Genomic DNA, 41,952 nt, shown 5'->3' on the forward strand with positions numbered 1-41,952 from the left:
GCGCGCGACGTGGCCCAGGCGATGAAGATCACCGCGCAGGACCTCAAGGGCTTCGGCGTCGTCGACGAAATCTTGCCCGAGCCGATGGGCGGCGCCCACCGCCAGCCGGAACTGGCAATCGACACGGCAAGCGATGCGGTCGCGGCGGCGCTGGCCGAGCTCGGTCAGCGGGACGGCCCGACGCTGAAGAAGGAGCGGCGGGACAAGTTCCTGGCGATCGGCCGCACGCTCTGAGCCCTCTTTGCGCGGAGCATCGTGCGGGCACGCAACTTCACGTGCATGATGCACGCGGGCTCTTCCCTTTCGCGTCACAATCGTCAAAATGCCGCCATCTCCGGGCGGCATGGGGACAGTGCCGCGCAAGGGGACGGGATTAACGGTTCCTCAACACCGTCGGCGCCATTAAGGGATGGCTCGTAAGGTTCGGTTCATCATGGCCGAAGCCTGCGGGCGGCGCGGGACGGACGAGGCTCGTGGTCGGTGTGAGTGGATCGTGTGGGGCGCAGGGCACGGCGCTCCGGTCGAGGGGACGGGAATGATCGCGAAACGTCTGCTGACGGCCGCGGCGCTCGCCGCGGGACTGATGCTTCTGTCGGCCTGCCAGGAAACCATCGACGATATCGCAGCCGGCGCCGATGCGCCGCTTCCCGCCAAGCTGGTCCAGGACATCAAGGCCAAGGGGATGGGCGTCAACGCGCCGATCCTCGTGCGGCTGTACAAGGAGGAGTCGGAGCTCGAGGTCTGGAAGCAGAAGACCGACGGCACCTACGGCCTCTTGAAGACCTATTCGATCTGCGCCTGGTCTGGACGGCTCGGGCCCAAGGAGAAGGAGGGCGACCGCCAGGCGCCCGAGGGCTTCTACACCATCACGCCCGGACTGATGAACCCGAACTCGCAGTATCACCTGGCGATCAACACGGGCTATCCGAACGCCTATGACCGCGCCAACGGTGGCACCGGCGCCAACCTCATGGTGCACGGTTCGTGCAACTCGTCCGGCTGCTACGCCATGGACGACGTGCAGATGGGCGAAATCTTCGGTCTCGCGCGCTATGCCTTCAAAGGCGGCCAGCGCGCCTTCCAGTTCCAGGCCTTTCCCTTCCGGATGACGCCGAAGAACATGGCCCGGCATCGCAAGTCTGACCACTACGCCTTCTGGAAGATGCTCAAGCAGGGCAGCGATCGGTTCGAACTGACCCACAAGCCGGTCGAGACCGGTGTCTGCGAGCGGCGTTACGTCTTCGATCCGCAGCTTGAGGACGGTCAGCGTCTGTCGCCCTTGGGTCCCTGCCCGACGGCAGAGGAGCCGGTCGAGGTCGCGGCCAAGCGCATCGCCGACGAGGCCGAGGAGGAGCGCCTCGTGGCGGCGATGGAGCCGACCGAGTTCGTCACCCAGGCGAGCTACACCTACAAGACCGGTACGCCGATCTCCGCCGAGGCCTATGCGGCGGAGCAGCATCGCCGCGAGGGGTACGACCGGCTCGGCAAGCGGATCTCCGGCACCCGCCGACCCACCACCTTCGAGAGCCTGCTGAAGTAGCATTGCAGTCCCGCTCGCGCCTTCTCGATCCTGCGTGGTTCGGGGAGGCTGACGACTGCGTCGCTGCATGCTTCCGCCGCTCAACCTGTCTGCAAAGTAATCTTTTAGCCGCGCAACCAAACGCTGGTGCAGGCGGTTCTAGACCGACATCAATTCCCGAGAGGATGTTGAAGATGAAGGTCCTGACCGCCGTTGCCGTCGCTGCCGCCCTGCTGTCCCCCGTCGCCGTCGCCGGCACTGCGTCCGCGGCGAGCGTGACGATCACCACCAGCGACTCGCATCATGTCGTGCCGCGTCACCGCGAGGTTGTTCGCGAGACCGTCGTTCGCCACGGTCCGATGCGCCCGAACTGCGTGACCAAGAAGACGAAGACGCGGATCCACGGCCGCTGGGTCGTGAAGACCGAGAAGGTGTGCCGCCGCTGATCGCGAGGGCCCGACCGTGGCTCTTCGGTAGGGCATGACGTCGCGCCCGCGTCGATACAACCTGAACCTGAATGCAAGAGGTCGGACCGAACGTCCGGCCTCTTGCCGTTTCTGACCAGCGTGCAAGGGTTTGCGCGGGATGCACTGCCCCTCGCGTCACACGCAACCACAACCCATGGATGCGATTCTCTGTAGATGCTATCTCCCGGATGTCGTCTCTGCACAGCCGTCGCCGACGGCAAGGAGGACGACCCTAGCGTCATAGGAGTGCGCCATGGGCAAGTCCGTAGTGATCCAGATCTCTTCCAGCGACCTCGCAACTCTCAAGCAGGCTAAGTACCAGCTCTGCTTCGCCAAAAAGGTCAACGACACCTATAGCGTCGTGTGGCAGTCGGCGAGCGACTACCTCGTCAGCAACACCTTCTCCTGGGTGCCGGCCTACAAGATGTTCGCGACGAACAACTTCCAGGCCGGCGTGAAGGTCAGCGTCCAGACGCAGATCGTGCCGATCGGGCTGGGCCAGCAGGCCACGCTCGATGCCGACGGCAATCTCGGATCGGCGGTGGACGGCGGGACGCCGAACTCGCTGACGCTGAACAACAAGTACAAGCCGATCCACCCGGGCCTCCAGAGCGTCTCGACCACCATCGACGGCAAGCAGGTCACGACGCCGATCTATGTCTCGCCGCAGGAGATGGTCCTCGGCATCGACACCCTGACCCCTGTCGAAGTCGTCCAGGTCTGGTTTCAACAAAACATCACGACGAGCACCATGATCAGCGAAGCCGTTTCCAACTCGGTCGAGATCGACCTCACCGAAACCGACACCGCCACGCGGCTCTACAGCGGCGGCGTGTGGAGCACCCCGAGCGGGAAGATGATGATGTCGCTCGGCAATCCCGCGGTGTACATGACGCTGTTCCTGAAGGGCCTCGCCGCCACCGCGGCCGCGCTGATCGCCCAGAAGGTCGCCACGAAGCTGACCGGCACCTATCAGAGCTTCAGCTTCAGCTATGCGCCGCAGTCGAACGGCATTCAGTTCACCTACTCGGAGAAGCCGAACGACCAGAAGGCCAACCTCCTGTTCGCATCGGCCCTCGAGGACGCGCAGTCCACGGTCGACACGCTCATCGAGTTCGTGCTGGACGCGTGCTCGGCAACGCCGGGCGCGACCTTCGGCGAGATGGACGTGAAGGTGAAGCCCGCCTGAACACGGGACACCGTCCCGACGACGCCCGCCGATCGAAGGGACAGGACCGGCGACAGGCCGCAGGCGCGGGAGACGGGTTCTTCCGCGCACCCTCCGTTCTCAGAGCCTTCGGATGAGTGGATCGACCCGCGGCGATCGGGTGGCAGAAGCCATGGCACGGCGCGGCTGGCGCAAGGACGTGGCGCTGGCACAGGCGCTCGGGGTGAACGTCAGCACGGTCTACCGGTGGCGCATCGGCGGCGAGTTTTCGCTCGACCACGCCATCGCCTTCTGTCAACTGCTCGACATCTCGCTCGATTGGCTGCTGCTCGGTCGCGGCAGGCCCGAGATCCAGCCGCTTCCGGCCGCCGCCGAGATGGAGCGCCGCTCCGATCGCGCCGTCTTGCATGAGCGCGTGAGGGCGGCCTTGTGCGAGTTGCAGACGGCGCTGCCGGATCTCCTCAGCGAGACAGCCGACGAACTCTAGCGCCGCGGTGGCGGTCTCTGCGCTCGGCAGACGCCGACACCACGCGATCGACGACTGCCGGCACCAGATCTCCGCGGCGCACGCCGCGGAATCCGCGATCGCTCAGGCCTGCACGAAGGCGCCGTGGCAGTGCTTGAACTTCTTGCCCGATCCGCAGGGGCATGCCTCGTTGCGTCCGACCGGTCCCCAGCTCGACGGATCGTCGGGGTTTCGGTCGGCAGCCTCGGCTGCGACGGTGTTTGCGGGTCCCGTGAAGGCCGGGACCGTGCCGGCATCGTCCGCGCCGGTGGCAAGGTCGAGGTGATGCGCCGCCATCTGCGGCAGCGGCGCCGGCTGCTGCTGCTCCGGCTGGACGATCTCGACCCGCATCAACTGCTGCGTGGTGCGCTCGCGCAGATGCTCGAGCAGCGTCTGGAAGAGCTCGAAGGCCTCCGACTTGTACTCGTTCAGCGGATCGCGCTGGGCGTAGCCACGAAAGCCGATCACCGAGCGCAGGTGGTCGAGATTGACCAGGTGCTCGCGCCACAGGGCGTCGAGCGTCTGCATGACCACCGAGCGCTCGACATAGGTCATCACCTCGGGACCGAAGCGTTCGGCCTTCTCGGCGGTCATCGCATCCGCCGCCTGCTTCATCCGCTCGCGGATGTCGCTCTCGTCGATGCCTTCCTCGGCCGCCCATTCGACGATCGGCAGGTCGAGGTTGAGGACGTCGAGCGCCTCGGCCTTCAACTCCTCGGTCTTCCACTGATCGGGATAGGCGCGCTCGGGAATGTGCCGGGCGACGATCGCCTCGATCGTCTCGTTGCGCATGTCGGCGACGGTTTCCGACAGCGTCTCGGCGTCCATCAGCTCGAGCCGCTGCTCGAAGATGACGCGCCGCTGGTCGTTCATGACATCGTCGTACTTCAGGAGGTTCTTGCGGATGTCGAAGTTGCGCGCTTCGACCCGCTTCTGTGCCTTCTCCAGCGCCTTGTTGATCCAGGGATGGACGATCGCCTCGTCCTCCTTGAGGCCCAGCCGGGTCAGCATCGAGTCCATGCGCTCCGACCCGAAGATCCGCATCAGGTCGTCCTGCAGCGACAGGTAGAACTTGGAGCGGCCCGGGTCGCCCTGGCGGCCGGAGCGACCGCGCAGCTGGTTGTCGATGCGGCGGCTCTCGTGGCGCTCGGTGGCGAGCACGTAGAGGCCACCGGCGGCGAGCGCCTCTTCCTTCAGCCGCTTGATGTCGGCCTTGATCGCGTCTTCCCGCGCGGTGCGCTCCGGCCCCTCCGGCACCTCGGCGAGCTCGGCCTCGATGCGCATCTCGGCGTTGCCGCCGAGCTGGATGTCGGTGCCGCGGCCGGCCATGTTGGTGGCGATCGTCACCGCGCCGGGTACGCCGGCCTGGGCGACGATATAGGCTTCCTGCTCGTGATAGCGGGCGTTGAGCACCTGGAAGTCCTTCAGGCCTTCCTTCTTCAGCCGGTCGGCGAGGAGCTCCGACTTCTCGATCGAGGTGGTGCCGACGAGGATCGGCTGGCCGCGCTCGGCCGCGTCCTTGATCTCGCGGGCGATCGCCCGGTACTTCTCCTCGACCGTGCGGTAGACTTCGTCATCCTCGTCCTTGCGCTGGACGGGCAGGTTGGTCGGGATCTCGATGACGTCGAGCCCGTAGATGTCGCCGAATTCCGCCGCCTCGGTGTTGGCCGTGCCGGTCATGCCGCCGAGCTTCTTGTACATGCGGAAGTAGTTCTGGAAGGTGATCGAGGCCAGCGTCTGGTTCTCGGGCTGGATCTTGGCGTGCTCCTTCGCCTCCAGCGCCTGGTGCAGGCCTTCCGAGTAGCGCCGGCCGGGCATCATGCGGCCGGTGAACTCGTCGATGATCACGACCTCGTCGTTGCGGACGATGTAGTCCTTGTCGCGCTGGAACAGCTTGTGGGCCTTCAGCGCGTTGTTGACGTGGTGGACGACGGCGACGTTCTCGATGTCGTAGAGCGAGACACCCTGCAGGAGCCCGGCGGCCTCGAGCAGGCGCTCGAGCTTCTCCGTGCCGCCTTCGGTGAAGGTGACGGTGCGCTGCTTCTCGTCGAGCTCGAAGTCCTCGTCGGCAAGCTGCGGGATGAAGGTGTCGATGATCTGGTAGAGCTCGGAGCGGTCGTCGAGCGGGCCGGAGATGATCAGCGGCGTGCGCGCTTCATCGATGAGGATCGAGTCCACCTCGTCGATGAGCGCGTAGTGATGGCCGCGCTGGACCATCTCGCCGCGCTCGTACTTCATGTTGTCGCGCAGGTAGTCGAAGCCGAGTTCGTTGTTGGTGGCGTAGGTCACGTCGCAGGCATAGGCCTCACGCCGCTGCATGTCGTTCATGCCGTGCACGATGATGCCGACCGTGAGGCCGAGGAAGCGGTAGACCCGGCCCATCCATTCGGCGTCGCGCTTGGCGAGGTAGTCGTTGACGGTGACGACGTGGACGCCCTTGCCGGCGAGCGCATTGAGATAGACGGGCAGGGTGGCGACGAGGGTCTTGCCCTCGCCTGTTCGCATCTCGGCGATGGCGCCGGAGTTGAGGACCGCGCCGCCGATCAGCTGGACGTCGAAGTGTCGCATCCCGAGCGCGCGTTTGGCTGCCTCGCGCACGGTGGCGAAAGCCGGAACGATGAGATCGTCGACCGACTTGCCGTTCGCGACCTCCTGCCGGAAGGTCTCGGTGCGCTGGCGCAGGGCCTCGTCGCTCAGCTGCGAGAGCTCGCCCTCCAGCGCGTTGACCTCGCGCACGAGGGATTCGAACCGCTTCACGCGGCGGTCGTTCGCCGAACCGAGCAACTTGCGGGCAATGCCGCCGAAACTGACCATGAATGGCCCCTTTGAGTGTGGGCGGCGCACGCCACCTGCGCGGCCCGCCGCCTGTCGCCGCCGGGATGGCGATCGTCCCGATACGCTGGGGAAAGCGGCTGGACTTTCGAGACGGGCGAGAGATAAGAGGGGCCCGGAGCGATGTCAACGTCGCCACCCACCCCGGCGCGCGGCCCTGAAAAGACCGCATTGCAAGGCACTTCACCGCACGCGAGGCTCGATCCGGAGCCGATCGTTCAAACGCCTTCGAGGAGCTCCCGCACAATGACGAATTCCCTGCGCCTGACGCTGGCCGCGTCCGTCTTCGCACTCGCTGCCGCCGCCCTGCCGGCATTGGCGGCCGACGGCGACACGGTGGCCAAGGTCGGCAACGAGACGATCACCGAGAAGGATCTCGACCTCGCCGTCGAGGATCTCGGCGACCAGTTCGGCCAGATGCCGGACGAGCAGCGCCGGCTCGCCGTCCTGTCCGCGCTGATCGACATCAAGTCGCTCGCCAAGGAAGCGGCCGATGCAGGGCTCGACAAGACGGCGGAAGTTAAGAGCCAGCTCGCCTTCCTGCGCGAGCGCGCGCTCCACAATGCCTATTTCAAGCAGAAGGGCATCGACACCATCACCGACGACGAGCTGAAGCAGCGCTACGACAAGGAGATCGCGGCGATGCCCAAGAGCGACGAGGTGCATGCCCGCCACATCCTGGTGAAGACCAAGGAAGAGGCCGAGGACATCATCAAGCAGCTCGACGCCGGCGCCGACTTCGAGAAGCTCGCCAGCGAGAAGTCGACCGGCCCGTCGGGCCCGCAGGGCGGCGATCTCGGGTTCTTCGGTCCCGGCCAGATGGTCCCGGCTTTCGATAAGGCGGCTTTCGCCCTGGAGCCCGGCAAGTACACCGAGCAGCCCGTGCAGACCCAGTTCGGCTGGCACGTGATCAAGGTCGAGGAGAAGCGTCCGCAGCAGCCGCCGGCCTTCGACCAGGTCAAGGACCAGGTGCGCCAGGTGGTGATGCGCGAGAAGTACATGCAGCTGGTGCAGAAGGCCCGCAGCGACCTCAAGGTCGAGTTCGTCGATCCGAAGATCAAGACGCAGATCGAGGAGATCCAGAAGAGCGCGGCCGGTGCGGCCGAGGCTCCGGCGGCGCAGTGACATCATACCGGCCGGCGCGGGGCCAGGATGGCCCAGCGCCGTCGGGCGAGCGAGGATAGGGGGAGCATGAGCGGGACGATTTCGCCTCTGGCGCCGACGCGCGTCGTGGACATGCCGCCGGTCGACGGCCTGCGCATCGCGACCGCGGCGGCCGGCATCAAGTACAGGAACCGCACCGACGTGCTGCTGATGGTGATGGACCGGCCGGCAAGCGTCGCCGGCGTCTTCACCCGCTCGAAGTGTCCGTCGGCGCCGGTCGACTTCTGCCGCGACAGCCTGAAGGGCGGCGTGGCGCGCGCGCTCGTCGTCAACTCGGGCAATGCCAACGCCTTCACCGGGCGGAAGGGGCGGGAGGCGACGACGATGACCGCCGAGGCCGCCGCCGCCGCGGCCGGGTGCAAGCCGGACGAGGTGTTCCTCGCCTCCACCGGCGTCATCGGCGAGCCGCTGCCGGCCGAGCGTTTCACCGGCCTCCTCGCCGACATGGTGAGTGGTGCAGAGGCCGGCCGCTGGCAGGAGGCGGCCGAGGCGATCATGACCACCGACACCTATGCGAAGGTGGCGACCCGTACGATCGACCTCGGCGGCACGTCGGTCACGCTCAACGGCATCGCCAAGGGCGCCGGCATGATCGCGCCGGACATGGCGACGATGCTGTCCTTCCTGGCGACCGACGCGGCGATCGCCGCTCCGGCGCTGCAGGCGCTCCTGTCCGAGGCGGTCGAGCCGAGCTTCAATTCGGTGACGGTCGATAGCGACACCTCGACCTCCGACACGCTGATCCTGTTCGCGACCGGCGCGGCGACCGACCGCGGCGCGCCCGCCATCGAAGACGCCGCCGATCCACGCCTTGCCGCGTTCCGGGCGGCGCTGGGCGAGCTGCTTCTCGATCTCGCCCGCCAGGTGGCGCGTGACGGCGAAGGCGCCCGCAAGGAGATCAAGGTGACCGTCGAGGGCGCCGAGAGCGACGCCTCCGCCAAGCGCATCGCACTGTCGATCGCCAATTCGCCGCTGGTCAAGACCGCGGTCGCCGGCGAAGACGCCAACTGGGGCCGGGTCGTCATGGCCGTCGGCAAGGCCGGCGAGCCGGCCGACCGCGACCGCCTCGCGATCTGGTTCGGCGACGTGCGCGTGGCGCACGAGGGCGAGCGGGATCCAGCCTATTCGGAAGAGGCGGCGAGTGCCGTGATGCGTGAGGACGAGATCGCGATCCGGGTCGATCTCGGCCTCGGGACCGGACGCTGGAGCGTCTACACCTGCGATCTGACCAAGGAGTATGTCGCGATCAATGGCGACTACAGAAGCTGACGCGCCGCACAGTCTCGCGACGGTCCGCCGCCTGGAGGCCGCCGGCTTCCGGGCCTGGCCGGCCTCCGAGACCGCCTATGACGGCACCTGGGCCATACGGCTGACGCCGGGGTTCGACGCCAAGCGCCTGAACTCGGTCAATCCGCTCGACCAGGGCGACCGGCGCGACATCGCCGCGCGCGTGGAGCGGGCGCGGGAGCGCTTCGAGGCCGTCGGGCGCCCGATCCTGTTCCGCCAATCGCCGTTGGCTCCACCGGAGCTCGTCGATCATCTCGACGCCGAAGGTTGGTCGCGCTTCGGCGAGTCGCTGGTGCTGACCGCGGACCTGACGCGGATCGACCTGTCCGGCACGCTCGACCGCATCCCGATCCGCGACCTCGGCCGCTACGTCGACGCCAGCCTTGCCGTGCACGGGCGGGACGAGGCGATGCGACAGGGCCTCCTCGACATTCTCGGCGCCATCCGCCCGCCGGCCGGCTTCTTCGTGCGCGAAAATCCCGAGGGCGTCCCGGTTGCGGTGGCGATGGCGATTCAGGACAACGACCTCGCCGGCATCCTCGACCTGGCGGTGGCGCCGGACCTGCGTCGCCAGGGCCTCGGCCGCGACCTCGTCGCGACCGCCCTGCGCTTCGCCATGCACCGCGGCGCCCGCACAGGTTGGTTGCAGGTCGAAGCCGCCAACACGGCCGGCATCGCCCTCTACGACCGTCTCGGCTTCGTCGAGGCCTACCGCTACGTCTATCGCGCTCCGCCCGAGGCGGCGCAGCCCCCGGCGATGCTGCGGTGAGCGCCGCGCCGAAGCCGCTGCTCCTCGTCGCGGCCTGCGCGCTGGTCGATGCCGACCGGCGCGTCCTGATCGCGCAGCGGCCGGAGGGCAAGTCGCTCGCCGGTCTGTGGGAGTTTCCGGGCGGCAAGATCGAGCCCGGCGAGACGCCGGAGGAGACGCTGGTGCGCGAGCTCGAGGAAGAACTCGGCATCGTCACGCAGACGGCCTGTCTGGCGCCGCTGACCTTCGCCAGCCACCCCTACGAGCGCTTCAACCTCCTGATGCCGCTCTATGTTTGCCGGCGCTTCCAAGGCATCCCAAGCCCGCGCGAGGGTCAGGTTCTGAAATGGGTGCGACCGAACGCCCTGCGCGACTATCCCATGCCGCCCGCCGACGCGCCGCTGATCCCGTTTCTGGAGGACCTCCTGTAAGGAGGGCGACGTTAACGCGCCTCCGGCCGGATCAACCAAGCCCTAACCAACCCTGAACGGGTTTCCTGGGATTTAAGTCAAAATCAACCGGTCCGGGCGAGACTGCTAGCCAAGCAAAACCTCGTGCCGAGGGCCCATGAGCCCGGCGCGACGATCTTGGAGAGCGCCGTGAGCCGCATCGATCTCGACAGCACCGATCGCACCCTAGAACTCCTGGCGGAGGCCCGCACCGGCCTCTTGCGCGCGACGCTCCTGTTCGGCTCGATCGCCGCGGCCCTCGCGCTGGTCCTCGCGCCGGTGGCCGACCGCCAGTCGCGCCTCTTCGCCGAGCGCAGCATCGTCGACGTCGATCCGATCATGACGGGCTCGGTCTCGCATCCGGCCGGCGGCGCGCAGCACTACGTCGTGCGCCGCAGCGTGCTGCAGCCGAGCGGACAGGCCTGCATCATGCTGCCGAACGGGCGCCAGTTCGGCAGCTGCTGATCGGGGCTTTCAGTTGCCGGAGCGGTCGTTCAGCGCGGCCGCAAGGCTCGCCTTGGCGCTGCCGGGTTGCAGCGGCTGCTGCTGACTCGCGTGCGGCTTCCAGCCGGAGAGCGAGACGATGTCGAACGTCGCCCGCACCCGCCCGTCCGGATCGGCGAAGCGTTCCCGGTAGATCTCGGCGGCGCGCAGGAAGAAGCGCCGGCTGCCCGGCCGGCGGGAGCGCTCGCCGAGCATGTTGGCCATGCCCATCGCCCTGAGATCGGCCATCAGCCCGAACATCGTGTCGTAGCGCACCGTCAGCCGGTCCTGATCGGCGACCGGCAGGGCGAAGCCGGCCCGCTGCAGCAGCGCGCCGGCATCGCGGACCTCGACGAAGGGGATCACTCGCGGCGACGCACCCCCGGTGAGCTCGGCTTCGGCCGAGAGCAGCGCGGCGCGCAGCTCGTTCAGCGTCTCGCCGCCGAGCATCGCCGCCAGCAACAGCCCGTCCGGCTTCAGGGCGCGCTGGATCTGGATGAGGACGCCCGGCGTGTCGTTGGTCAGCTGCAGCGACAGCGCCGACAGGACGAGATCCACCGAATTGGCGGCGAGCGGCAGCGCCTCCTCGTCGGCCACCACCGACTGTCCGCCGGCACCTTTGAGGAACGCTGCGTCGCGCTCGATGCGTACGAGCCGACCGATCTGCGGAGAACCGGCGAGCGCCTTTGCCACGGCATCCCCGCCGCTGGCGAGATCGACCGCGACCTCGAAGCGTCGCTCGACCGCCGAAAGCCGCTCGGCGAGATCCTGCGCCGCCGCCTCGAGAAGGAACTGCACGCCGGCAAAGTCCGGACGTGCCGCCGCTCGCCGGCGGCGGCGGTCGAGGAGCGGGCGGTCGATCGGGGGCGAAGCGAGGGGCATGGCGTCGAGGCGATCCGGGTTGGCAGGTTCGGCGCCACGCTCCCGCAGTCGTGACCGGGGCGCGGCCGCCGCGAGGCCTTGTAGCTGACGGCGGAGCGGGTATCGTCAAGCGCCGCCGTGCCGCATCCTCTCCTGGCCCGCCTCCGCGTGGCGCGCAAGCCTCCCTTCCGGATGCTGCGCGAGCGGAACAGGAAGCTCCCGCGCACCGGCGGCGGGAGGACCGGAACACGATGCTCAGAGAGGGTGCGGGCCGCATCGGCGGCTCGATCGCGCGGCTCCTGTTTCCGCCGGTCTGCCCCGGCTGCCAGACGGCGGTGGGGCAGGCGGACGCGCTCTGCCCGGCCTGCTGGAGCGGGCTTCGCTTCATCGAGCGGCCCTACTGCGAGGTGCTCGGTTCGCCCTTCGCCTACGATCTTGGGCGCGGCTTCCTGTCGGCCGAGGCCATCGCCAACCCGCCGCCCTTCGGCCGGCTGCGGGCCGCCGTGCTGTACGAGGACCTCGCGGCGCGGCTGGTCAGCGCGCTGAAATACGGCGACCGCACCAGCCTGGTGCCGCTGATGGCCGGCTGGATGAGCCGCGCCGGCGAGGAGCTGATCGCCGAGGCCGACGTCCTCGTGCCCGTGCCGCTCCACCATCGCCGGCTGCTGCGCCGCCGCTTCAACCAGTCGGCCGAGCTCGCCCGCGTCATCGCCGGCACGCGCCGTCTCGCCTACGCGCCGCTGGCGCTCGCCCGCGTCAAGCCGACGCGCAGCCAGGTCGGCCTGCGCGCCGAGGAGCGGCGCGAGAACGTGCGCGGCGCCTTCCGCGTCAAGGAGGCACGGCGCGGCGACATCGAGGGCCGGCGCGTCCTTCTCGTCGACGACGTCTTCACCACCGGCGCCACCGTATCGAGCGCGACGCGGGCGCTGAAGCGTGCGGGCGCGAGCCGGGTCGACGTCCTCGCCTTCGCGAGGGTTGCGGCCGGCACCGAGTGATTCCATATCCTGCGGCACGACAGGGAGTTCGGGTTCATGCCAGACGTCACGATCTACACGCGCCAGCTCTGCGGCTACTGTGCCCGGGCCAAGCAGCTCCTCGACAAGAAGGGCGTCGCCTACGAGGAGAAGGACGCGAGCTTTTCGCCGGAGCTGCGCAAGGAGATGATCGAGCGCTCCAAGGGCGGCTCGACCTTCCCGCAGATCTTCGTCGGCGAGACGCATGTCGGCGGCTGCGACGACCTCTACGCGCTCGAGCGGGCCGGCAAGCTCGACCCGCTGCTCCAGCCCGCCTGACCCCGGGGAGCGCGCCATGACCACCTTCACCGCCGCCGTCCTGCAGATGCGCTCCGGCACCGAACCGGAGACGAACGTCGCCGCATTGACCGCGCTGGTCGAGGCGGCCGTCGCGAAGGGCGCCACCTACATCCAGTCGCCGGAGATGACCGGCATGCTCTGCCGCGACCGGGCCACGCTGCGCGAGCGGCTGCGGCCGGAGGCCAGCGATCCCGTGCTGGCCGCGGCCTCCGGCCTCGCCCGCCGCCACGGCGTTTTCCTGCATGTCGGCTCGACGGCCATCGCTCTCGATGACGGACAAGTCGCCAACCGCGCGGCGCTGTTCGGGCCGGACGGCGCGCGGCTCGCCGCCTACGACAAGATCCACATGTTCGACGTCGATCTCGACAATGGCGAGAGCTGGCGGGAGTCGGCGACCTATCGGCCGGGCGCCTCTGCCGCGCTCGCCGACCTCGCGATGGCCAGCGGCCCGGTGCGGCTCGGCTTTGCCGTCTGCTACGACATGCGCTTTCCGATGCTGTTCCGGGAGGAGGCATTGGCCGGGGCCGAGGTCCTGACCGTGCCCGCCGCCTTCACCCGCCAGACCGGAGAGGCGCACTGGCACGTGCTCCTGCGCGCGCGCGCGATCGAGAACGGCGCCTTCGTCGTCGCCGCCGCGCAGGGCGGCGTGCACGAGGACGGGCGCGAGACCTACGGCCACTCGATCATCATCGATCCCTGGGGCCGCGTGCTCGCCGAGATCGACGGAAACGAGCCGGGCCTCGCCCTTGCCGAGATCGACACCACCCTCGTCGCCGAGACGCGCCGCAAGATCCCGAACCTGATGAACACGCGCCCCTTCGAGATGCGGCTCTTCGGCCGTGCGGCCGAGGCCGCCGAGTGATCCACTACGCCCTGCGGTGCGAGCCGGCCGGTCACGCGTTCGACGGCTGGTTCCGGTCGAGTTCCGACTTCGAGACGCAAGTCCAGCGCGGCCTCGTCGCCTGCACCGTCTGCGGCTCTGCGCGCGTGGGCAAGGCGCTGATGCGCCCGGCGGTTGCCACCAGACGGACCGCGGCACCGAGTGGCGCCGGCGCGGGCCATGCAGCCGGCCCAAGCGTCGGTGCGCTCGGGAACCCCGCGCCGCCGGCTTCGAACGCCGCCGCGTCGCCGACGGCGCCGCCGGCGCCCGTGCCGCTGCCGGTCGCCAACGGTGAAGTGGCCAAGGTCTTCGCCCAGCTGCAGGCGCTCGCGCGGCATGTGCGGGCAAACGCCGAGAACGTCGGCGGTCGCTTTGCCGAAGAGGCGCGCAGGATCCACTACGGCGAGAGCGAGGCGCGCCAGATCTACGGCGAAGCCTCGCCGCAGGAGGTCGAGGGTCTCGCGGAGGAGGGCATCGCCGCCCTGCCGCTGCCGCCGCTGCCCGAGGACGGGAACTGAGGGGCAGGCGGCTCGGACCGTGCGAGCGCGACGTGACGCCGAGCGGTGGGCGCAGGTTGCCTTTGACCTGGCCTTGCCGACAGCTCACGCCGCCGGCACGGCCTCCGACCTCGTCAGGCCTTGGCGGCGATGATGACGATCTCGATCAGCCGGCGCGGGTCGCCGAGATCGGCGACTCCGATGGTGGCGCGCGACGGCAGGTCGTCCTCGCCGATCCACTCCAGCCAGGCCTCGTTCATGGCCTCCTTGGCCGACATGTCCGTCAGGTAGATGCGGGCCGACAGGATATGGCTCCTGTCGGAGCCGCACTCGGCGAGAACGGCGTCGAGCTTTTCGCAGGTCTGCCGGGTCTGGCCCTTCATGTCGAGGTCGATGTCGCTTGCCGCATGGCCGCCGACATAAAGGACGCCGTTGTGCTCGACGACACCGTGCATGATGCGGTGCTTGCGATGACGCTGGATCATGATCTGCTTCTTCTTTTGCCGGAAGGGTAGGGGAGGGACGCGCTCAGGCGGCGCCGGGCGCGTAGCGCTCCATCGAAAGCGCGGGCGTCTCGCCAAGGGCGACCTGCGCCAGCAGCATGCCGGCATAGGGGCCGACGGTGAGGCCCGACGCGCCGAGACCGTTGCCGATCACCAGGCCGTCGAACCCCGGGACGCGGCCGAGGATCGGGCGGATGCTGCCGGCGGCCGGCCGGAAGCCGATGCGGGTCTCGACGTGGGTGGCGTTCGCCAGGCCGGGCGCGATCGACAGGCCCGCCTGCAGGACTTCGAACTGGCCGCCTGCGGTGACGCGGTAGTCAAAGCCGGAATTAGTCTCGCGCGTCGCGCCGATCACCACGCGGGAGTCGTCGAAGGCGAGCATGTAATGGCTGGTCATCGGCAGGAGCACCGGCCAGCGCGACGTGTCGACGCCGGGCAGGCCGAGATGGACGATCTGGCCCTTCTGCGGCTGGACCGGGTGCTCGAGCCCGAGAGGGCGCAGGATCTGCCTCGCCCAGGCGCCGGCGGTCACCACGATCTCGTCGGCGGTCAGGATCTGGTTGTTGCTGTCGCGGCATCGCACGCGGCCGTCGACGACCTCGAGCGTCACGTGATCGCTGCGGAAGCGTGCGCCGAGCGCCACGGCCGCCCGCACCATCGCGGCGGCGAGAAGCCGGGCGTCGACACGTGCGCCACCGGGGATGTAGATGCCGTCGAGATCGTCGCGCAGCGGCGGGAACAAGTCATGGGCCTCGGCGGCCGTCACCCGGCGGACCGCGCCTGCGGTGTGCTCTCCCCGGGTCCGGCTCAGGATGCGCTGCTCGGCGGCGTCGAGCTCCGCCGGCTCCTCCGCCACGACCAGCGCGCCGACCTTGCCGTAGCCGAGCTGCGTTTCACCGCGGTCACGCAGGCCGGCCACGAGCTCGTCGTAGTACCGCGCACCCGCCTCGTACATCCGATACCACTCGGGCTCGTCCGCCTTGGTCGCCCAGGGGCAGACGATGCCTGCCCCCGCCAGCGTCGCCTTGCCCTGATGGGACTCGTCGACGATCTCGACCGCCACGCCCTTGCGCGCGAGATGGTAAGCTGCGCTGGCGCCGAGGATTCCGGCGCCGATGATCAATGCCTGCATGATGGTCCGCCACTGTCGGACGAAGCCACCCGGCTTCGCCCTGCTCTGCCTGTTAGTCCACGCTCACGCCGGAGAGGCGGCTCGTGCCGAAGATCGCCGGCCGGTAGTTCTTCACGCTCTTGGCCACCGCCGTGAGCGTATCGGCGCTGCCGAGGATCACGGCCGGCACCTCCTGGCTGAACTCCGCCTGCGCCTGCTTGTAGAGCGCGGTGCGCTTCGCCTGATCGGTGATGCCGCCGGCCTCGTTGAGCAGGCCGATGAACGTGTCGTCGCACCAGCCGCCGATGTTGGACGGGCTCGGCTTTCCGGCCGAATCGCAGCTGAAGTAGTTGTTCAGGATCTGGCTCGGGTCCGGGAAGTCGTAGATGCCGCCGAACATGCCGACCTTGGCCTCGCCGTTGCGTGCCCGCTGGATGTATTCGCCCCACTCGTAGCTCTTGATCTCGGCGGTGACGCCGATGGCGGCCCAGTCCGCCTGGATCATCTCCGCTGCCCGTCGACCGTTCGGCATGTAGGGGCGCGAGACGGGCACGGCCCAGAGTTCGGTCGAGAACCCATCCGGATAGCCGGCCTCGGCAAGGAGCGCCTTGGCTCTGGCCGGGTCGTAGGGATGGGCTTCGAGATCGGGATCGAAGCCCCACAGCGCGGGCGGCACGATGGCCCCGGTGACGTGACCCATCCCGCTGTAGACCACCTTGACGAGGTTCGGCAGGTCGATCGCCTCGGCCAGAGCCTCGCGCACCCGCTTGTCCTTGAACCTGTCGTCCTTGAAGTTGAAGGTGATGAAGCCGGTGGAGGCCACCGGCGTGCGGACGAGGTCCAGCGTGTCGCTCTGCTCGATAAGGTCGGCGTCCGCGAGATTCGGGTAGAGCGCGATCTGGCACTCTCCCGCCATGGCGCGCTGCAGACGGACGGAGGCGTCCGTGCTGATCGCCATCACCACGCCGTCGACCATCGGGGTCCGCGCGGCGTCCTTGATCGCAGCGCCCCAGGTCTCGGCAAAGGGCACGAGGCGCACGGCCGCGTCCTGCTGGTAGGCCTGGAGCATGAACGGACCGGTGCCGACCGGGTCCATGTCCAGGCGCTCCGGCGTCCCCGCCTGCATCAGGACGTCGGCATATTCGGCCGAGGTGATGGCGAGCGACTGGTGCGCCATGATGCCGATGAACGGCGCGAGCGGCCGCTTCAGCTTGAAGGCGACGGTGTGGTCGTCGACCTTCTCGACCGATTGCAGTTCATCCGCGAGCTTGGTGTTGAAGGTGATGAAGTTGCCACCACCGACCTTTGCGTATGGATGGTCCTTCTTCATCATCCGGTCGAAGGTGAAGAGGACGTCGTCGGCGTTGAAGTCGCGCGTCGGGTGGAAGTCCCCCACGCTCTGCCACTTCACTCCCTGGCGCAGCTTGAAGGTGTAGGTCTTGCCGTCGTCCGAGACGCTCCAGCTCTCCGCGAGCGCCGGCTCGATCTCCGATGACCCGGCTTTGACCGAGACCAGGCCGTCATAGATCTGGTTGAGGACATAGGAGGTCGTCCCGCTGCTGGTCAGCTCGGGATTGAAAATATCCGGCGAGCCCTCGATGCACACCGAAAGAACCTTGGCCTCGGCGGAGCACGCGAGCACGGCGAGCAGGCTGGCGGTCAGGAGAAGTGTCTTCATTCACGGCCCCGGCTGTTTCGGCAGCACGATCGAGTCTCCGGATCGTGCGGCTGCTGGAAATTCAAGCCTGCTTACAAAAGCATCGGGGGTGGACTAGAGAGGGCGTAGGCATGATTGTCAAATTGCTTGTAGGCCTACCGAAATAGCCTGAGGTTATGGATGGGCGGAGGGAGAGCGTGATGAACACGCGGCATCTGGAGGCGTTTCACGCAACGGTTTTGACCGGCTCCGTCACCCGCGCGGGAGAGAGGCTCGGCATCTCGCAGCCGGCCGTCAGCAAACTTCTCCGCAGCTTTGCCGACGCGTGCGGCTTCGAACTCTTCGTGCGCAATGGCGGCCGGCTGGTGCCGACACTGGAGGGACGGCTGATCGCGGCGGAGGTCGAGCGCATGTTCAGCGGCACCCAGCGGATCGCCCGGCTCGTCGAGGCGGTCCGCAATCGCGAGGCCGGCCAGGTGACGATCGCCGCGCCGGCCGCCCTCGCGGCGCGCTATCTCGGATCGGCGCTGGCGCCGCTGATGCGTCGCCAGAACGATCTGCATCTCACCTTGATGAGCCGGACTTCCCCGCAGATCGGCGATCTGGTGGCCGCCCAGCAGATCGATCTCGGCCTCAGCGTCCTGCCGTTCGAGCATCCCCATGTCCGGGCGGAGATCGTCATGCGTTTTGCCATGATCTGCGCGGTGCCCGCAGGCCATCGCCTGGCCGAGAAGGACGTCGTGCATGTCGAGGACCTCAGCGGCGAGCCCTTCATCGCGCTCCCCCGGGACGACTGCTCGCTGATGACGGTGGACCGGGCTTTTCAGCTTCAGGGGGTGCAGAAGCGCAGCCATATCGAAGTGCCGATGTCCGAGACCGCCTGCGCCTTCGTCGCCGATGGCGCCGGCGTTTCGATCCTGCCGCCGTTCGTGGGGCTCGACTACGCCGAGGATCGGCTCGTCCGCCGCAGGCTCGTGCCGGAAACGACGATGGACGTGTGGCTGCTGACGCCGGCGACCTCGCCGCAGTCGCTTGCGGCCCAGCGCGTGATCGACTTCCTCAGGGCGGCGCTCGCGCCCTTCGACCAGACACGGACCTGAGGGCGACGTGTCCGGTCCGGGCGACAAGGGGCGCCTGATCGCCACGTGAGGACCGCGCCAGCAGGCGGGCGGCCGCGCGGCGAAGCGACGCCCGGCCGCCTCAAGCCTTCAGCGCAGGCCGCCGCTGGCAGAAATGATCTCGCCGGAGACCCAGCGGGCAGCGTCGGAGGCGAGGAAGGCGACGACGTCGGCGATGTCGTCCGGCCGCCCAGCACGTCCCAGCGGCGTCTGGGCGACGATGCCTGTCTCCATCTCCGAGCCGGCGATGCCGGCCGTATGCGTCCCTTCGGTCTCGACGTAGCCAGGGCTCACCACGTTGACGCGGATCTGGCGCGGCGCCAACTCCTTGGCGAGAACACCGCTGATCGCCTCGACTGCGCCCTTGGTGCCGGTATAGACGGCCGACATCGGGGGATGAAGGTTGGTGACCGCCGAGGAGATGTTGACGACACTGCCGCCCTCGCCGAGATGTCTGGATGCGGCCTTCGTCGTCAGCAGAAGGCCGAGCACGTTGACGTTGAACTGGCGGGTGTAGTGCTCCTCGGTGATGTCCTCGATCGGCGCGAACTCATAGATTCCCGAGTTGTTGACGAGGACGTCGAGCCGGCCGAAGCGCTCGACGGCGGCCTCGACCAGCGCCTGCGCCTCCGCGGCCTTCGAGACGTCGCCCTTCACCGCGACGGCCTTGCCGCCGGCGGCCGTGATCGCCGCCACGACAGCGTCGGCGCCCGCCTGGCTCGACGCGTAGTTGACGACCACCGACGCGCCGTCCTTGGCCAGCGCCTTGGCGACCGCCGCGCCGATACCCTTGGATGCGCCCGTGACCACGGCGACCTTGCCTTCAAGCTTCGACATGTGTGCTAGACCTTCGCTATGGGCGACGCCGGGTGACGTCATTGGTCCCATAGTTCGGAATCTCGGAACTAACGATCCGCGGTTCAAGACCCCATATGGAGAAAGATGCGACCGCTGTTTCACCCCGCCGTCGAGGACATCCGGCCCGAAGCCATCCTGCACGCGCTGTCCGATCCGGACCGCGCGGCGATCTTTCTCAAGGTCGCGGGTGCCGGCATGGTGGAGGCCTGCTCGGCTGTCGGTACGGTGGGCGATCGGGTGATCCCGAAGTCGTCGCTGTCCAGCCACTTCAAGGTGCTGCGTGAGGCGGGCCTGATCCACTCGGAGCGGCACGGCGTCGAGATGCGCAACACGGTGCGCTGCGACGAGGTGAACGCGCGCTTCCCCGGCCTGCTGGCCGCGATCATGGACGCCTACGGGCGCTGCGGGCGCTGAGCGCCTGCCGGTGAGGCTACGGCCCGCGGGAGTCCGCCGAAATCAGGCCTCGACGATCGGCAGGGCTTCGGCCGGCGCGTCCTCCGGCGCCGACTTCGCGGCGGGTGTCGCTACGGGGACGAAGAGCGCCGCGACGAGTGTCAGAGCCGAGACGATGAACATCGCCCAGAAGGTGAGGTGCAGCGAGTGGGCGAGGGCGGCCTGTGTCCCCGCGTCGGTGATGGTGCCGCCGGTTCCCTCCAGCAGCTTCTGGATGCTGTCGAAGTCGACCGCCCGCCCGCCCGCGCCGCCGCTTGCGAGGCTGAGGTTGAACACCGCGCCGAGCGTCGAGCCGAGATTGCGGGCGAAGATATTGGAGGAGGTGGCCGCGCCGCGTTCGTTCCAGCCGACTGCGCTCTGGACGATGACGATGGCGGCGTTGCTGAGGAAGCCCATGCCGAAGCCGATGACGACCGAGCCGGCCGCGGCGACCTGCGGCGGATAGCCGGCGCGCAGGAACAGGAAGACCGCTGCGCCGAAGGGCAGGAGGGTCGCGCCGAAGAGGAGGATCGGGCGCAGGCCGAAGCGCTTGAAGTTGCGCGCGGCGATGGTGGCGCCGATCGGCCAGCCGAACACCATTGCGGTCAGGGTGAAGCCGGCGACGAGCGGGCTCTGGCCGAGGACGCCCTGCACGTACATCGGCAGGAAGGTGGTCAGCCCGATGATCGTCATGCCGCTCAGCAGTGTCGCGGCATTGGCCGTGGCGATCGAGCGGCGCGCCCAGAGCTTCAGGTCCATCATCGGGTCGTCGGCGATGCGCTCCTGGACGAAGAAGCCGGTGCCGGCGACGAGCGCGACGACCAGCGCGGCGACGGCGGCGAAGGTCGAGTTGCCGACCTCGGTGAGGGCGACCATCAGGGCCGCGACCGCGATGGCGAAGAGCGTCGCGCCGAGCGCGTCCACCTTGCGGGTGCGATGCGCCACGTCCTCGTGCAGGAAGGCGACGAAGCCGAGGCCGGCGGCGAGACCGATCGGCACGTTGATCCAGAACACCCAGGCCCAGCTGGCGTGCTGGATGATCAGGCCACCGGCGAGCGGTCCGATGACCGAGGAGATGCCCCAGATGCTGGCGAGCCAGCCCTGCACCTTGCCGCGCTCCTCGACCGAGTAGAGGTCGCCAACAACGGTGATGGCGACCGGCTGGATGGCGCCGGCGCCAACGCCCTGGATGAGCCGGAAGGCGATCAGCGAGGGCATCGACCAGGCGAGGCCGCACAGCACCGAGCCGACGAGGAAGATCGCGATGCCGAGCAGCAGGATCGGCCGGCGGCCGTAGAGGTCGGCGAGCTTGCCGAAGGCGACGGTCATCGCCGTCTGCGTCAGGAGGAAGGACGAGAACACCCAGGAGTAGAGGTGCAGGTCGCCGAGCTGCGCCGCGATCTGCGGCATCGCAGTCGAGACGATGGTCGCCTCGATGGCGATCATCGCCATGGCGGCCATGATCGCGGCGATGATGAGGGGGCGGCGAAGCGTGGGGGTATCAGACATGGATCCGACCGGCAGGGGGCTCGACTTGCGCCCACGCCCCGGCTCCAGGGGGTGTCGAACGGTTGAGCCGGCCGACGCCTGGAGAGCGTGTCGATAAGGAAGCCTAACGATCCTGCCCATAGGCCCGCTCGGGCGGCGTGGCAAGCCGATGCCCCGCATCGAGGCGGAGGCAGTCATCACGACGGCGCGAGCGTCTTCGATCAGGCTGTCAGGCCGGCCGCCGGGCCAGCACCATGTAGTTGACGTCGATGTCCTCCGACCGGCGCCACTCGTCGGCGAGCGGGTGATAGACGACGCCGGTCTCCTCGACGACATCGAGGCCCTCGGCGGTCAGCGGCAGGCGGACCTCGCCGGGCCGCACCAGCTTGGAGAACTGGTGCGTGCCCTTCGGCAGCCATCCGAGGACGTACTCGGCGCCGACGATCGCAAGGCCGAAGGCCTTCAGGGTGCGGTTGATGGTGGCGACGACGAGGAGGCCGCCGGGCTTCACCAGGCTCGCGGTGGTGCGCAGGAAGAAGTCGACGTCGGCGACGTGCTCCACGATCTCGAGCGCCAGCACGACGTCGAAGCGTTCCTCGGCGGCCGCCAGAGCCTCGGCCGTCTCGGCCCGGTAGTCGATGGCAAGGCCGCTCTCGGCCGCGTGCAGGCGCGCGACCTCGATGTTGGTGGCGCTGGCGTCGACGCCGACGACCTCGGCCCCGAGCCGGGCGAGGGGCTCCGCGATCAGCCCGCCGCCGCAGCCGATGTCGACCATCCGCAGCCCCTCGAAGGGCCGCAGGCCGGCGGCGTCGCGGCCGAAGGTCTTCGCCACCTGATCGCGGATATAGGCGAGGCGCACCGGGTTGAACTTGTGCAGCGGCTTGAACTTGCCGGTGGGGTTCCACCACTCCTGCGCCAGACGCGAGAAGCGCTCGACCTCGGCCGTGTCGATCGTGGACTGCGTCTGGCTCATGCGGGGCTCCTCGGTGCTCGTATGCCAGCTAGTGCTCTAGCGAGGCTTTTCGACGGGAGGCAAGCGCGCCCCTGTGGACGGTGATCGAGGACGAGGCTTCGGTCTTGACCGGCGCGCCCGCCGGGCCGCATCACGCTCGTACGGCGCGCGCGGAATCGGCGGCGCGCCCACAGCGGTGGGGACGGAGGGGGGATGGCGACGAAGCCAAGGGTCATCGTGCTGCACGGCGCGCATGGCGGGCCGGAGACGAACTGGTTTCCATGGCTTCAGGCCGAGCTCGAGGTGCAGGGCCTGGACGTCCTGCGCCCTCGCTTCCCGACGCCGCAGGGGCAGTCGCTCGACGCGTGGCTCGCCGCATACGACGCCGCGGTCGCCTCGCTGCCGCCTGCGCCGACCATCCTGGTCGGGCACAGCCTCGGAGCGGCCTTCGCCCTGCGACTGGTCGAGCGGGCGAGCGAGCCGTTCCAAGGGCTCTTTCTCGCCGCAGCCTTCGACGGCGCGCTCGGCCTGCCCGACTATGACGGGATCAACCGCTCCTTCTTCGAGACGCCCTTCGACTGGGTTGGCGTCCGCGCGCGCAAGGGGGCCGCGAGCCGCTGCTGGGCGGCCGACGATGACCCCTATGTTCCCCTGGCGCGTTCGCGGGAGATCGCCGACCGGCTGCAGACGCCGCTGGAGGTCGTGACCGGCGGCGCGCATCTCAGCGATGAGACGGGCTTCACCACGTTCCCGCACCTGCGCGAGGCCATCCTCGCGGCATGGAAGCCCGCGGGGCAGGGGTGATCGGATCTCGTCGAGCCGCCCTCGGGTGTGGGGCGGGACGTCCGTGGTCCGGCGCCCGCCACATTCTTGCGTGCGCGAGGCTATTCCGCTAGAGCCGGCGCTCATCGTCCGGCAGCCCGCACCGCGTGCCGCCGGGACGCTCCCCCTTGTCCCGGCTCTAAGCGGCTCTTCCCATGGCGCGTCTCGTCCTCAAATTCGGCGGCACCTCCGTCGGCGACATCGCCCGCATCCGGAACGTCGCGCGCCACGTCAAGCGCGAGGTCGACGCGGGCCACCAGGTGGCGGTGGTCGTCTCGGCAATGGCCGGCAAGACCAACGAACTGGTCGCCTGGTGCCGCGAGGCCTCGCCGATCCACGACGCGCGCGAATACGACGCCGTCGTCGCCTCGGGCGAGCAGGTGACGGCCGGGCTTCTGGCGATCACGCTGCAGTCGATGGGCGTCAACGCCCGCTCCTGGCAGGGCTGGCAGATCCCGATCAAGACCGACGGCGCGCATGGCGCGGCGCGCATCGAGGACATCGACGGCTCCGAACTGGTGCGCCGCTTCGCCGACGGGCAGGTGGCGGTGATCGCCGGCTTCCAGGGCATCGCGCCGGACAGCCGCATCGCCACGCTCGGCCGCGGCGGCTCGGACACCAGCGCCGTCGCCATCGCCGCGGCGCTGAAGGCCGACCGCTGCGACATCTACACCGACGTCGACGGGGTCTACACGACCGACCCGCGCGTCGAGCCGAAGGCGCGCCGGATGAGCCGCATCTCCTTCGAGGAGATGCTCGAGATGGCCTCGCTCGGCGCCAAGGTGCTGCAGGTCCGCTCGGTCGAGCTCGCCATGGTGCACAAGGTGCGGACCTTCGTGCGCTCCTCCTTCGAGGACCCGGACGCGCCGGGCATGGGCGATTTCGACAATCCGCCGGGCACGCTCATTTGCGACGAGGAGGACATCGTGGAACAGCAGGTCGTCACCGGCATCGCCTATGCCAAGGACGAGGCGCAGATCTCGCTGCGGCGCGTTCAGGACCAGCCGGGCGTCGCGGCGGCCATCTTCGGCCCGCTCGCCGAAGCCGGCGTCAACGTCGACATGATCGTCCAGAACATCTCCGAGGACGGCACGCGCACAGACATGACCTTCACCGTGCCCTCCGGCGACCTGCCGAAGGCGATGGCGGTGATGGAGAAGGCCAAGGCCGAGATGCGCTACGACGCCATCCAGAGCGAGCCGGGCCTCACCAAGGTCTCGGTGATCGGCATCGGCATGCGCTCGCACACCGGCGTCGCCGCCACGGCCTTCAAGGCGCTCGCCGGGCGCGGCATCAACATCCGGGCGATCACGACGTCCGAGATCAAGATCTCCATCCTGATCGACGGCGAGTTCTCCGAGCTCGCGGTTCGGACCTTGCATTCGGTCTATGGTCTGGACAAAGCTTGAACCGGCGGTTGTTCATCTGACCGCTGCCGATTTCTAAAACGGCCCTCGGTCCCCGGGCCGTTCGCCCGATGTGGATCAGAGCGTTGGTGAGAAGCGATTCGTCCGGCCCGCGCCTTCTCTTGCGGCGGATACGAGAGTTGATGGCCGAACCGCTCCAGCCGCAGGCGCGGCTGGACGAGATCGTGCGCCAGATCGCCGCGAACATGGTGGCCGAAGTCTGCTCGCTCTACGTGCTGCGCTCGGACGGCGTGCTCGAGCTCTATGCGACCGAAGGTCTCAATCCGGGTGCCGTCCACCTGGCGCAGCTGCGGCTCGGCGAAGGCCTCGTCGGCACCATCGCGGCGACCGCGCGCCCGCTGAACCTGCCCGAGGCGCAGAAGCACCCGGCCTTCACCTACCTGCCGGAGACCGGGGAGGAGATGTTCAACTCCTTCCTCGGCGTGCCGATCCTGCGGGCCGGCCGCACGCTCGGCGTGCTCGACGTCCAGAACAAGGCCAAGCGCGTCTATCGGGACGAGGAGCTGGAAGCGCTGGAAACGGTCGCGATGGTGGTCGCCGAGATGATCGCCGCCGGCAGCCTCGAGGGCCTGTCGCGGCCGGGCGTGCAGCTCGACCTGACGCGGCCGGTGTCGTTCCGCGGCACCGCGCTGTCGGAGGGCATCGGCCTCGGCCACGTGATCCTCCACGAGCCGCGCGTCGTGGTCACCAACCTCTTCAACGAGGACGTCGACTCGGAGATCGAGCGGCTGGAGCGCTCGCTCGGCTATCTGCGGATTTCCATCGAGGACATGCTGGCCCGGCGCGACATCGCCGGTGAGGGCGAGCACCGGGCGGTGCTCGAGGCCTACCGCATGTTCGCGCACGACCGCGGCTGGGTGCGGCGCCTGGAGGAGGCGATCCGCAACGGCCTGACGGCCGAGGCAGCGGTGGAGAAGGTGCAGAGCGACATGCGCGCGCGCATGATGCACATGACCGACCCCTACATCCGCGAGCGCCTGCACGACTTCGACGACCTCGCGCACCGTCTCTTGCGCCAGCTGATGGGCCGCGGCGAAGGCGGGGTGATGGAGGATGGGCCGCAGGACGGCATCATCGTCGCCCGCTCGATGGGCGCCGCGGAGCTTCTCGACTATCGGCGCGACCGCATCCGCGGCCTGGTGCTGGAGGAGGGCGCCCCGACCAGCCACGTCGTCATCGTGGCGCGCGCGCTCGGCGTGCCGGTGGTCGGCCAGGTGAAGGGCGCGGTCTCCATGTCGGAGAACCGCGACGAGGTGATCATCGACGGTGACGACGGTGGCGTGCACCTGCGCCCGCCCGCCGACGTGCAGACGGTGTTCGCCGAGAAGGTGCGCTTCCGCGCCAAGCGGCAGGAGCAGTACCGGCTCCTGCGCGACGCGCCGGCGGTGACGCAGGACGGGGTCGCCGTCGACCTCCTGATGAATGCGGGGCTGATGGTCGACCTTCCGCAGCTCGATGCGGCGGGAGCGGCCGGCATCGGCCTGTTCCGCACCGAACTGCAGTTCATGATCGCTTCGGCGATGCCCAAGGTGAGCGAGCAGGAGCATCTGTACTCGGCCGTGCTCGATGCGGCCGGGACCAAGCCCGTCACCTTCCGCACGCTCGACGTCGGCGGCGACAAGCTCCTGCCCTACCTGCACCAGTCGCCGGAGGAGAACCCGGCGCTCGGCTACCGGGCGATCCGGATCGCGCTCGACCGGCCGGCGCTGATGCGCACCCAGCTGCGGGCGCTTCTGAAGGCGGCGGGCGGGCGCGAGCTGAAGATCATGTTCCCGATGGTGACGGAGCTGTCGGAGATCCATCGGGCGCGCGAGCTGATCGCACGGGAGCTCCGTCACCTGACGAAGTTCGGCCACATCATGCCGCGCCGGCTGAAGCTCGGCGTGATGATCGAGGTGCCCTCTCTCCTGTTCCAGCTCGACGAGCTGATGGAGCTCGTCGACTTCGTCTCGGTCGGCTCGAACGACCTCTTCCAGTTCTTCTCGGCGGTGGATCGCGGCAACACGCAGATCGCGACGCGCTTCGACGACCTGTCGCCGCCCTTCCTGCGGGCGCTGAAATCGATCGTGCAGGCGGGCGAGCGGCACTCGGTGCCGGTCACCCTGTGCGGCGAGATGGCGGGCAAGCCGCTCACTGCGATGGCGCTGCTCGGCCTCGGCTTCCGCTCGATCTCGATGACGCCCTCGGCCATCGGCCCGGTGAAGGCGATGCTGGTGGCGCTCGATGCCGGCAAGCTCGCCCAGGCGATGGATCAGCACATCGCCAGCCGTCATCGCAGCCAGACGATGCGCGAGCTGCTGCAGGGCTTTGCCGAGGCGCACGCCATTCCCTATTAGGACGGTTGGCCCTATCGAGGGTCGACATCAGCGCGCCGATTCCCGGTCGGGCCGGCGGCGCCCCCGAGACTGCAGCCGGAAGAGCCATGGCAGTTCTGCCTCTCGCCACCATGGACGACATCGTCAAGCGCTTCGCCTATCTCGAGAACGAGATGGCGAGGGGCGGCGATCGCGACAGCTTCGCCAAGCTCGCCAGCGAGTATTCCGAGCTCGAGGACGTGGTGCGTGCGATCCACGCCTATCGCGACGGCGAGCGCGAGGTTCGCGAGCTGAAGGCGCTCGCCGCCGACCCGAAGTCCGAGAAGGAGATGCGCGAACTCGCCCATGCCGAGCTCGCCGAGGCGGAGGGTCGGCTCGAGGCGCTGGGCGGCGAGATCCAGCTTCTGCTTCTGCCCAAGGATGCCGCCGACGAGAAGGACGCGATCCTGGAGATCCGCGCCGGCACCGGCGGCTCGGAAGCAGCGCTCTTTGCCGGCGATCTCTTTCGCATGTATTCGCGCTACGCCGAGCTGCGGGGCTGGAAGGTCGAGGTCCTCTCGGCGAGCGAGGGCGACGCCGGCGGCTACAAGGAGGTGATCGCGAACGTGCGCGGCAAGGGCGTGTTCTCGCGGCTGAAGTTCGAGAGCGGCGTGCACCGGGTGCAGCGCGTGCCGGAGACCGAGGCCGGCGGGCGCATCCACACCTCGGCCGCAACGGTGGCGGTGCTGCCCGAGGCCGAGGAAATCGACATCGAGATCCGCTCCGAGGACATCCGCATCGACACCATGCGCTCCTCCGGTGCCGGTGGCCAGCACGTCAACACCACCGACTCCGCAGTCCGGATCACGCATTTGCCGACCGGCATCGTCGTGACCTCGTCGGAAAAGTCGCAGCACCAGAACCGCGCCCGCGCCATGCAGGTGCTGCGTGCGCGGCTCCTCGACGCCGAGCGCTCGCGCGCCGACAGCGAGCGGTCCGAGGCGCGGCGGGTGCAGGTCGGGTCCGGCGACCGCTCGGAGCGCATCCGGACCTACAACTTCCCGCAGGGGCGCGTGACCGATCACCGCATCAACCTGACGCTCTACAAGCTCGACCGGGTGATCGAGGGTGAGCTCGACGAGCTGGTCGACGCCCTCGTGTCCGACCATCAGGCCGCGCAGCTGGCGGCGGTCGGCTCGGACGCCTGAAGCGTGACGGCGTCCGAGCCCGTGACGCTGGCGGCCCTGCTGGCCGCCGCACGGCGGCGGCTGGAGGCGGCGGGCTCGCCCACGGCCGACCTCGACGCGCGGCTGCTTCTCGCCGCGGCGCTGGGGCTCCAACGCAGCGACTTCATCCTGAAGGCGCAGGACGGCGTATCGACCGCGCACGCCGCCCGCGCCGACGCCCTGGTGGCGCGGCGGGCCGGCGGCGAGCCGGTGCACAGGATCCTCGGCCGGCGCGCCTTCTACGACCACGATTTCCAGCTGTCGCCGGAGACGCTGGAGCCGCGGCCGGACACCGAGGCGCTGGTCGAGCTGGCGCGCCGCCCCATGGCGGAGACCCTCGCCGCCACCGGCCGCTGCCGCTTCGTCGATCTCGGCACAGGCACCGGCGCCATCGCGGTGTCGCTGCTGGCGCTGTTCCCCGAGGCCGAGGCGGTGGCGGTCGATCTCGCCATCGGGGCCGTCGTCACGGCACGGCAGAATGCGGAGGCGGCAGGCGTTGCCGCGCGCTTCCATGCCGTCGTCGGCGATTACGCGTCGATGATCGGCGCGCGCCTTGATCTGGTGGTGTCGAACCCCCCATATATCGAGACAGAGGCGATCGAGCGCCTCGCGCCGGAGGTTCGGGCTCACGACCCTCGGCTCGCGCTGGATGGCGGCGCGGACGGCCTCGATGCCTACCGTGCCATCGCTGCCGATGCGCCGAGGGTCTTGAACCCGGCGGGCAGCGTCCTCCTGGAGATCGGTGCGGGACAGGCCGCGGACGTCGAGGCGATCTTTCATCGACGGGGATTTGCGATCATAGACCGCGCCTTCGACCTTGCAGGGCATGTGCGCGCCCTCTGGTTGCGGTCGGGCAAGCTTGCTTGAGGCGTGCGGTGCCTCGGCTTTTCACGACCTTCAGCCGAGAAAGGACTTGTTCCAGAGCGCGTATCTCACTAGGGTCTGGCCACGTTGCGGAAGAATCGAGAGGGACGTCCCTCTGACCGCGGAGCGCTGCAGGCGAGCGCGGCATGGGATGCGCGGGTCGGCTCGAAGAGCCGCCCATCACCGGCGATGAGACGTTGCCGGAACAATCGACCGAAAACCAGCCATGCGGCGGCGCGACCAGCGCGGCCGAATCCATGCGAAGCGTCCGCGCTCCGCTTTGAGGTGTCCGACCGGCCGCGCGCCGGGATTTCGAAGACAGGATGACTATGAGGCCAGGACAGCAGAAGCAGCGCATGCGGGGTCGTGGGCGCAAAGGGCCGAATCCGCTGACGCGGAGCTACGAGTCGAACGGGCCGGACGTGAAGATCCGGGGCACCGCCCAGCACATCGCCGACAAGTACGCGCAGCTGGCGCGGGACGCGTCGGCTTCGGGCGACCGGGTGATGGCGGAGAACTATCTCCAGCATGCCGAGCACTACAATCGCGTGATCGCCGCTGCCCAGGGCCAGTTCCCGCAGCAGCAGCGCGACGAGCGTGACATGGACGGCGACGAGGACGACGAGATGCAGGCCGGCGACGGCCAGCCCTTCTACGGCGACCAGCAGCGTCAGCCGAACGGGCGCGACAACCGCGACGGCTATCGCGACGGGCGGGACGACCGCGAGAACCGGAACGGTCGCGAGTATCGCGACAACCGGGACGGCCGCGACAACCGGGATAACCGGGACGGCCGCGACCGCTATGCGAACGGCTCGGGCCCGCAACCATCGAATGGTGACGGCCGTGACGGGGGCGAAGGCCGCGAAGGCGGCCGGCGCGAGCGCTTCGATCGGGGCGACCGGCAGGACCGGCCGCGCTATGACGACCGCCAGCCGCGCGAGATGCGGCAGGACCGCCCGCGCAGCGACGATCGCGGCGAGACCGATGGCGAGCAGCCGGAGACGGGCGCCGTGGAGAGCCGCGGCGAGGGCGAAGGCCGTCGGAGCCGTCGGCGCCGCGAGCGTCCGGACCGGTTCGAACCGGCGGAGACCTCGGAGGCTCAGGCCGTCGACGCCGCAAGTGCCGAGCAACCCGAGGTGACGGCCCCGGTGCGCGACGAAGAGCGCGAGGCGCCCGCGCCGCGCCGGCGCGTCGCCAAGCCTGCCGAGCCTGCCGAGCCTGCCGAGGCGGCGCCCGAGACGTCCGCCGACGGCGAGGCGCAGCCCAAGCGCCGCGGCCGGCCGCGCAAGAAGAAGCCGGAAGACGAGGCTGCCGCGGGCGAGGGCGGGGAGGAGCACCTGCCAGCCTTCCTGATGGCCTCCAACGGCTGATCCCCGACCGACGACAAGCATCAGGGCCTCGGCGCGAGCCGGGGCCCTTTTCGTTTGTCGGTCCTCAAGCGTGGACGAGAAATGCGTGGGGCGCGTGTCGCCGCCTCTTCATCCCGCGGCCGACGATATCCATATCGACGTCTGAGCGGCTCGCCGGACGGGAGCCGATCTCCAACCCCGCGGTTCACGCCTCGTGCGAGGGTGGCCGCAGCCAGGAGGTAGACAATGGATATCGAGAAGTACACCGAGCGGGTTCGCGGCTTCATCCAGGCGGCCCAGACCGGGGCGCTGTCGCGCGGCCACCAGCAGTTCACGCCCGAGCATCTCCTGAAGGTTCTGGTCGACGACCCGGAGGGTCTGGCGGCCGGCTTGATCGAGCGGGCCGGCGGCCGCGCGCAGGACGTGCGCACCGCCGTCGACGCCGCTCTCGGTGCGCTGCCCAAGGTGTCGGGCGGCGAAGGCCAGCTCTATCTGACGCAGCCACTGGCGAAAGTGTTCGCCACCGCCGAGGATCTCTCCAGGAAGGCCGGCGACAGCTTCGTCTCCGTCGAGCGGCTGCTGCTCGCGCTCGCCATCGAGAAGTCGGCGAAGACGGCCGACATCCTCGCCAAGGCCGGCGTGACCGCGAACGGCCTGAACCAGGCGATCAACGACATCCGCAAGGGCCGTACGGCCGACAGCGCCTCTGCCGAGCAGGCCTATGACGCGCTGAAGAAGTATGCCCGCGACCTGACCAAGGACGCGCGCGAAGGCAAGCTCGACCCGGTGATCGGCCGCGACGACGAGATCCGCCGCACGATCCAGGTGCTGTCGCGCCGGACCAAGAACAACCCGGTGCTGATCGGCGAGCCCGGCGTCGGCAAGACCGCCATCGCGGAAGGGCTGGCGCTGCGCATCGTCAACGGCGACGTGCCGGAATCCCTGCGCGACAAGCAGCTGATGGCGCTCGACATGGGCGCGCTGATCGCCGGCGCGAAGTATCGCGGCGAGTTCGAGGAGCGTCTGAAGGCGGTGCTCGCCGAGGTGACAGCGGCGGCCGGCGGCATCATCCTCTTCATCGACGAGATGCACACCCTGGTCGGCGCGGGCCGTGCGGACGGCGCGATGGACGCCTCCAACCTCCTGAAGCCGGCCTTGGCGCGCGGCGAGCTTCACTGCGTCGGTGCGACGACCCTCGAGGAGTATCGCAAGCATGTCGAGAAGGACGCCGCGCTCGCCCGGCGCTTCCAGCCCGTCTTCGTCGACGAGCCGACGGTGGAGGACACGATCTCCATCCTGCGCGGCCTCAAGGAGAAGTACGAGCAGCACCATCAGGTGCGGATCTCGGACTCCGCCCTCGTTGCCGCGGCGCAGCTGTCGAACCGCTACATCACCGATCGCTTCCTGCCGGACAAGGCGATCGACCTCGTCGACGAGGGCGCCTCGCGCCTGCGCATGCAGGTGGACTCCAAGCCTGAGGCGCTGGACGAGATCGACCGGCGCGTGATGCAGCTGAAGATCGAGCGCGAGGCGCTGAAGCGGGAGAACGACGACGCCTCGCGCGACCGGCTGGAGCGGCTCGAGGCCGATCTCGCCGACCTCGAGGAGGAGTCCGACCTGCTGACCGCCGCCTGGCAGGCCGAGAAGTCCAAGCTCGGCCTTGCCGCCGACCTGAAGCGCCGGCTCGACGAGGCCCGTAACGATCTCGCCATCGCGCAGCGCAAGGGCGAGTTCCAGAAGGCGGGCGAGCTCGCCTATGGCGTCATCCCGCAGCTCGAGCGCGAGCTGAAGGAGGCCGAGGCGAACGACGGCGCGAAATCCTCGGCGATGGTCGAGGAGACTGTTACGGCCGACCACGTCGCGCAGGTGGTCTCACGCTGGACCGGGATCCCCGTCGACCGGATGCTCGAAGGCGAGCGTGACAAGCTGCTCCGGATGGAGGACTCGCTCGCCAGGCGCGTCGTCGGCCAGGGCGAAGCGGTGCAGGCGGTGTCGAAGGCGGTCAGGCGCGCCCGCGCCGGCCTGCAGGATCCGAACCGGCCGATCGGCTCGTTCATCTTCCTCGGGCCGACGGGCGTCGGCAAGACCGAGCTGACCAAGGCGCTTGCGAGCTTCCTCTTCGACGACGAGGCGGCGATGGTGCGGCTCGACATGTCGGAATACATGGAGAAGCACTCCGTCGCGCGGCTGATCGGGGCGCCTCCGGGCTATGTCGGCTACGAGGAGGGCGGCGCGCTGACCGAAGCGGTCCGTCGCCGGCCCTACCAGGTGATCCTGTTCGACGAGATCGAGAAGGCGCATCCGGACGTCTTCAACGTCCTCCTGCAGGTGCTCGACGACGGGCGGCTGACGGACGGGCAGGGGCGCACGGTCGATTTCCGCAACACGCTGATCATCATGACCTCGAACCTCGGCTCGGAGTTCCTGACGGCGCTTCGGGACGACGAGGACGCCGAGGTCGCGCGGTCCCAGGTGATGGACGTGGTGCGGGCCTCGTTCCGGCCGGAGTTCCTCAACCGCGTCGACGAGGTGATCCTGTTCCACCGGCTGCACCGCTCCGAGATGGGCGCGATCGTCGACATCCAGATGCAGCGGCTCGAAAAGCTGCTCGCCGATCGCAAGATCCATCTGGAGCTGGACGGCTCCGGCCGGGAATGGCTGGCCGAAAAGGGCTACGACCCCGCCTATGGCGCGCGGCCCCTGAAGCGCGTCATTCAGCGCGAGGTGCAGGACCCGCTCGCCGAGAAGATCCTGATGGGCGAGGTCAGGGACGAATCGACGGTGAAGATCTCCGGCGGCAGCGACCGGCTGATCTTCTACGTCGTCGGCTCCAAGGCCGGCGCCGAGGGGGATCGCGTCGCGGCTTAACCCCGTCGATCCATGGTGGGCGAGGGGCGGGCTGTCGGCTCGCCCTTTTCGTTTTGGCCTTGTGCGACATGTGCCGGGACAGACAGCGCATGCCGGCATGGGGTGCGCGCTCGATAGCGACCATCGATCAGGAGACAGCCATGGCATCCGGCCAGCATTTTCGTCCGCCCGGCCCGCTCGGCTTCGGCGGCGCACCGCTCGGCAACATGTTCCAGGCGATCAGTGACGATCAGGCGCATGCAACACTGGAGGCGGCGTGGGATGCGGGCTACCGCTACTTCGACACCGCGCCGCACTACGGCAGCGGGCTGTCGGAGCACCGCTTCGGCGAGATGCTGCGTACCAAGCCGCGGGACGACTTCGTGCTCTCGACCAAGGTCGGACGGCTGCTCGAACCGGTGAGGACGCCGCCGGAGAGCATCTTCAAGAACCCGCTGCCCTTCGAGGGCTGTTACGACTATTCTGGGGACGGCGTGCTGCGTTCGATCGAGGACAGCTACCAGCGGCTTGGCCTCTCGCAGATCGACATCGTCTATATCCACGACATCGCGGCCGACCACCATGGCGATGCCTGGACGGATCAGTTCGCGATCGCGATGGAGGGTGCGAAGGCGTTGACCCGGCTGCGGGAGGAGGGCGTGATCAAGGCCTGGGGCCTCGGCGTCAACTTGGTCGAGCCCTGCCTCAGGGCCTTGGAGCAGGCGGATCCGGACGTTTTCCTCCTGGCCGGTCGCTACTCGCTGCTCGATCTCGGCGGGCTCGACGACCTGTTCCCGGCGTGTCTCGACCGGGGCGTCTCCGTGGTCGTCGGCGGGCCGTTCAATTCCGGCCTCCTCGCCGGCGGCACCACCTTCGACTACGCCGAGGCGCCGGACGAAAAGGTCGAGGCTCGCCGACGGCTGCAGGCGATCGCCGTGGAGCACGGGGTCGATTTGCGCGCCGCCGCGCTGCAGTTCTGCGCCGCCCACCCCGCCGTCAGCGCGGTGATCCCCGGCACCAAGAGCGCAGAACGGGCCCGAGACAACATGGAACTGGTCCGCACGCCCGTGCCGGAGGCCTTCTGGCAGGCGCTGAGAGCGCAAGGGGTGCTGCCTGAGCATGCGCCGACGCCGTGACTTGACGCAAGAAAGGCGGCCGGAACGCCGGCCGCCGCTTCATTCGCTTCGACTGCTCGACGTCGTTCAGACGTAGGTGCCGGGCACGCCGTAGTAGTCGTCGACGCTGCGGCCGTAGGCCGGATCACCCCACGGAGTGGTCGAGCGGGCGTAGCGCGGTGCCCCTTCCAGCGACTCCCGGGTGATGCCGACGACGTATCCGCCCTGACGCTCGTCATACTTCAGGACCTCCCAGGGCAGCGGGTGGTAGTCCTCGCCGATGCCGAGAAAGCCGCCGAAGGACATGATCGCATAGCGGACGCGGCCGTCGCGCTTGCCGATCACGACGTCGTCGATCTGGCCGAGATGCTCGCCCTCGGTGTTATAGACGGCCGTGCCGTTGACCCGGCTGGCCTCGATGCTGTCGGATGTCACTGTAACGTCGGACATGACGTGCCTCCGTTTCGTTGGTTCTATAGCGGAACGTGGAGTCCGAGGGCCCGTTCCACAGTGAGCGGCCTGCTCGTCCTGCACGAAGCATCCGATATACTCACTGAACCGTGGCGGGCCGACCCTGTCGACCGCGCTGCCCTTCTTCAAGGCGGACGGCATCCGCCGCTTGCAGCGTGCTACAGGATGCGTCGTCGCTTGAAGCGCTTGCTTGCCTGGCTACATAGGGGATCCGTCGCGGCGGATTGCTCGTGCTGCCGCTCCGTTCGTCATCTTCATGTCCGGTTCAGTCGTCACTTCCTAAGATCCGGACCAGCCGACATTCGATCCGCGATTCGGGCTCGCCGCCAGTCGCAGGGTCGCGCCTCGCGTGGAGACATCGCATGAAGCCCAGAGAGATCCTGTTCTTCGCCGCCGTCGCGGCAGCCGTTTGGGCCGTCACTCCGGTTCGGGCGGCCGAGACGGGCTCGCGCGCATCGGCGGGCGATGTGCGCCTGGCGCAGCTCTTCGGCGACGACGACGACTACGACAACTATTCGCCGCGCAGCTACCGCACCTTCGTCGACGATCTCGGTCGGCGCATCACGGTGGACGGCCGCGGGCGGGTCATTGCGGTGGAACCTGCCACGCGGCGCGAGCGACGTCAGCGCTTCGACGAGCGGGCCATCGTTCGCGGAACGCCGCCGCCCGGCGCGGTCCTCGAGGGGCGGGTGCAGAACGTTCCGGCGAATGACCGCTACCTGCCGATCGGCCCGGACGGCCGGCCGATGTCGGCCGATCCCTATCGCAGCGGATCGCCGACGGGCCAGAGCGAGCGCGAGGCGGCACTGCCGCAGGACGACTGGAATCTGCCGCCGCCGGGCGAGTCGATCGTGGAGCCGCGCGCCGGATCGCAACCGGAGCGCAATGCCGCCGAACCCAATCCGGCGCCGACTGTGGAAGGCCCCAAGGGCAAGGGGGCCAAGGCGCAGGTGGCGGCGTTGCAGGTGATCCTGGATCGCGAGGGCATGTCGCCGGGCGTCATCGACGGGCGCATGGGCGGGAACGTCAACAAGGCGATGGCGGCCTTCCAGGAGAAGTTCGGCCGCACCATCGATCCGCGGGATCCGAAGGCGCTCGCCGAGGAACTCGATCAGACCGGCGGTCCGGCCGTCAGCTCCTACACCCTCACCGCCGAGGATGTCGCCGGACCGTATCTCGCGTCGATTCCGGAAGACTACGGGCAGAAGGCCAAGCTCCCGGCCATGTCCTACACTCGGCCGAGCGAGATGCTGGCCGAGCGCTTCCACATGGACGAGGACTATCTGAAGGAGATCAATCCCGGCGCCGACTTCAACCGGCCGGGCACGATCATCAAGGTGATGAACGTCGGCGCGAACGTCACCGAACCGGTGACCCGGATCATCGCCGACAAAGGCCGCGAACAGGTCCGCGCCTATGATGCGGCCGGGACGCTCGTCGCCGCCTATCCCTCGACCATCGGCTCGTCGGACACGCCATCGCCGTCCGGCACCGTCGAGGTGAGCCGCGTCGCCCTGAACCCCAACTACACCTACAATCCGAAGATCAACTTCAAGCAGGGCTCCAACGACGGCGTCCTGACGATTCCGCCCGGCCCGAATGGACCGGTCGGATCGGTCTGGATCGCGCTGTCGAAGCCGACCTACGGCATTCACGGCACGCCGGAACCCTCCAAGATCGGCAAGACCAACAGCCATGGCTGCGTGCGGCTCACCAATTTCGATGCGCAGGAACTCGCCAAGCTGGTGAAGCCGGGGGTGACGGTCGAGTTCATCGACTGACCCGTCCTGCCACGGCGACAGGGGATGCGACGGACGCTGCGGCATCGGTGGAGCGCGCCGCTGCGGAGCCTTTCACCGGTCTGACGCATTGAGGCGGCGTCTGATGGGAGATTGCTCGCCGATGCGTCTGTTCGCCGTGTTGCCGGTCCTGACCGGAGTGTTCCTCGCTTCTACGGCGCTCGCTGCGCCTCCGGCGCTCGATGCCGACGCCATCAACGGCGCCACGCTCGTCGATTGGCAGGCCCGCAAGAAGGCGGCTGCCGAGACGCAGGCGCAGGAGGCGGCCCAGCCGGCCGGCAGCAGCGCGGAAGCGACGGCTTCGGCTCCCGACGCGGTCGAGCCGGAGGCGGACAGCCCGCCGCCGCCGGTGCCGCCCGAGCCCGTCCCGGCGGAAGCGGCGCCCGAAGCCTTCCCCGCCAATCCGTCGGTCGGGACCGCACCCGGCGAGACGCCGGCCCAGCTGACCGAGGTGCCTCAGGTGCCTGACGAGAGCACCGATCTGCCCGACGAGGCCGCGCTGCAGAACCCGTCGGCCGAGCCGGCGGGCGACACGGGCGCGTCCGGGGAGGGGCAGCCGGCCGGTGCCGGCGACGTGCAGGCCGAGAAGCCGGCGGACCAGCCGGACCCGTTTCTGATCCGGCTGCAGGTGCTGCTCGATCGGCAGAACGCCTCGCCGGGCTCCATCGACGGGCTGATGGGCAACAACACGCAGAAGGCGATCCGCGCCTTTCAGGCGATGCACGACCTGCCGGCCGACGGAAAGGTCGGCGAAGAGACCTGGGACGTCCTGTCGGTCGATGCCGAGCCGGCCGTGACGACCTACACGATCACGCAGAAGGATGTGGACGGCCGCTACGTCGAGCACCTGCCGTCCGATTACGCCGAACTCGCCAAGCTCGATTGGCTCGGCTACCGCGGCCCCTCCGAGATGCTCGCCGAGCGGTTTCACATGGATGAGCAGTTGCTCGAGCGCCTGAATGCGGGGGCCGACTTCAAGAAGGCGGGGACGCAGATCCTCGTCGCGGCGCCGGGCGGCGCGCCTGCCGTCAAGATCAAGCGCATCGAAGTCGACAAGTCGGCCGGCGAGCTTTCCGGCTACACCGCCGACGGGCATCTGGCGCTGGTCTATCCCGCCACGATCGGCTCGCCCGAAAATCCCTCGCCCTCCGGCACGGTGACCGTCGAGGCGATCGCGCCAGATCCGGATTACGCCTACGACCCCGGCAAGAACTTCAAGCAGGGCAAGAACGACAAGCCGCTGCGCCTGCCTCCGGGGCCGAACGGCCCGGTCGGAGCGATGTGGATCGACCTGTCGAAGCCGACCTATGGGATCCACGGGACCCCGGAGCCGGATCTGATCGACAAGTCCGGAAGCCACGGCTGTGTGCGCCTCACCAACTGGGACGCCCAGATCCTCGCCGGCCTGGTCGAGCCGAAGAAGACGGTGGTGGAGTTCAAGGAATGACCATCGCCGGGGCGCTGCGTGGCACACTGGTCTGCGGCGCGGTCTGCGCCGCGGGCTGCGCCGGGGCGCTCGCGCAGCCGGTCCCGACGCAGCGTCCGGAGCCAGCGCATGCCGCTCCGTTGGAGAGAGAGGCGCCGCCGTCGAGAGCCTCCGGGCAGCCGAAGAAGCCGGGACCCCGATCCGAAGCCGCGGGATCGGGGAGCGGCGCGTTGGAAGCCGGCGGGGCGACGCCGGCCAGCCAGCCGGAGCACGATCCGGTAGCGCCCGCCGACGTGCCGGTGCCGGTGCCCGCACCCGCGCCTGATACCCGCGCGAAGGCCTCGCCGCAGCCGGATCCGGTTCAGCCGGCGACCGCTCCGCCCGCAGGATCGAAGGACGCCTCTACCGTCAAGCCGACCCCTCAGGATCTGCGCGCGGCGGTGCCAGAGATCGATCCGGAGACGGCGACGCTCGCAGCGGCGGCGGTCGAGGCCGCCAAGGCGTGCGAGGCGGAGCTCACGTCCCGCGGGGTCCGCTTCACCGTGGGCGAGAGCGTCAGCGAGGGCCGGTGCGGCGTCCTGCGTCCGATCACGGTCGAGACCCTGTCGAGCGGCGTGACCGTCGGCTCGAAGACCCAGATCCTCTGCCAGACGGCGCTGGCGCTCGACCACTGGGTGACAGAGGCGGTGATCCCCGCGGCGCGGGAGGGCTTCAACGGGGCTGGCGTGAAGACGGTCGACGTCGGCTCCTCCTATGTCTGCCGCGCTCGCTCGTCCGAGACCAAGATCTCGGAGCACGCTCGGGGCAGCGCGCTCGACATCGGCGATTTCACGCTGTCCGACGGCCACCGCGTCTCCGTTCAGTTCCAGGCCGAAGGCTCGCCGGAGCAGACCTTTCAGCGGCGGGTCCGCGATGCCGCCTGCGGACCGTTCAAGACCGTGCTCGGGCCCGGAACCGACTCCGACCACACCACCCATCTCCATCTCGACATGGCGGCGCGCCGCAACGGCGCGACCTACTGCAAGTAGGGTCGGCACGAGGTCTCAGGTGGCATACAGCCTGTGCATCGGCTGTGGACGAGCTGTGGACAAGCGACCGTCGCAGGCGGGCTTCGCACCCTGCGCTCCGGCTCCCTGCCCCCTACTGCCGATCGGCGACGCGGGCCGGCACGTCCTGCTGCTCGAGCAGCTTGTCGATGCGATCGCGCTCGCGCTTAAAGGCCTCCAGGACGTCGCCCTGCAGGGTGCGTCCGGACGGCAGACGGATGCGCATCGGATCGACATGCGTGCCGTTGACGTGCACCTCGTAGTGCAGGTGGTTGCCGGTCGAGAGGCCCGTCGAGCCGACATACCCGATGATCTGGCCCTGGCGGACATGCGCCCCCGGCTTGATCCCCTTGGCGATGCCGCTCTGGTGCGAGTAGGAGGTCTCGTAGCCGTTGGCGTGCTGGATCACGGTCTGGCGGCCGTAGCCGCTGGTCCAGCCGGCCTGCTCCACGACGCCGGAACCGGCGGCGAGGATGGGCGTGCCGGAGGGCGCGGCCCAGTCGACCCCCCAGTGCGGCCGCACGTAGCCGAGGACCGGGTGCTTGCGGCCCGTCGAGAAGGGCGAGCTCAGCCTCGCGTTCGGGACGGGATTGCGGATCAGGAACTGGCGGGCGCTGCGACCGTCGGTGTCGTAGTAGTCCACGTGATCGTCGTCGGGGGTGCGGAAGCGGTAGAAGCGCTTCGGCTGATCGGCGAACCTCGCCTCGACATACAGAATTTCGGAGCTGTCGCTCGCCGCGTCCTCGCCTTCGTCCAGCGAGTACAGCACGGTGAGCCGGTCGTTCGGGTTGAGGCGCGCCTGGTAGTCGACGTCCGAGGCGAGGATGCGCAGCAGCTGCTGGCAGAGACGGTCGTTCAGCCCGTAGGCGAGCGCGGCCTGATAGATCGCGTCGTAGACCGTCGGCATTTCGGTGCGCTGCGGCCCCTCGGTCGCGTCTTCGTCGAAGGCTTCGGCGACCGCCTGGCTCGGCGGGGGCGCCGCGGCGGGCTCGAAGCTGCCGGCCTCGCTCTCGGCGACCGTCAGGAGATGCGTCTCGCCGCGGTAGACCGAGATGCGCACGATGTGTTCGCCGTCGCTGCGCGTCTCGATCCCGACCCGCAGCACGTTGCCCGCGCTCAGCACCTTCGTCGACAGAAGGTCGGACAGCCGGGCCGCCGCGCGCGCCGCCGACAGGTCGTCGTGTCCGCTCTCGGCCAGTGCCTCGGCGATCTCCTCGGTCTCGCGGAAGGGAATGATCAGCTCGAAATAGCGGGCGCTGTCCTCGGCGCCGACCGGATCGGGGATCGCGACCGAAACGTTCTCCTCGACCACGCGGAAGGCCGAGCCCGGTTCGTAGTCGGCGGCGTCGCCGCCGAAGCTGAAGCGATAGGTGTCGAGCGGGCGCAGGGCCGCGAGGCGGACCGGCTTCTCCTCGGGAAGGCTGGAGGACACCGAGCGCACCAGGCTCTCGGCGTCCGCGGCGCTGAGATCGGTGCCCGCGTCGAAGGCGGGAGCGGAGAAGTCGAAGGGCTCGACCTTGAGGCTGACGTCCGTCTCCACCTTCGCACCGTAGATCTGGCCGGTTTCGGGTGCGTCGCCCGCTTCCTCGTCGTCCGGCTCGGCGAAGATCTTCAGGGCGTCGAAGGCCGGGTAGTCGGCCGCGCTCGGGTGGCGGGACGCGAGCGACATGTTGACGAGGGCGAGCGGCACGGTGCGGATCAGCTCTCGGTCGCCGTCCCGGATCATGGTCGAGACCTCGAGGGTGCGGCGGCTGCGGGTCACCGGCACCGCGGCGGCAAAGACCCGCTCGCCCTTTTCCAGGCTCTCGGTGGCGAGCGCGGCGCCGGGCGCGGTCGCCGCCGGGCGCGCCATCACCTGGCGACCGTCGAGCGCGGCCGACAGGGCGATCCCCATCAGCGCGGTCGAGGTGAGGCCGGTGAGGAGCGTGCCGGCGAGCCAGCGCGCGGACACCTGGCGACGGTCGGGGCGGCGGCGCTGATCGGCGATCAGCGGCGGCTCGTTCCCGAGGTCAGGTCTCGCGGTGGGCTCGTCGGTCATCGTCATCCTTGCGCGCTGCGACCGCCATCGAAGATCAAGGTGGCGAAATCGCGACCGGCCGCCGGCCGAAGGGTCGGAGCCGAGGCCGCCCTGCCGCGACTTAAGGAGGCGCTATGCCTGCCTGTCAATGGATCGCGGCTGCGTCGCCAGCCGACGCACAGGCTTCGCCGGAGCGAGCCGCCCCCACCGCGTCACGGTGCCCGGCGACGAGGCCGATCCGCCGCGCCGATCGACTCCGTGCCCGGCGTGCGGCGGGTGAACGCCAGTTTTTGAAGTTTTTGCGAAACGGGCGTTGACAGGCTCGAGCCCCGTCCCCTATATCACGCTCCACCAACGACGGGGCGCCCAACGGCACGGCCGGATGGCCTTGTGGGGTTCGCTCGTCGTCTGGTTTTCGATAAGGGTTCGCCATTGCGGTGGCTTTGTCGAGGGCTCGCAGCAGAGATGCCATGAGCCTGACGAGGACGGTTTTGACTGGTTCTCGGGTTTTTTGACAAGTTGGTTATGAGAGAAGAAAGAGAAGCGTGGGCGGCGGATTGGCCTCCTTCTGCGGGCCTTTCGGGCTCTGGTTTGCGGGTGTCGGAGACGGCGGCGCGGCTGTGGGTTTGGAGGGGACGCGGGAGACTTAAGAGGCACGATCCTTGTCGTGACACGTTTCGGCATGAGAACGCCGCTGCCGGTGTTGTCCGTCGTCCTTCGGGGCGATGGGGAATGGCTGGTGGCGGTTTGGTCGTTTCGGCTGTGAGGTCGGATCGGCAAGTTCTCGTCTATTGCTTTGAGACAGTGTGACGGCTGGGGTTCAACTCTTTCAAACCTGAGAGTTTGATCCTGGCTCAGAACGAACGCTGGCGGCAGGCTTAACACATGCAAGTCGAGCGCCCCGCAAGGGGAGCGGCAGACGGGTGAGTAACGCGTGGGAATCTACCCTATTCT

The 41,952-nt window shown here is 68.9% G+C and carries 37 protein-coding genes and 1 rRNA gene (1 of these 38 only partly in view); 28 read left to right on the plus strand and 10 right to left on the minus strand.

Annotated elements, in window-relative coordinates; all coding sequences use genetic code 11:
- From NPA30_RS17005 to NPA30_RS17025, 5 genes are all read left to right on the plus strand, one after another.
- Nucleotides 1–234 carry the 3' portion of an acetyl-CoA carboxylase carboxyltransferase subunit alpha gene (locus NPA30_RS17005; protein ID WP_256803969.1) on the plus strand. It extends 723 nt beyond the left edge of the window, so 234 of the gene's 957 nt are visible here — the last part of the coding sequence; its start codon lies beyond the left edge, outside the window; its stop codon occupies nt 232–234.
- 301 nt (nt 235–535) lie between these two features.
- Nucleotides 536–1,540 carry a L,D-transpeptidase family protein gene (locus NPA30_RS17010; RefSeq protein WP_256803970.1) on the plus strand — a complete coding sequence of 335 codons (1,005 nt, stop codon included), beginning with the start codon at nt 536–538 and terminating at the stop codon, nt 1,538–1,540.
- A gap of 173 nt (nt 1,541–1,713) precedes the next feature.
- Nucleotides 1,714–1,965, plus strand: coding sequence for a hypothetical protein (locus NPA30_RS17015; protein WP_256803971.1), 252 nt, complete (start codon nt 1,714–1,716; stop codon nt 1,963–1,965).
- 274 nt (nt 1,966–2,239) lie between these two features.
- Nucleotides 2,240–3,175 carry a hypothetical protein gene (locus NPA30_RS17020; RefSeq protein WP_256803972.1) on the plus strand — a complete coding sequence of 312 codons (936 nt, stop codon included), beginning with the start codon at nt 2,240–2,242 and terminating at the stop codon, nt 3,173–3,175.
- A gap of 112 nt (nt 3,176–3,287) precedes the next feature.
- A complete protein-coding gene (locus NPA30_RS17025) occupies nt 3,288–3,641 on the plus strand; it encodes a helix-turn-helix domain-containing protein (RefSeq protein WP_256803973.1) in 354 nt (117 codons plus the stop codon).
- 102 nt (nt 3,642–3,743) lie between these two features.
- Here NPA30_RS17025 and secA read toward each other — a convergent pair whose 3' ends face one another.
- Nucleotides 3,744–6,473, minus strand: a complete 2,730-nt coding sequence (secA, locus tag NPA30_RS17030) for a preprotein translocase subunit SecA (RefSeq protein ID WP_256803974.1) — start codon at nt 6,471–6,473, stop codon at nt 3,744–3,746.
- Nucleotides 6,474–6,737: 264 nt separating this feature from the next.
- On the opposite strand from secA, the gene NPA30_RS17035 reads away from it, so the two are divergent.
- The 5 genes from NPA30_RS17035 (at nt 6,738) to NPA30_RS17055 (ending at nt 10,604) form a co-directional block, all read left to right on the plus strand.
- Nucleotides 6,738–7,616, plus strand: a complete 879-nt coding sequence (locus NPA30_RS17035; protein ID WP_256803975.1) for a peptidylprolyl isomerase — start codon at nt 6,738–6,740, stop codon at nt 7,614–7,616.
- A gap of 66 nt (nt 7,617–7,682) precedes the next feature.
- Entirely contained in the window at nt 7,683–8,924 is a 1,242-nt protein-coding gene (gene argJ, locus NPA30_RS17040; RefSeq protein ID WP_256803976.1) for a bifunctional glutamate N-acetyltransferase/amino-acid acetyltransferase ArgJ, read from the plus strand.
- Complete coding sequence (locus NPA30_RS17045) at nt 8,905–9,711, plus strand: GNAT family N-acetyltransferase (protein ID WP_256803977.1); 807 nt, start codon at nt 8,905–8,907, stop codon at nt 9,709–9,711. The genes argJ and NPA30_RS17045 overlap by 20 nt, the downstream gene beginning before the upstream one ends.
- Nucleotides 9,708–10,121, plus strand: coding sequence for a (deoxy)nucleoside triphosphate pyrophosphohydrolase (locus NPA30_RS17050; protein WP_256803978.1), 414 nt, complete (start codon nt 9,708–9,710; stop codon nt 10,119–10,121). The genes NPA30_RS17045 and NPA30_RS17050 overlap by 4 nt, the downstream gene beginning before the upstream one ends.
- Before the next feature lie 168 nt (nt 10,122–10,289).
- Nucleotides 10,290–10,604, plus strand: coding sequence for a hypothetical protein (locus tag NPA30_RS17055; RefSeq protein WP_256803979.1), 315 nt, complete (start codon nt 10,290–10,292; stop codon nt 10,602–10,604).
- A gap of 9 nt (nt 10,605–10,613) precedes the next feature.
- Here NPA30_RS17055 and NPA30_RS17060 read toward each other — a convergent pair whose 3' ends face one another.
- Nucleotides 10,614–11,504 (minus strand): methyltransferase domain-containing protein, encoded by an 891-nt coding sequence (locus NPA30_RS17060; protein ID WP_256803980.1) that lies wholly within the window; start codon nt 11,502–11,504, stop codon nt 10,614–10,616.
- 230 nt (nt 11,505–11,734) lie between these two features.
- Here NPA30_RS17060 and NPA30_RS17065 point away from each other — a divergent pair, with 230 nt between their 5' ends.
- From NPA30_RS17065 to NPA30_RS17080, 4 genes are read left to right on the plus strand one after another with little or no spacing between them, the layout of a single operon-like run.
- A complete protein-coding gene (locus tag NPA30_RS17065; protein ID WP_256803981.1) occupies nt 11,735–12,478 on the plus strand; it encodes a ComF family protein in 744 nt (247 codons plus the stop codon).
- Between the two features lie 36 nt (nt 12,479–12,514).
- Nucleotides 12,515–12,775: a glutaredoxin 3 gene (gene grxC / locus NPA30_RS17070; RefSeq protein ID WP_256803982.1), complete on the plus strand. Its 261-nt coding sequence runs from the start codon at nt 12,515–12,517 to the stop codon at nt 12,773–12,775.
- 16 nt (nt 12,776–12,791) lie between these two features.
- Complete coding sequence (locus NPA30_RS17075; protein WP_256803983.1) at nt 12,792–13,658, plus strand: carbon-nitrogen hydrolase family protein; 867 nt, start codon at nt 12,792–12,794, stop codon at nt 13,656–13,658.
- Nucleotides 13,655–14,194: a DUF1178 family protein gene (locus tag NPA30_RS17080; protein WP_256803984.1), complete on the plus strand. Its 540-nt coding sequence runs from the start codon at nt 13,655–13,657 to the stop codon at nt 14,192–14,194. Before NPA30_RS17075 ends, NPA30_RS17080 begins: the two co-directional genes overlap by 4 nt.
- 113 nt (nt 14,195–14,307) lie before the next feature.
- On the opposite strand, the gene NPA30_RS17085 is transcribed toward NPA30_RS17080, so the two are convergent.
- Genes NPA30_RS17085 through NPA30_RS17095 form a run of 3 tightly spaced genes read right to left on the minus strand, consistent with a single transcriptional unit; the run spans nt 14,308 to nt 17,465 of the window.
- Entirely contained in the window at nt 14,308–14,658 is a 351-nt protein-coding gene (locus tag NPA30_RS17085) for a RidA family protein (RefSeq protein WP_256803985.1), read from the minus strand.
- Between the two features lie 43 nt (nt 14,659–14,701).
- Nucleotides 14,702–15,808 (minus strand): NAD(P)/FAD-dependent oxidoreductase, encoded by a 1,107-nt coding sequence (locus NPA30_RS17090; RefSeq protein ID WP_256803986.1) that lies wholly within the window; start codon nt 15,806–15,808, stop codon nt 14,702–14,704.
- A 52-nt stretch (nt 15,809–15,860) separates the two neighbouring features.
- The gene (locus NPA30_RS17095; protein WP_256803987.1) at nt 15,861–17,465 is read right to left on the minus strand and encodes an ABC transporter substrate-binding protein; all 1,605 of its coding nucleotides are present in this window, start codon (nt 17,463–17,465) and stop codon (nt 15,861–15,863) included.
- A gap of 179 nt (nt 17,466–17,644) precedes the next feature.
- Here NPA30_RS17095 and NPA30_RS17100 point away from each other — a divergent pair, with 179 nt between their 5' ends.
- Nucleotides 17,645–18,544: a LysR substrate-binding domain-containing protein gene (locus NPA30_RS17100; protein WP_256803988.1), complete on the plus strand. Its 900-nt coding sequence runs from the start codon at nt 17,645–17,647 to the stop codon at nt 18,542–18,544.
- A 108-nt stretch (nt 18,545–18,652) separates the two neighbouring features.
- Here the strand turns inward: NPA30_RS17100 and NPA30_RS17105 are convergent, their stop codons facing one another.
- On the minus strand, nt 18,653–19,399 hold the full coding sequence (locus NPA30_RS17105) for a glucose 1-dehydrogenase (RefSeq protein ID WP_320109213.1): 747 nt from the start codon (nt 19,397–19,399) through the stop codon (nt 18,653–18,655).
- Nucleotides 19,400–19,504: 105 nt separating this feature from the next.
- Between NPA30_RS17105 and NPA30_RS17110 the strand changes: the two genes are divergently transcribed.
- Entirely contained in the window at nt 19,505–19,834 is a 330-nt protein-coding gene (locus NPA30_RS17110) for an ArsR/SmtB family transcription factor (protein ID WP_256803990.1), read from the plus strand.
- A gap of 42 nt (nt 19,835–19,876) precedes the next feature.
- Here the strand turns inward: NPA30_RS17110 and NPA30_RS17115 are convergent, their stop codons facing one another.
- Together NPA30_RS17115 and ubiG are read right to left on the minus strand one after the other, a co-directional pair.
- The gene (locus tag NPA30_RS17115; protein WP_256803991.1) at nt 19,877–21,361 is read right to left on the minus strand and encodes an MDR family MFS transporter; all 1,485 of its coding nucleotides are present in this window, start codon (nt 21,359–21,361) and stop codon (nt 19,877–19,879) included.
- 208 nt (nt 21,362–21,569) lie between these two features.
- Nucleotides 21,570–22,313, minus strand: coding sequence for a bifunctional 2-polyprenyl-6-hydroxyphenol methylase/3-demethylubiquinol 3-O-methyltransferase UbiG (ubiG, locus tag NPA30_RS17120; RefSeq protein ID WP_256803992.1), 744 nt, complete (start codon nt 22,311–22,313; stop codon nt 21,570–21,572).
- A 192-nt stretch (nt 22,314–22,505) separates the two neighbouring features.
- On the opposite strand from ubiG, the gene NPA30_RS17125 reads away from it, so the two are divergent.
- The 8 genes from NPA30_RS17125 (at nt 22,506) to NPA30_RS17160 (ending at nt 34,260) form a co-directional block, all read left to right on the plus strand.
- On the plus strand, nt 22,506–23,096 hold the full coding sequence (locus NPA30_RS17125) for an RBBP9/YdeN family alpha/beta hydrolase (protein ID WP_256803993.1): 591 nt from the start codon (nt 22,506–22,508) through the stop codon (nt 23,094–23,096).
- Between the two features lie 173 nt (nt 23,097–23,269).
- Nucleotides 23,270–24,523, plus strand: a complete 1,254-nt coding sequence (locus tag NPA30_RS17130; protein WP_256803994.1) for an aspartate kinase — start codon at nt 23,270–23,272, stop codon at nt 24,521–24,523.
- A gap of 86 nt (nt 24,524–24,609) precedes the next feature.
- Entirely contained in the window at nt 24,610–26,877 is a 2,268-nt protein-coding gene (gene ptsP / locus NPA30_RS17135; RefSeq protein ID WP_256804013.1) for a phosphoenolpyruvate--protein phosphotransferase, read from the plus strand.
- An 86-nt stretch (nt 26,878–26,963) separates the two neighbouring features.
- Entirely contained in the window at nt 26,964–28,043 is a 1,080-nt protein-coding gene (gene prfA, locus NPA30_RS17140; RefSeq protein ID WP_256803995.1) for a peptide chain release factor 1, read from the plus strand.
- Nucleotides 28,044–28,046: 3 nt separating this feature from the next.
- Nucleotides 28,047–28,928, plus strand: coding sequence for a peptide chain release factor N(5)-glutamine methyltransferase (gene prmC / locus NPA30_RS17145; RefSeq protein ID WP_256803996.1), 882 nt, complete (start codon nt 28,047–28,049; stop codon nt 28,926–28,928).
- A gap of 353 nt (nt 28,929–29,281) precedes the next feature.
- A complete protein-coding gene (locus NPA30_RS17150; protein WP_256803997.1) occupies nt 29,282–30,298 on the plus strand; it encodes a DUF4167 domain-containing protein in 1,017 nt (338 codons plus the stop codon).
- 225 nt (nt 30,299–30,523) lie between these two features.
- The gene (clpB, locus tag NPA30_RS17155; protein WP_256803998.1) at nt 30,524–33,145 is read left to right on the plus strand and encodes an ATP-dependent chaperone ClpB; all 2,622 of its coding nucleotides are present in this window, start codon (nt 30,524–30,526) and stop codon (nt 33,143–33,145) included.
- 140 nt (nt 33,146–33,285) lie between these two features.
- A complete protein-coding gene (locus tag NPA30_RS17160) occupies nt 33,286–34,260 on the plus strand; it encodes an aldo/keto reductase (protein ID WP_256803999.1) in 975 nt (324 codons plus the stop codon).
- A 66-nt stretch (nt 34,261–34,326) separates the two neighbouring features.
- On the opposite strand, the gene NPA30_RS17165 is transcribed toward NPA30_RS17160, so the two are convergent.
- The gene (locus NPA30_RS17165; protein ID WP_256804000.1) at nt 34,327–34,689 is read right to left on the minus strand and encodes a PRC-barrel domain-containing protein; all 363 of its coding nucleotides are present in this window, start codon (nt 34,687–34,689) and stop codon (nt 34,327–34,329) included.
- 383 nt (nt 34,690–35,072) lie between these two features.
- Here NPA30_RS17165 and NPA30_RS17170 point away from each other — a divergent pair, with 383 nt between their 5' ends.
- From NPA30_RS17170 to NPA30_RS17180, 3 genes are all read left to right on the plus strand, one after another.
- Nucleotides 35,073–36,491 carry a L,D-transpeptidase family protein gene (locus NPA30_RS17170; RefSeq protein WP_256804001.1) on the plus strand — a complete coding sequence of 473 codons (1,419 nt, stop codon included), beginning with the start codon at nt 35,073–35,075 and terminating at the stop codon, nt 36,489–36,491.
- A 121-nt stretch (nt 36,492–36,612) separates the two neighbouring features.
- Complete coding sequence (locus NPA30_RS17175; protein WP_256804002.1) at nt 36,613–37,956, plus strand: L,D-transpeptidase family protein; 1,344 nt, start codon at nt 36,613–36,615, stop codon at nt 37,954–37,956.
- 209 nt (nt 37,957–38,165) lie between these two features.
- Entirely contained in the window at nt 38,166–38,963 is a 798-nt protein-coding gene (locus NPA30_RS17180; protein WP_256804003.1) for an extensin-like domain-containing protein, read from the plus strand.
- Nucleotides 38,964–39,075: 112 nt separating this feature from the next.
- Here the strand turns inward: NPA30_RS17180 and NPA30_RS17185 are convergent, their stop codons facing one another.
- Entirely contained in the window at nt 39,076–41,019 is a 1,944-nt protein-coding gene (locus NPA30_RS17185) for a M23 family metallopeptidase (RefSeq protein WP_256804004.1), read from the minus strand.
- A gap of 810 nt (nt 41,020–41,829) precedes the next feature.
- Between NPA30_RS17185 and NPA30_RS17190 the strand changes: the two genes are divergently transcribed.
- A 16S ribosomal RNA gene (locus NPA30_RS17190) occupies nt 41,830–41,952 on the plus strand; the annotation flags it as partial.

The sequence above is a fragment of the Mangrovibrevibacter kandeliae genome, from assembly GCF_024519155.1.
In the GTDB taxonomy this organism is placed as follows: Bacteria; Pseudomonadota; Alphaproteobacteria; order Rhizobiales; family Rhizobiaceae; genus Mangrovibrevibacter; species Mangrovibrevibacter kandeliae.

Coding starts and splice junctions, on each gene's coding strand:
- NPA30_RS17010 (WP_256803970.1), top strand. CDS start 536: ATGATCGCGAAACGTCTGCTGACGGCCGCGGCGCTCGCCGCGGGACTG.
- NPA30_RS17015 (WP_256803971.1), top strand. CDS start 1,714: ATGAAGGTCCTGACCGCCGTTGCCGTCGCTGCCGCCCTGCTGTCCCCC.
- NPA30_RS17020 (WP_256803972.1), top strand. CDS start 2,240: ATGGGCAAGTCCGTAGTGATCCAGATCTCTTCCAGCGACCTCGCAACT.
- NPA30_RS17025 (WP_256803973.1), top strand. CDS start 3,288: ATGAGTGGATCGACCCGCGGCGATCGGGTGGCAGAAGCCATGGCACGG.
- secA (WP_256803974.1), bottom strand. CDS start 6,473: ATGGTCAGTTTCGGCGGCATTGCCCGCAAGTTGCTCGGTTCGGCGAAC.
- NPA30_RS17035 (WP_256803975.1), top strand. CDS start 6,738: ATGACGAATTCCCTGCGCCTGACGCTGGCCGCGTCCGTCTTCGCACTC.
- argJ (WP_256803976.1), top strand. CDS start 7,683: ATGAGCGGGACGATTTCGCCTCTGGCGCCGACGCGCGTCGTGGACATG.
- NPA30_RS17045 (WP_256803977.1), top strand. CDS start 8,905: ATGGCGACTACAGAAGCTGACGCGCCGCACAGTCTCGCGACGGTCCGC.
- NPA30_RS17060 (WP_256803980.1), bottom strand. CDS start 11,504: ATGCCCCTCGCTTCGCCCCCGATCGACCGCCCGCTCCTCGACCGCCGC.
- NPA30_RS17065 (WP_256803981.1), top strand. CDS start 11,735: ATGCTCAGAGAGGGTGCGGGCCGCATCGGCGGCTCGATCGCGCGGCTC.
- grxC (WP_256803982.1), top strand. CDS start 12,515: ATGCCAGACGTCACGATCTACACGCGCCAGCTCTGCGGCTACTGTGCC.
- NPA30_RS17075 (WP_256803983.1), top strand. CDS start 12,792: ATGACCACCTTCACCGCCGCCGTCCTGCAGATGCGCTCCGGCACCGAA.
- NPA30_RS17085 (WP_256803985.1), bottom strand. CDS start 14,658: ATGATCCAGCGTCATCGCAAGCACCGCATCATGCACGGTGTCGTCGAG.
- NPA30_RS17090 (WP_256803986.1), bottom strand. CDS start 15,808: ATGCAGGCATTGATCATCGGCGCCGGAATCCTCGGCGCCAGCGCAGCT.
- NPA30_RS17095 (WP_256803987.1), bottom strand. CDS start 17,465: ATGAAGACACTTCTCCTGACCGCCAGCCTGCTCGCCGTGCTCGCGTGC.
- NPA30_RS17100 (WP_256803988.1), top strand. CDS start 17,645: ATGAACACGCGGCATCTGGAGGCGTTTCACGCAACGGTTTTGACCGGC.
- NPA30_RS17105 (WP_320109213.1), bottom strand. CDS start 19,399: ATGTCGAAGCTTGAAGGCAAGGTCGCCGTGGTCACGGGCGCATCCAAG.
- NPA30_RS17110 (WP_256803990.1), top strand. CDS start 19,505: ATGCGACCGCTGTTTCACCCCGCCGTCGAGGACATCCGGCCCGAAGCC.
- NPA30_RS17115 (WP_256803991.1), bottom strand. CDS start 21,361: ATGTCTGATACCCCCACGCTTCGCCGCCCCCTCATCATCGCCGCGATC.
- ubiG (WP_256803992.1), bottom strand. CDS start 22,313: ATGAGCCAGACGCAGTCCACGATCGACACGGCCGAGGTCGAGCGCTTC.
- NPA30_RS17125 (WP_256803993.1), top strand. CDS start 22,506: ATGGCGACGAAGCCAAGGGTCATCGTGCTGCACGGCGCGCATGGCGGG.
- NPA30_RS17130 (WP_256803994.1), top strand. CDS start 23,270: ATGGCGCGTCTCGTCCTCAAATTCGGCGGCACCTCCGTCGGCGACATC.
- prfA (WP_256803995.1), top strand. CDS start 26,964: ATGGCAGTTCTGCCTCTCGCCACCATGGACGACATCGTCAAGCGCTTC.
- NPA30_RS17150 (WP_256803997.1), top strand. CDS start 29,282: ATGCGGGGTCGTGGGCGCAAAGGGCCGAATCCGCTGACGCGGAGCTAC.
- clpB (WP_256803998.1), top strand. CDS start 30,524: ATGGATATCGAGAAGTACACCGAGCGGGTTCGCGGCTTCATCCAGGCG.
- NPA30_RS17160 (WP_256803999.1), top strand. CDS start 33,286: ATGGCATCCGGCCAGCATTTTCGTCCGCCCGGCCCGCTCGGCTTCGGC.
- NPA30_RS17165 (WP_256804000.1), bottom strand. CDS start 34,689: ATGTCCGACGTTACAGTGACATCCGACAGCATCGAGGCCAGCCGGGTC.
- NPA30_RS17170 (WP_256804001.1), top strand. CDS start 35,073: ATGAAGCCCAGAGAGATCCTGTTCTTCGCCGCCGTCGCGGCAGCCGTT.
- NPA30_RS17175 (WP_256804002.1), top strand. CDS start 36,613: ATGCGTCTGTTCGCCGTGTTGCCGGTCCTGACCGGAGTGTTCCTCGCT.
- NPA30_RS17185 (WP_256804004.1), bottom strand. CDS start 41,019: ATGACCGACGAGCCCACCGCGAGACCTGACCTCGGGAACGAGCCGCCG.